The organism is Parahaliea mediterranea (assembly GCF_003402235.1).
Taxonomy (GTDB): domain Bacteria; phylum Pseudomonadota; class Gammaproteobacteria; order Pseudomonadales; family Halieaceae; genus Parahaliea; species Parahaliea mediterranea.
In genome coordinates, this window is sequence record NZ_QEWO01000009.1 from 1 (window position 1) to 57,671 (window position 57,671).

52 protein-coding genes are annotated in these 57,671 nt (G+C 61.9%); 32 read left to right on the top strand and 20 right to left on the bottom strand.

From position 1 onward, the window contains the following. Nucleotides 1–419: 419 nt before the first annotated feature. On the bottom strand, nt 420–1,715 hold the full coding sequence (tyrS, locus tag DDZ17_RS20470) for a tyrosine--tRNA ligase (protein WP_116368893.1): 1,296 nt from the start codon (nt 1,713–1,715) through the stop codon (nt 420–422). 159 nt (nt 1,716–1,874) lie between these two features. Between tyrS and DDZ17_RS20475 the strand changes: the two genes are divergently transcribed. Both DDZ17_RS20475 and DDZ17_RS20480 read left to right on the top strand, forming a co-directional pair. After that, nucleotides 1,875–3,365, top strand: coding sequence for a peptidoglycan DD-metalloendopeptidase family protein (locus DDZ17_RS20475; protein ID WP_116368895.1), 1,491 nt, complete (start codon nt 1,875–1,877; stop codon nt 3,363–3,365). A gap of 8 nt (nt 3,366–3,373) precedes the next feature. Then, complete coding sequence (locus tag DDZ17_RS20480; RefSeq protein ID WP_116368897.1) at nt 3,374–4,519, top strand: anhydro-N-acetylmuramic acid kinase; 1,146 nt, start codon at nt 3,374–3,376, stop codon at nt 4,517–4,519. Here the strand turns inward: DDZ17_RS20480 and erpA are convergent. The 4 genes from erpA to argC form a co-directional block, all read right to left on the bottom strand. Continuing rightward, a complete protein-coding gene (erpA, locus tag DDZ17_RS20485; RefSeq protein WP_116368899.1) occupies nt 4,512–4,865 on the bottom strand; it encodes an iron-sulfur cluster insertion protein ErpA in 354 nt (117 codons plus the stop codon). The two genes, DDZ17_RS20480 and erpA, sit on opposite strands and share 8 nt — an antisense overlap. Nucleotides 4,866–4,946: 81 nt before the next feature. Continuing rightward, nucleotides 4,947–5,393, bottom strand: a complete 447-nt coding sequence (locus DDZ17_RS20490) for a bactofilin family protein (RefSeq protein ID WP_241505980.1) — start codon at nt 5,391–5,393, stop codon at nt 4,947–4,949. Then, the gene (locus tag DDZ17_RS20495; RefSeq protein WP_116368902.1) at nt 5,380–6,069 is read right to left on the bottom strand and encodes a DUF6776 family protein; all 690 of its coding nucleotides are present in this window, start codon (nt 6,067–6,069) and stop codon (nt 5,380–5,382) included. Before DDZ17_RS20495 ends, DDZ17_RS20490 begins: the two co-directional genes overlap by 14 nt. Before the next feature lie 44 nt (nt 6,070–6,113). Then, entirely contained in the window at nt 6,114–7,151 is a 1,038-nt protein-coding gene (gene argC / locus DDZ17_RS20500; RefSeq protein ID WP_116368903.1) for an N-acetyl-gamma-glutamyl-phosphate reductase, read from the bottom strand. Between the two features lie 122 nt (nt 7,152–7,273). Here argC and DDZ17_RS20505 point away from each other — a divergent pair, with 122 nt between their 5' ends. From DDZ17_RS20505 to DDZ17_RS20525, 5 genes are all read left to right on the top strand, one after another. Beyond that, nucleotides 7,274–8,998 carry a chloride channel protein gene (locus tag DDZ17_RS20505; RefSeq protein ID WP_241505981.1) on the top strand — a complete coding sequence of 575 codons (1,725 nt, stop codon included), beginning with the start codon at nt 7,274–7,276 and terminating at the stop codon, nt 8,996–8,998. A gap of 10 nt (nt 8,999–9,008) precedes the next feature. Then, the gene (locus DDZ17_RS20510) at nt 9,009–9,428 is read left to right on the top strand and encodes a CopD family protein (RefSeq protein WP_116368904.1); all 420 of its coding nucleotides are present in this window, start codon (nt 9,009–9,011) and stop codon (nt 9,426–9,428) included. 180 nt (nt 9,429–9,608) lie between these two features. Continuing rightward, nucleotides 9,609–10,889, top strand: a complete 1,281-nt coding sequence (gene hemL, locus DDZ17_RS20515; RefSeq protein ID WP_116368905.1) for a glutamate-1-semialdehyde 2,1-aminomutase — start codon at nt 9,609–9,611, stop codon at nt 10,887–10,889. 14 nt (nt 10,890–10,903) lie between these two features. Next, nucleotides 10,904–11,911: a porphobilinogen synthase gene (hemB, locus tag DDZ17_RS20520; protein WP_116368907.1), complete on the top strand. Its 1,008-nt coding sequence runs from the start codon at nt 10,904–10,906 to the stop codon at nt 11,909–11,911. Nucleotides 11,912–11,915: 4 nt separating this feature from the next. Next, the gene (locus DDZ17_RS20525) at nt 11,916–12,650 is read left to right on the top strand and encodes a delta-aminolevulinic acid dehydratase (protein WP_193940641.1); all 735 of its coding nucleotides are present in this window, start codon (nt 11,916–11,918) and stop codon (nt 12,648–12,650) included. 4 nt (nt 12,651–12,654) lie between these two features. Here DDZ17_RS20525 and DDZ17_RS20530 read toward each other — a convergent pair whose 3' ends face one another. After that, entirely contained in the window at nt 12,655–13,251 is a 597-nt protein-coding gene (locus tag DDZ17_RS20530) for an NUDIX hydrolase (RefSeq protein WP_241505982.1), read from the bottom strand. A gap of 95 nt (nt 13,252–13,346) precedes the next feature. On the opposite strand from DDZ17_RS20530, the gene DDZ17_RS20535 reads away from it, so the two are divergent. After that, complete coding sequence (locus tag DDZ17_RS20535) at nt 13,347–14,825, top strand: ATP-binding cassette domain-containing protein (RefSeq protein WP_116368911.1); 1,479 nt, start codon at nt 13,347–13,349, stop codon at nt 14,823–14,825. A gap of 8 nt (nt 14,826–14,833) precedes the next feature. Here the strand turns inward: DDZ17_RS20535 and DDZ17_RS20540 are convergent, their stop codons facing one another. Next, nucleotides 14,834–15,298 carry a tetratricopeptide repeat protein gene (locus DDZ17_RS20540; RefSeq protein ID WP_116368913.1) on the bottom strand — a complete coding sequence of 155 codons (465 nt, stop codon included), beginning with the start codon at nt 15,296–15,298 and terminating at the stop codon, nt 14,834–14,836. Beyond that, a complete protein-coding gene (gene mrcB, locus DDZ17_RS20545) occupies nt 15,298–17,553 on the bottom strand; it encodes a penicillin-binding protein 1B (RefSeq protein WP_116368914.1) in 2,256 nt (751 codons plus the stop codon). Before mrcB ends, DDZ17_RS20540 begins: the two co-directional genes overlap by 1 nt. Nucleotides 17,554–17,642: 89 nt before the next feature. Between mrcB and DDZ17_RS20550 the strand changes: the two genes are divergently transcribed. Continuing rightward, nucleotides 17,643–18,644, top strand: coding sequence for an adenosine kinase (locus tag DDZ17_RS20550; RefSeq protein WP_116368916.1), 1,002 nt, complete (start codon nt 17,643–17,645; stop codon nt 18,642–18,644). On the opposite strand, the gene DDZ17_RS20555 is transcribed toward DDZ17_RS20550, so the two are convergent. Beyond that, nucleotides 18,645–20,990 (bottom strand): DNA polymerase II, encoded by a 2,346-nt coding sequence (locus DDZ17_RS20555; protein ID WP_116368918.1) that lies wholly within the window; start codon nt 20,988–20,990, stop codon nt 18,645–18,647. It lies immediately after the preceding gene. Nucleotides 20,991–21,186: 196 nt separating this feature from the next. Here DDZ17_RS20555 and DDZ17_RS20560 point away from each other — a divergent pair, with 196 nt between their 5' ends. Further along, on the top strand, nt 21,187–21,531 hold the full coding sequence (locus tag DDZ17_RS20560; protein ID WP_116368999.1) for a pentapeptide repeat-containing protein: 345 nt from the start codon (nt 21,187–21,189) through the stop codon (nt 21,529–21,531). A gap of 24 nt (nt 21,532–21,555) precedes the next feature. Here the strand turns inward: DDZ17_RS20560 and DDZ17_RS20565 are convergent, their stop codons facing one another. Both DDZ17_RS20565 and DDZ17_RS20570 read right to left on the bottom strand, forming a co-directional pair. After that, entirely contained in the window at nt 21,556–22,614 is a 1,059-nt protein-coding gene (locus tag DDZ17_RS20565; protein ID WP_116368920.1) for a DUF2333 family protein, read from the bottom strand. A 104-nt stretch (nt 22,615–22,718) separates the two neighbouring features. Then, complete coding sequence (locus DDZ17_RS20570) at nt 22,719–23,171, bottom strand: copper chaperone PCu(A)C (RefSeq protein ID WP_157976772.1); 453 nt, start codon at nt 23,169–23,171, stop codon at nt 22,719–22,721. A gap of 248 nt (nt 23,172–23,419) precedes the next feature. On the opposite strand from DDZ17_RS20570, the gene DDZ17_RS20575 reads away from it, so the two are divergent. The 10 genes from DDZ17_RS20575 (at nt 23,420) to coq7 (ending at nt 33,918) form a co-directional block, all read left to right on the top strand. Further along, nucleotides 23,420–25,183, top strand: coding sequence for a protein-disulfide reductase DsbD family protein (locus DDZ17_RS20575; RefSeq protein ID WP_116368924.1), 1,764 nt, complete (start codon nt 23,420–23,422; stop codon nt 25,181–25,183). Between the two features lie 260 nt (nt 25,184–25,443). Continuing rightward, the gene (gene aroQ, locus DDZ17_RS20580) at nt 25,444–25,884 is read left to right on the top strand and encodes a type II 3-dehydroquinate dehydratase (protein WP_116368926.1); all 441 of its coding nucleotides are present in this window, start codon (nt 25,444–25,446) and stop codon (nt 25,882–25,884) included. A gap of 52 nt (nt 25,885–25,936) precedes the next feature. Beyond that, nucleotides 25,937–26,398, top strand: coding sequence for an acetyl-CoA carboxylase biotin carboxyl carrier protein (gene accB / locus DDZ17_RS20585; RefSeq protein WP_116368928.1), 462 nt, complete (start codon nt 25,937–25,939; stop codon nt 26,396–26,398). Nucleotides 26,399–26,452: 54 nt separating this feature from the next. Then, nucleotides 26,453–27,793 carry an acetyl-CoA carboxylase biotin carboxylase subunit gene (gene accC / locus DDZ17_RS20590; RefSeq protein WP_116369000.1) on the top strand — a complete coding sequence of 447 codons (1,341 nt, stop codon included), beginning with the start codon at nt 26,453–26,455 and terminating at the stop codon, nt 27,791–27,793. A gap of 18 nt (nt 27,794–27,811) precedes the next feature. Then, a complete protein-coding gene (gene prmA, locus DDZ17_RS20595) occupies nt 27,812–28,708 on the top strand; it encodes a 50S ribosomal protein L11 methyltransferase (RefSeq protein WP_116368930.1) in 897 nt (298 codons plus the stop codon). A gap of 158 nt (nt 28,709–28,866) precedes the next feature. Next, nucleotides 28,867–29,868: a tRNA dihydrouridine synthase DusB gene (dusB, locus tag DDZ17_RS20600; RefSeq protein ID WP_206613611.1), complete on the top strand. Its 1,002-nt coding sequence runs from the start codon at nt 28,867–28,869 to the stop codon at nt 29,866–29,868. Next, nucleotides 29,865–30,182 (top strand): DNA-binding transcriptional regulator Fis, encoded by a 318-nt coding sequence (fis, locus tag DDZ17_RS20605; RefSeq protein WP_116368934.1) that lies wholly within the window; start codon nt 29,865–29,867, stop codon nt 30,180–30,182. Before dusB ends, fis begins: the two co-directional genes overlap by 4 nt. A 15-nt stretch (nt 30,183–30,197) precedes the next feature. Further along, nucleotides 30,198–31,772 carry a bifunctional phosphoribosylaminoimidazolecarboxamide formyltransferase/IMP cyclohydrolase gene (gene purH / locus DDZ17_RS20610; RefSeq protein ID WP_116368935.1) on the top strand — a complete coding sequence of 525 codons (1,575 nt, stop codon included), beginning with the start codon at nt 30,198–30,200 and terminating at the stop codon, nt 31,770–31,772. 173 nt (nt 31,773–31,945) lie between these two features. Continuing rightward, nucleotides 31,946–33,241 (top strand): phosphoribosylamine--glycine ligase, encoded by a 1,296-nt coding sequence (purD, locus tag DDZ17_RS20615; RefSeq protein ID WP_116368936.1) that lies wholly within the window; start codon nt 31,946–31,948, stop codon nt 33,239–33,241. A 26-nt stretch (nt 33,242–33,267) separates the two neighbouring features. Beyond that, nucleotides 33,268–33,918, top strand: a complete 651-nt coding sequence (gene coq7, locus DDZ17_RS20620; protein ID WP_116368937.1) for a 2-polyprenyl-3-methyl-6-methoxy-1,4-benzoquinone monooxygenase — start codon at nt 33,268–33,270, stop codon at nt 33,916–33,918. Between the two features lie 70 nt (nt 33,919–33,988). Here the strand turns inward: coq7 and DDZ17_RS20625 are convergent, their stop codons facing one another. Next, on the bottom strand, nt 33,989–34,417 hold the full coding sequence (locus tag DDZ17_RS20625) for an OsmC family protein (protein WP_116368938.1): 429 nt from the start codon (nt 34,415–34,417) through the stop codon (nt 33,989–33,991). Nucleotides 34,418–34,541: 124 nt separating this feature from the next. Here DDZ17_RS20625 and crp point away from each other — a divergent pair, with 124 nt between their 5' ends. Further along, the gene (gene crp, locus DDZ17_RS20630) at nt 34,542–35,186 is read left to right on the top strand and encodes a cAMP-activated global transcriptional regulator CRP (protein WP_116368939.1); all 645 of its coding nucleotides are present in this window, start codon (nt 34,542–34,544) and stop codon (nt 35,184–35,186) included. Here crp and trpC read toward each other — a convergent pair. The 8 genes from trpC to DDZ17_RS22555 form a co-directional block, all read right to left on the bottom strand. Next, complete coding sequence (gene trpC / locus DDZ17_RS20635; RefSeq protein ID WP_116368940.1) at nt 35,183–35,983, bottom strand: indole-3-glycerol phosphate synthase TrpC; 801 nt, start codon at nt 35,981–35,983, stop codon at nt 35,183–35,185. The genes crp and trpC overlap by 4 nt on opposite strands. Further along, nucleotides 35,980–37,023 carry an anthranilate phosphoribosyltransferase gene (gene trpD, locus DDZ17_RS20640; RefSeq protein WP_116368941.1) on the bottom strand — a complete coding sequence of 348 codons (1,044 nt, stop codon included), beginning with the start codon at nt 37,021–37,023 and terminating at the stop codon, nt 35,980–35,982. Before trpD ends, trpC begins: the two co-directional genes overlap by 4 nt. Then, on the bottom strand, nt 37,020–37,616 hold the full coding sequence (locus DDZ17_RS20645; RefSeq protein ID WP_206613612.1) for an anthranilate synthase component II: 597 nt from the start codon (nt 37,614–37,616) through the stop codon (nt 37,020–37,022). Before DDZ17_RS20645 ends, trpD begins: the two co-directional genes overlap by 4 nt. A gap of 759 nt (nt 37,617–38,375) precedes the next feature. Continuing rightward, entirely contained in the window at nt 38,376–41,498 is a 3,123-nt protein-coding gene (locus DDZ17_RS20650) for an efflux RND transporter permease subunit (RefSeq protein ID WP_116368942.1), read from the bottom strand. Beyond that, nucleotides 41,491–43,062 (bottom strand): efflux RND transporter periplasmic adaptor subunit, encoded by a 1,572-nt coding sequence (locus DDZ17_RS20655; protein WP_116368943.1) that lies wholly within the window; start codon nt 43,060–43,062, stop codon nt 41,491–41,493. The genes DDZ17_RS20650 and DDZ17_RS20655 overlap by 8 nt, the downstream gene beginning before the upstream one ends. Before the next feature lie 10 nt (nt 43,063–43,072). Continuing rightward, a complete protein-coding gene (locus DDZ17_RS20660) occupies nt 43,073–44,386 on the bottom strand; it encodes a TolC family protein (RefSeq protein WP_116368944.1) in 1,314 nt (437 codons plus the stop codon). Next, nucleotides 44,383–44,916 carry a DUF411 domain-containing protein gene (locus DDZ17_RS20665; protein WP_116368945.1) on the bottom strand — a complete coding sequence of 178 codons (534 nt, stop codon included), beginning with the start codon at nt 44,914–44,916 and terminating at the stop codon, nt 44,383–44,385. The genes DDZ17_RS20660 and DDZ17_RS20665 overlap by 4 nt, the downstream gene beginning before the upstream one ends. Nucleotides 44,917–45,039: 123 nt before the next feature. Next, entirely contained in the window at nt 45,040–45,420 is a 381-nt protein-coding gene (locus DDZ17_RS22555; RefSeq protein WP_157976773.1) for a hypothetical protein, read from the bottom strand. Between the two features lie 448 nt (nt 45,421–45,868). Here DDZ17_RS22555 and DDZ17_RS20670 point away from each other — a divergent pair, with 448 nt between their 5' ends. From DDZ17_RS20670 to gndA, 11 genes are all read left to right on the top strand, one after another. Next, nucleotides 45,869–46,288 carry a MerR family transcriptional regulator gene (locus DDZ17_RS20670; RefSeq protein WP_116368946.1) on the top strand — a complete coding sequence of 140 codons (420 nt, stop codon included), beginning with the start codon at nt 45,869–45,871 and terminating at the stop codon, nt 46,286–46,288. Between the two features lie 110 nt (nt 46,289–46,398). Continuing rightward, on the top strand, nt 46,399–46,998 hold the full coding sequence (locus DDZ17_RS20675) for a methyltransferase family protein (protein WP_206613613.1): 600 nt from the start codon (nt 46,399–46,401) through the stop codon (nt 46,996–46,998). Next, the gene (locus DDZ17_RS22935; protein ID WP_277749339.1) at nt 46,999–47,124 is read left to right on the top strand and encodes a hypothetical protein; all 126 of its coding nucleotides are present in this window, start codon (nt 46,999–47,001) and stop codon (nt 47,122–47,124) included. Next, nucleotides 47,114–49,633, top strand: a complete 2,520-nt coding sequence (locus DDZ17_RS20680) for a heavy metal translocating P-type ATPase (RefSeq protein ID WP_116368948.1) — start codon at nt 47,114–47,116, stop codon at nt 49,631–49,633. The genes DDZ17_RS22935 and DDZ17_RS20680 overlap by 11 nt, the downstream gene beginning before the upstream one ends. A 34-nt stretch (nt 49,634–49,667) precedes the next feature. Next, nucleotides 49,668–49,940, top strand: coding sequence for a DUF2933 domain-containing protein (locus tag DDZ17_RS20685; RefSeq protein ID WP_116368949.1), 273 nt, complete (start codon nt 49,668–49,670; stop codon nt 49,938–49,940). Nucleotides 49,941–49,997: 57 nt separating this feature from the next. Beyond that, a complete protein-coding gene (locus DDZ17_RS20690) occupies nt 49,998–50,432 on the top strand; it encodes a hypothetical protein (RefSeq protein ID WP_193940643.1) in 435 nt (144 codons plus the stop codon). 367 nt (nt 50,433–50,799) lie between these two features. Then, a complete protein-coding gene (locus DDZ17_RS20695; protein ID WP_116368950.1) occupies nt 50,800–52,302 on the top strand; it encodes a thymidine phosphorylase family protein in 1,503 nt (500 codons plus the stop codon). Beyond that, nucleotides 52,299–53,225: a ribose-phosphate diphosphokinase gene (locus DDZ17_RS20700; protein ID WP_241505983.1), complete on the top strand. Its 927-nt coding sequence runs from the start codon at nt 52,299–52,301 to the stop codon at nt 53,223–53,225. Before DDZ17_RS20695 ends, DDZ17_RS20700 begins: the two co-directional genes overlap by 4 nt. Continuing rightward, nucleotides 53,222–54,577, top strand: coding sequence for an MBL fold metallo-hydrolase RNA specificity domain-containing protein (locus DDZ17_RS20705; RefSeq protein ID WP_116368951.1), 1,356 nt, complete (start codon nt 53,222–53,224; stop codon nt 54,575–54,577). Before DDZ17_RS20700 ends, DDZ17_RS20705 begins: the two co-directional genes overlap by 4 nt. A gap of 25 nt (nt 54,578–54,602) precedes the next feature. Then, nucleotides 54,603–56,078 (top strand): glucose-6-phosphate dehydrogenase, encoded by a 1,476-nt coding sequence (zwf, locus tag DDZ17_RS20710; protein WP_157976774.1) that lies wholly within the window; start codon nt 54,603–54,605, stop codon nt 56,076–56,078. 48 nt (nt 56,079–56,126) lie between these two features. Beyond that, nucleotides 56,127–57,548, top strand: coding sequence for an NADP-dependent phosphogluconate dehydrogenase (gene gndA / locus DDZ17_RS20715; protein ID WP_116368953.1), 1,422 nt, complete (start codon nt 56,127–56,129; stop codon nt 57,546–57,548). Nucleotides 57,549–57,671: the final 123 nt, after the last annotated feature.

A 57,671-nucleotide genomic window follows, 5' to 3' on the forward strand; every position in this document is an offset into this window, starting at 1 on the left:
AGTCACTTGTGTCTGATAATAGTCGTAGCTATCACCTCAACAAGTGCCCACACATCTGTCTTCGTCTATTTGTTAAGCAACCCCTGATCGCCAGGATTCAGGGTGTCAATCAGGTCGCTTTCGCTGCTAGCCGCTTGGCTGCTCTCCCTGACTGAGGACGCGTATTATAAGGATCGATGTTTCGTTGGCAACTGTTTTTTGCAATTTTTTGCATCAATCGCTGCCTTCGCGATCACTTCACCTTTTTAGCCTAAGCTATTGAAACTGAATCAGTTTCCAGGTGCCCTTCGGGAGGATTTTGCGTCCCGTCCTCGTCGAAGGGAGGCGCACTATACGCAGCGGAATTTTGATGCGCAAGCACTTTGTGAAAATAATTTTCGACAGCCCCGCGAGCGCGCAAAAAACTACCGCCAGGCCGCTCAGCCCAACTCGAAAAGGTGGTACTTCTTTTTACCCAGGCGAACCAGGAAGTAGCGCCCGAACAGCGCGCTCTCGGCACAGAACACGCGCGCTGGCTCGGCGTTCGCATCCCAGCCCACAGCCGCGTTATTAACCAGCACGGCGTTTCGCCCCAGCGCATCCTTTACCTGCTTGCCTGACGCCGCCATACCCGCCTCGGTCAGCAACTGGGTGAGGGTATCCGGCAATGCCGACAGCGACAGGGTGCTGGCCGGCAGGCCATCCTGGCGCAACTGGGCAAAGTCTTCCGCCGACAGTGCACCGAGTTCCCCACTGAACAGCGCCTCGGTTATCCGCTGCGCTGCGCTGAGACCCTCGTCGCCATGCACCAGGCGTGTCACCTCGCGAGCCAGCACAGCCTGGGCCTCCGGGCGCCCGGAACGCTCGGCGTCGGCCTGCTCAAGGGCGTCGATTTCCACAACCGGCAGGAAAGTGAAGTACTTGAGGAAGCGATAGACATCCGCATCGGCGGTGCCAAGCCAGAACTGGTAGAAGGCATAGGGCGAGGTGCGCCGCGCATCCAGCCAGATGGTGCCTGACTCGGTCTTGCCGAACTTGGTACCGTCTGCCTTGGTAATCAGGGGCATGGTCAGGCCAAAGACTTTCTCGCCGTTGACGCGCCGTGTGAGGTCAATGCCGCCGGTAATGTTGCCCCACTGGTCCGAGCCACCTATCTGAAGGCTGCAGTTGTGGCGCCGGTTCAACTCGGAAAAGTCGTAGGACTGTAGGATCATGTAAGTGAACTCGGTGTAGCTCAGGCCGGCGCCTTCGCGTTCGAGGCGCTGCTTCACTGACTCTTTCTGGATCATCGCATTGACGGAGAAGTGCTTGCCGACGTCCCGCAGGAAGCTCAGCACATCCATGCCCGCGGTCCAGTCCAGGTTGTTCACTACTTCGGCGCTGCGCTCACCGGCCTCGAAATCAATAAAGCGGGAAACCTGGGCCTTCAGCTTTTCGACCCAGCCGGCCACCACATCCGGGGTGTTCAACTGCCGCTCCTGCGCCTTGAAGCTGGGGTCACCAATCAGCCCTGTGGCGCCACCCACCAGCGCCAGGGGGCGATGACCGGCATCCTGGAAACGGCGCAGCATTAGAAGAGGCACCAGCGAGCCGATATGCAGGCTGTCGGCGGTGGGGTCAAAACCGCAATAGAGCGTGCGCGAACCACCGTCCAGCCAGGCCGGAAGCTCGTCTTCTCCGGCTACCTGAAATACCAGTCCGCGGGCGCGGAGGTCCGCCAATAATGCGCTGCTCATGGGTCTTCTCTCGACAGGAATTGCTTGTGTGAAGGAAAAAAGGCCGAAAACCTTACACCACACCCCTAAATGAGTGAACCCGAATAATACCGGAACTGTTGATTCCAGCTGAATTTCAATATACTGGCCGGCATTGGGAGTGACCATAAGATCGGGGATATGACGAAACACGCGAAGCCGCGAGGGGCAACTGCTAATACTGCGAACGGCACGGTGGCCGGCGCTCAGCAGGCGCTGGGGCACCACAAGCATTTCGTGGCGGTCGCCATCCTGACCGCCGGTGTGGCGATTACGGCCGGCCTGGCACCAGGCGGCTCGGTAAAAGCCAACCGCGAAGCCGCCCTGGAAACTGACAGTGCCGAACAGGCGGTGGAGCGCATTCTCAGCGCCACTGCGGCGCCTTCCCCTGCCACGCCGGCGTCCAGTAACGACATTACGCCCCCGCTGGACAGCGTCTCACTGCCGGCAGAAGCACCGCCCGAGGAACTCGCCGCAGCCGAGCCGCCAGTCCCTCCTGCACCCGATTGGAAAGAAGAGACCGTGCGCGCCGGCGACAACCTCTCTTTGATCTTCAAGCGCGCCGGCTACGACAATGGCGATGTTCACCAGGTGGTCTACGCGTCCCCCCAGGGCAAGGCGCTGTCGCGCATCTACCCCGGGCAAACCGTTGCCTTTCTGGCCGCGAGCGATGGCAGCCTTGCCGGCGTGAAGCATGTTATCTCGCCGCTGGAGACCGTCACCTACCAGCGTGGTGATGACGGCCTGTACAGTGCCGAGCGTGTCATTCGTCAGCCGGAGATCCGTGAATCCTGGGCCAGCGGGGAGATCACCTCCTCACTTTTCATGGCCGGGCAGGACATGGGGCTATCGCAGATGAAAATTCTCGAGCTGGCCAACATTTTCGGCGGCGTCATCGATTTCGTGCTGGACCCACGCAAGGGCGACACCATCCACGTGGTGTACGAGGAGCACTACCTGGATGGCGAGAAGTACCGCGACGGCGACATTATCGCCGCCTCGTTCACCAACCAGGGCGAAACCTTCACCGCCTATCGCTACCAGGACAGCGACGGCGATGTGAGCTATTACAACGCCGATGGCGTGAGCATGCGCAAGGCCTTCCTGATGGCGCCGGTGGACTTCACCCGCATCAGCTCCAACTTCAACATGAAGCGCCTGCACCCCATCTACAAGACCACCCGCCCCCATCGCGGCACCGATTACGCGGCCCCCACGGGCACGCCGGTGTTTGCTGCCGGGGATGGCCGGGTCATCAAGGCGGGCTACAGCCGCCCCAACGGGAACTACGTGTTTATCCAGCACGGCGACCGCTATGTCACCAAGTACCTGCACCTGCACAAGAAACATGTGAAGCAGGGGCAGCGCGTGGCACAGAGCGACGTTATCGGCACCGTGGGCAGTACCGGCGCCGCCACCGGCCCGCACCTGCACTATGAATTCCTGGTGGACGGGGTACACCGCAACCCGCGCACCATCCACAAGGAACTGCCCAAGGCAAAAACCCTGCCGTCTTCCGAAATGGCGGCCTTCCAGCAGTCCATTGCCCCCGCTGCCCAGCAGCTGGCCTCATTGCAGTCCGGCAACCGGCTCGCCCTCAACCAGGCCAGCGCCGACGCTGGCCAGCGCTGAACGCTCCGGTGCCCGACCCGCTCTTTATCGGGCTGATGTCGGGCACCAGTGTCGATGGTATCGACTGCGCACTGACCCGCATCACCCCGGCAGGTGTTGAGCTGCTGGCCACCTGCGAGCACCCCATTGCCGATGACACCCGGCGCCGCATAACTGCCATCAGCCAGAGGGGCGACAACGAAATTGAGCGCATGGGCGCGCTGGACAGGGAACTGGGTGAACTGTTCGCGAGCGCGACGCTGGCGCTGCTTGAGCAAAGCGGCCACCGGGCCGAGGACATCAGGGCCATTGGCTCCCACGGGCAGACCATCCGCCACCTGCCGCCCTCTGTGCACCGCCCCCCGGAATACGGTTTTACGCTGCAGATAGGCGACCCGAACACCATTGCCGAGCGCACCGGCATTACAACGGTTGCCGATTTCCGGCGCCGGGACATTGCCACTGGCGGCGAGGGCGCCCCGCTGGCACCGGCCTTTCACGCCGCGGCCTTCGCGGCACAGGGCCTGAGCCGGGTAATCCTCAACATCGGCGGCATCGCCAATGCCAGCCTACTGGACGGGGCTGGCGGTGTGCGTGGCTTTGATACCGGCCCCGGCAACACCCTGCTCGACCATTGGGTGCAGCGCCATCAGGGCAGACCCTATGATCGCGATGGCCAGTGGGCTGCCGAGGGTGAGGTGGACAGCGTGCTGCTCGCGCAGCTACTGGCGCACGATTTTCTGGCGCGCACCGGACCACGCAGTACCGGCAAGGAGGCCTTCAATCTCGCCTGGCTGGACCAGCAACTGCAGCAGCTGCCCCACAGCCCCGAGCCCCAGGCGGTACAGAGCACGCTGGCGGAATTTACCGCCGCCTCGATTGCCGAGAGTATTGCCCGGGAAGCCGGCCCGCTGGATGAGGTGTACGTGTGCGGCGGCGGCGCCCGCAACACGGACCTGATGCGGCGCCTCTACCGGCGCCTGTCTCCGGCTCGGCTGGACACCACCGCGGCGCTGGGTATCGATCCGGAATGGGTGGAGGCGGCAGCCTTTGCCTGGCTGGCGTGGCGCACCCTGGGAGGGCTGGCCGGGAATGTGCCGGCGGTGACCGGCGCCAACAGGGACGTGGTGCTGGGGGGAATCTATCCCGCCGCTGGCGCGATAGGCATCAAATAGAGAACGACGCGCCGCAGCCGCAGGTGGTGGCGGCATTGGGGTTGTTGATCACAAAGCGCGAGCCCTCAAGCCCCTCGCTGTAATCCACTTCCGCCCCCGCCAGGTACTGAAAACTCATAGGGTCCACCAGCACCGTGACACCATCGCGCTCGATGGCCGTGTCATCCTCGGCCGCCTCTTCCTCGAAGGTAAAGCCATACTGGAAGCCGGAGCATCCGCCGCCCGTAATATAGACACGCAGCTTGAGGCTGGGGTTTTCCTCCTCTTCGACCAATTCCTGCACCTTGGCGACGGCGCGCGGCGACAGGTTGAGGCTGGCGGGATTGAAGGCTTCGGCTACAGACATGGGTCACTTCCGCTGCCCCGGGGCAGCTCGGGCTGGAAAATAAAGGGCGATCAACCGCAGATTATCGTAAGACCCAGTAAATCAGTCAACTTTAGCCAGCACATTCGCCAGCACGGCCGCCGGGACATCCGCCTGCCGAAGGGCCTCCGGCGCGGCCTGTGCATGGGTTACCACCGCTGGCGCCGCACTGTGTACCAGCTGGCCGTTGACTTCACAGCCCGCCGCCATCTCCATGACGGCGTAGTACACATCGCCGCTGACCCGGGCGCGGGGGGCGAGTTCGATGTGCAGGGCGGCGTAGACGTTGCCGCGCACCTCGCCGTTGACCATCACTACCGGCGCCCTGATTTCACCCACAACGCAGCCGCCGTCAATCACCCGCACCAGGGCCTCGCCCTCCGGCCGGGCGAGGATATTGCCACGCACGATGCCCTCGATATCGAGCGTGCCGCCGAAGTGGATATCGCCCACAATCTCGGTATCCCGCGATACCAGTGTGGTGGCGGCGGACGTTTTACTTCGCCACACGGGTGAATCGCTCCTGCACCTGCCAGGGATGGTTTTCCCGCAAATCCAGCTTGCGCGGCTGGGTGATGGTGGCCTGAACATCCAGTGACAGGGGCTGAAAGCCCTCGGGCAGTACCATCTCGCCCTCCACAACCTGAAAGTAGCGAAAGCGCAGGTCAATGCCGGCGTCGTCGACATCATCGCTCAGGGCCGACAGGGGGTAACTCAGTGGCTGGCCGTCTTCGAGGCCCAGAACAGTCACCGACAGTTCGCCACGCAGGCTGTCGTGCTTGCGCGCCTCCTGCTGGGCGATGATGCGATAGGCGTAGTGTCCGGGCGTATCCAGCGCGGTCAACTCCACCCCGCGCAGGCTGAAGCCCTGGGCGATTTCACCGGGCGCCATCAGGCTGCGATAAAAACGCAGGCCCTCGTCCAGGTCGGCGATCTGTTCCTGCTGGGCGGCGAGATCCTTGCGCACCAGTTCCAGCGCCGAGCGATCCACCTCGTGGCGGGTGCGGGCGGCCGCCACCTGTTCCTGCAGGGCGCGAATTTCAGCCTGGGCCGCCGGGTAGGCGCGGCGCCATTGCCGGTACTGATCCGGGTCGATACCCATGCCGCGATAGGCTGCCTGCTGGCCGAGCAGTGCGCCCAAACCCAGCAGCGCAGCGGCCACCAGCAGCAGCACAACCACCAACACCCGGCGGCGCCGGATGCGGGCCGCCTTGCCATAGCGGGGGCCGTTCAGGGCAGCAGCCCCACCTGGGTAAGGCCGCGGTGCTCAGGCAAGCCCAGCATAATGTTCATGTTCTGCACCGCTTGGCCCGAGGCGCCCTTCACCAGGTTGTCGATGGTGGACATGACCACCACCGTGTCGCGCTCCTGGGGCAGGGCCAGCGAAATCTGGCATTGGTTGGCACCCTTGACAGTGCGCGTCTGGGGGTACATCCCCGTCGGCAGCACATCGACAAAGGGCTCGCTCCGGTACCGCTGCTCGAACAAAGCCTGCAATGCAGGCAGGTCGGCGTCACCTGTCAGGCGGGCGAACAGGGTGGCGTGGATACCCCGCACCATAGGCAGCAGGTGGGGCACAAAGGTCAGTGACACCGGGCCACCCTGCACATCTACCAGGCCCTGCTCGATCTCCGGCAGGTGGCGGTGCCCGCTAACACCATAGGCCTTGAAGCTGCCGGACACTTCACTCAGCAGGTTGTCGATTTTTGCCTGCCGGCCGGCGCCGCTGGCCCCGCTGGCGGCGCTGGCGATAAGGTGGGCAGGGTCAACCAGGCCCGCCTCCAGCAGGGGGATAAAGCCCAGCTGGATCGCGGTGGGATAACAGCCGGGGCAGGCCACCAGACGGGCATCGGCAATCTCGCTGCGAAAGCGTTCGGGCAGGCCGTAGACCACCTCCGGCAGCAGTTGCGGGCTGGCATGGGGTTCGCCGTACCAGCGCGACCAGAGCTCGGCATCGCGAATGCGGTAATCCGCCGACAGATCCACCACCCGGGTACCCGCCTGCAGCAGTTCGGGCACCAGGTTCATGGCCACATTGTGGGGTGTGGCAAAAAACACCAGGTCGCAGCCGGCCAGCAGCGCCACGTCCGGTTCGGAGAAGGCCAGGTCATAGCGGCCACGCAGGTTCGGAAACAGCTCGTCCACACGGCGGCCGGCTTCGGCCCGGGAGGTAATGGCCACCACCTCCACGTCGTCGTGCAATGCCAGTAAACGCAGCAACTCCACGCCGGTATAACCGGTGCCGCCTACAATGCCGATTCTTGCCATAATGCCTAAACCTCCTGTTTGAACTGCCGCTGCCAATACCCGCCCGCAGCGGCGCAACAGTATAAAAGCAATAGGGGGCGATTTAACTGGTAATATTCGGTTTTTGCCCGGGACAGCACCCCTTGTACAAACTGCTGGACAGCTATCGCCGCTACCTCACCAACTACCACTCGGTGGTGGCCTATGCCGTGCTCGGCATCGTAGGTGGGCTGGCCTCGGGGCTGGTGGTGATGGCCTTCGAAACAGCCATCGCGGAGCTGGCGGTGCTGTGGGGAGTCCACGGCGGTGGCGAGGGTTTTGAAGCCCTGCCGCAATGGCAGCGCTTTGCCCTGCCCGCCGCCGGCGCACTGGTGCTGGGCCTGGGCTTCTGGTGGCTGCGGTTCGAGGATCGCGAAACCGGCATCGTCCACGTGCTGCACCGCATGCACAGCGATTATGGCGTACTGCCCCTGCGCAATGCCCTGGTGCAGTTTGTCGGCGGTGCCTTTGCGCTGGCCACGGGGCAGTCCGGGGGCCGCGAGGGGCCGGGGGTGCACCTGGGCGCAGCCGCCAACAGCCTGTTGGGGCAGCGGCTGGGGCTGCCCAACAACAGCCTGCGGGTGCTGATTGCCTGCGGCACCGCCGGCGGCATTGCCGCCGCCTTCAATACGCCCCTGGCGGGTGTGATTTTCGCCATGGAGGTGATTGTCGCCGAGTACACCGTGGTGGGTTTTATCCCGGTCATGCTGGCAGCGGTGTCGGCCTCTGCCATTGCCCGCCAACTCGGCGGCGGGGCGGTGATGTTCAGCGTTCCCGCAGTGGAACTGAACTCCCTGTGGGAAATGCCCTACATCATTCTGCTGGGGGTTATTTGCGGCCTGGCGGTCACCGCGTTTATCCAGCTCAGCCAGCTCACCGCCCGCGCCGCCCGCTGGCCGGTGGCCCTGCGCTTTACCCTGGCAGGCTGTCTCACGGGCGCCCTGGCGTTGCTGGTGCCGGAGGTGCTCGGCATCGGCTACGACACACTCGAGGAGGCGCTGCAGGGCAACCTGACCCTGCAGTTGCTGGCAACCCTGGCGGTTTGCAAGCTGGTGGCCACGGGGGTGAGTTGCGGCATGGGCATGCCTATAGGGCTGATTGGCCCCAACCTGCTGATTGGCGCCTGCATTGGCGGGGCGCTCGGCATGATCGGGCATACCTATGCCCCGGAGCTGGCGTCGGAGCACACGCTGTATATCACCATCGGCATGGCCGCCTGCATGGGCGCCGTGCTGAATGCCCCCCTGGCGGCCGTGCTGGCGGTGATCGAACTCACCCAGAGCGCCGGGGTGGCGATGCCGGCCCTGCTGGCGATCATCGCCGCCAACCTGATCAACAATGGCCTGTTTCACCACCGCGCCGCCCACCAGGTGGTGCTGCGGCAGTTGCTACGAGCGGTGCCCGACGACCCCCTCAACCAGCTCCTGCACCGCACCGACGTCACCTCGAACATGGAGGTGAGTGTGGTGAAAATTTCCGTCAACCTGGACCCGGCCCGCCGCCCCATGCTGCTCAATGCCACCCCCACCTGGTGCGTGGTAACCCGCGACGGGGAGGACCTGTTCCTGCTGCGCGGTGCCGAACTGGCAGAAAAGCTGCTGGAGATCGGCGAGATAGAGGAGCCCCTCAACCTGTCGGACCTGGATCTGCGCCGCTGGTCCATAGCGCCCGTTCCGGTGCAGGCCACGCTGCGCCAGGCGATGGACCGCATCAAGGAGCGCACGGTGGAGGCGGTGTGCGTTTACGGCCGCAACGCCGGCGGCCATCGCGTGTTGCGGGGCGTTGTTACGCGCGAGAGCATCGAGCGCTTTACGCTCTCCAACCTGTAGGGAATACACCATGCTGTGGCTGAAGGCCTTGCACATTATTTTTGTGGTCTGCTGGTTTGCCGGCCTGTTCTACCTGCCGCGCATTCTGGTGTATTTCGCCGCCAGCGACAGCCCCCAGGCGCGCGCACAACTGGCCATCATGGCGCGGCGCCTGTACCGCTTTGTCACCCCGTTCATGGTATTGGCCATTGCGTTCGGGCTGGCCATGATCGGCATGAATCACGACTACTATCTGCAGGCCAAGTGGCTGTGGCTGAAACTGGCGGGCGTGGCCTTTCTGGTGGGCTACCATGTGCAGTGTGGGCGCTATGTGAAGGCGGTGAACGATGACACGGACGCACGATCCCACGTGTTTTACCGCTTTTTTAACGAGGTGCCGGTGCTGTTCCTGTTTGGCATCGTCTTGCTGGCGGTGCTCAAACCCTTCTAGCCCTTGCTAGAAATTGGCCGCCTTAGCCCGGATAATCGCGAACTCGAGGTTGCCGGCCGGCGCGGGACTGTCGCCGTTGACCGTGGCAACTGAGCATCGCAAGTGCCAGGCGCAAGCGTCGGCTCCGCCGCCTCAACCGCACGGCATACCCGCTCTGAAACCAGCCAGCCCAGGATACCCATGACCAGCTCCGAACAACTCTTCCAGCAAGCCCAGGCCCACATCCCCGGCGGTGTGAATTCACCGGTACGCGCCTTCAAAGCCGTGGGCGGCACCCCGGTGTTTATCGAACGCAGCGAGGGCGCCTACGTATTTGACGCAGCGGGCAAGCGCTACATCGACTACGTGCTGTCCTGGGGCCCGATGCTGGTGGGCCACAACCACCCATCAGTGCGCGAGGCGGTGGTAAAACAGTGCGAGAAGGGACTGAGCTTTGGCGCCCCGACCGAGCTGGAAACACAGCTGGCGGATAGGCTGTGCGCGATCATGCCGGGCATGGACCTGGTGCGTATGGTGAACTCCGGCACAGAGGCCACCATGAGCGCCATTCGCCTGGCCCGGGGTTACACCGGGCGGGACAGGATCATCAAGTTCGAGGGTTGCTACCACGGCCATTCGGATTCGCTGCTGGTGAAGGCCGGCTCCGGGGCGCTGACTCTGGGGGTGCCCAGTTCACCGGGCGTACCGGCGGCACTGGCGGACCACACGATGACGCTGGCCTACAACGATATCGACGCCTTCACACACGCCTTTGCCGAGTACGGCGATAGCGTGGCCTGCGTTATCGTGGAGCCCGTGGCGGGCAATATGAATTGCATTCCCCCGGCGCCCGGTTTTCTGCAGGCCCTGCGCGAACAGTGCACCGCCCACGGCGCCGTGTTGATTCTGGATGAAGTGATGACCGGGTTTCGCTTTGGCCTGCAGGGCGCCCAGGGCTATTACGGCATCGAGGCGGACCTCACCACGTTGGGCAAGGTGATCGGCGGCGGCATGCCGGTGGGCGCCTTTGGCGGCAAGCGCGCCATCATGGAGCACATCGCACCGCTGGGGCCGGTCTACCAGGCGGGTACCCTGTCGGGCAACCCGGTGTGCATGGCGGCGGGGCTGGCCACCCTGGACCTGATCGCCGAGCCCGACTTTTACCCACCGCTGTTTGAGCGCACCCGCCAGCTCTGCGCGGGGCTGGAAGCAGCAGCCCGGGACGCCGGCGTGGCCTTTACCACCAACCATGCCGGCACCATGTTCGGCGGCTTTTTCACCGACGAGCCCTCGGTGAGCAACTACCAGCAGGTGATGGCCTGCGACACCGGCGCCTTCAACCGCTTCTTCCACGCCATGCTGGCGGCGGGAGTGTACCTGGCGCCGGCCTCCTATGAAGCGGGCTTTTTGTCGGCGGCGCACACCGATGCCGACATTGACGCCACCCTCACCGCTGCTCGCAGCGCCTTCGCCAGCCTCTGAACAGGATACCCGCCATGCCCTTCTCCACCGCCCGTGGCCCCTTTCCCACTACCCGCCTGCGCCGCCTGCGCGCCAGCGCCTTCTCGCGCGATTTGGTGCGCGAGCACCGCCTGAGCCCGGCGGACCTGATCCTGCCGGTGTTTGTACTGGAAGGTGAAGGCCAGCGCGAAGCGGTGCCCTCCATGCCGGGTGTGGAACGTTTGAGCATTGACCTGCTGCTGACCCAGGCCCGGGAAGCGGCGAGCCTGGGCATTCCCGCCCTGGCCCTGTTCCCGGTGGTGGGCGCCGAGCGCAAGAGCCTGGACGCCAGCGAGGCCTGGCGCCCGGACGGGCTGGTGCAGCGCACCGTGGCCACACTGAAAGACGCACTGCCGGAGCTGGGCATCATTACCGACGTGGCCCTGGATCCCTACACCACCCACGGCCAGGACGGCATCATCGACGACAGCGGCTACGTACTGAACGATGTCACCAGCCAGGCACTGGTGCAGCAGGCCCTCTCCCACGCCGCTGCCGGGGCGGACGTTGTTGCACCATCGGACATGATGGACGGGCGCATTGGCGCCATTCGCAGCGCGCTGGAGGCCGAAGGCCATTTGAACACCCTGATCATGGCCTACGCCGCCAAATACGCCTCCAGCTATTACGGGCCCTTCCGCGACGCGGTGGGCTCCGCCGGCAATATCAAGGGCGGCAATAAATACAGTTACCAGATGGATCCGGCCAACAGCGACGAGGCCCTGCACGAATGCGCGCTGGACCTCGCCGAGGGCGCCGACATGATCATGGTCAAGCCCGGCATGCCCTATCTGGACATTGTCCAGCGGGTCAAGCAGGAGCTAAAGGCCCCCACTTTCGCCTACCAGGTCAGCGGCGAATACGCCATGCACGTGGCGGCCTTCGAGAACGGCTGGCTGGCCAGGGAACCGGTGATGCTGGAATCCCTGCTCGCCTTCAAACGCGCCGGCTGCGACGGCATCCTCACCTATTTTGCGCTGGAAGCGGCGCGGGCTTTACAGTAAGCCCATGACCCGCGCCGCCGCTGTCACCGCCCTGCTGGCACTGGCCTTTGCCCCGGTGGCCTTTGTGCCTGCGGCCCGGGCCGAGTGCAGCTGCCTGTGGCAGGGCAGCTTCGACGAGGTGCAGGGCGACACCGACCTGGTGCTGAGCGGCACCGTGATTGCCACCCGCGGCAACTCCATTGACGTCTACGTGGATCGCGAACTGCGCGGCGGTGACGGCAGCAAGGAAGTGCGCGTATGGCTGAAGACCGGCGACTACTGCCGCCCCGAGGTGGAGGCCTTCCCCATCGGCAGCCAGTGGGTCATGGCGCTGCACGCCATTACCGAGGATGTGCCCGGCGGCTTTAACCCCCATACCCCCAATGTCAGCTACGGCCGTATTGGCGACTACCAGCTCTCTGCCTGCGGCGGCTACTGGCTCAGCCGCACCGGCGACTGGGTGACTGGCAACCTGGTGGATGCCCCGCGCTGGTCGCGGGAAGTGGATATGACGCCAGTGATGCTCGACCTGGTGGCCGCCTTTGTGCGCGGCGAAGTGGCGGCCGAGGCCCTGCTCGCCGCCAGCCAGGAAGACCCGACCCTGCGCGACCTCAAACTGGATACCCGCTCCTTCCTGCGCTATGGGCCGGACGACGCCGAGTCGCCTGCTGCACCCGCTGCCCAGGAGACTGCCCAAGAGACCGCCCCAGAAGACGTGCAGGAAAACGCCCACGCGCGCGAAGAACAAAACGGCGACTGAGCCCCTAGCGCCGCTCGCGCGCCTTCAGCCCCAGCAGTTCATCCAGCATCATCAGCGACAGCCCCCAGATGCGCCGACCCTCGTAAAAGTAGCAGGGCAGCGTCAGCTTCAACCGCCCGCGCTCCCACACCATGGTCTGCCGGTTGTCGGCATTCAGCAACAGGGCCAGCGGCACCCAGACCACCTCCGCCACCTCGTAGTTGGGCGTAAAGTCCACCTCCTGCTCCAGGCGAAAGACAAAGGGGCTGACCGCCAAACCCAGCACGCCCCAGCGGGGCCGGGCGCGAATATCCGACAGGCGGCCGATATAGCGCGCGCAGTCGGCCAGGCGCACGCCCACTTCCTCTTCCGTTTCGCGGTTGGCCACGGCAAAACCGTGGGCATCCACCGGATCCATACGCCCGCCCGGAAAGGCCATGTGGCCGGACCACGGGTCCCCTTTCCGTTCCGCGCGCTTGATCATTAGAATATGCGGCCCACCCTGGTGCTGGCCGAGGATCATGGCCACTGCCGAGCGCTGCATAAAGCGCCGTAGGAATTTGCGGCGCGGCCGGTGATGCTGCAGGCGGTTTTCAATGCGCTGTAACGAGGGTGTCGACACGGGGCGTCCATTTCCGTTGCTGGCCAACGGATTAAGCCAGCCGCCCCTTCGCGAAACAAGCCCGCGGCGCACCGGCGCCGCCCCAGGACAGCCCAATGAACTCAGCCCTGCTCTCGCTGCGCCAACTCAGCCTTGTCTACCGCGCCCTGCCGGTGTTGCACGAACTGGACTGGCGCATAGAACCCGGCCAGCAGTGGGCCTGCATCGGCCCCAATGGCGCCGGCAAAACCAGCCTTGCCCGGGTGCTCAGCGGACAGACCAGCCAATACGCCGGCACCTGCGAGCGCGGTGGCACCCTGCAACAAAAGGGCGTGGCCTATGTCTGCTTTGAACAGGCGCGGGCCCTGTGCGAGCGGGACAAAAAACTCGATGACTCGGAGTTTCGCGCCGACGCCAGCGACCCCGGCACCCGGGTGCAGGACTTCATCCTCGGCAAACAGCCGCCGCACGACGCGTTTTTGCACTGGGTAGAACGCCTGCGCATGGGCCATATCCTCCAGCGCGGCCTGCGCTACATCTCCACCGGCGAGATGCGCAAGACCCTGCTGCTGGCGGCCATCCTCAGCGAACCCGGCCTGCTGATTCTGGACAGCCCCCTGGATGGCCTGGACGCCAGCGCCCAGGCCGAGCTGGCGCTGGTCATTGACGAGCTGCTCTCATCCGGCCTGCCGCTGCTACTGCTGTGCCGCAGCCTGGCGGACATCCCCGTGGGCATTACCCACCTGCTGGTGCTGAACGAGGGCCAGATACTTGCCAGCGGCCCGCGGCAGGCGGTGCAGGCCAATGCCGCCGTGCAACAGCTGATGAACCCGCCGCTGCCGCCGCTGGGGGAGCTGCCCCCGGTGGCCGAGCGGCCCTATACCCTGCCCTCGCATGGCCCCCTGCTGGCCCTGCACAATGTGGCGGTGCGCTACGGCGACACCACGGTGCTGGAAGGTCTCGACTGGGTGTTCGAGCGGCACCAGCACTGCTGCATTGCCGGACCCAACGGCTGTGGCAAAACCACCCTGCTCAGCCTCATCACCGGTGACAACCACAAGGCCTATGGCCAGGACATCACCCTGTTCGGCCTGCGCCGGGGCTCCGGCGAAAGCGTGTGGGACATCAAGCAGAAATACGGTTTGCTGGACACCCAGCTGCAGCTCAACTTCAAGCAGCGCATGGGCGTGCTGGACGTGGTGATTTCCGGTTTTTTCGACAGCCTCGGCCTGTACGACGACTATGGCGACCAGCAGCGCCACCGGGCCGAGCACTGGCTGCGGGCCCTGGGGATGCAAAACTATGTGCGCGAGCGCTTCGACGCCCTGTCCTTCGGGCTGCAGCGCATGGTGCTGCTGGCGCGGGCCATGGTGAAGTCGCCGGCCATCCTCATTCTTGACGAGCCCACCCTGGGCCTGGACAGCCACCACCGCGCACTGATGCTGCGGGCGATTGACCATATCGCCGGCGACAGCGACACCCGCATTATTTTTGTCAGCCACAGCGCGGGCGATACGCCGCGCTGCATCAACCAGTTCCTGACCTTTGAGCCCGCTGGCGAGGGCTATCGCGTGCGCTGCGACAACCGCGACTGAATGCGACCCTACTGGGCGAGTGCGCGCAACTGGCCGCACTCACTGCCGCCGTGGCAGTACAGCAAGCCGCGCTCGGCGGTGGCCCGGGCCTGGCTGGTATCGCCCTTGGCGGCGTAGGTTCTGGCCAGGGCCAGATAGACCTCGGCACTGTCCGGGTCAATGCGCTGGGCGCGCTCCAGCAGCGCCAGCGCCTGCTCGTAATCCCCACCTGCAGAGGCCTGCTCTGCCCGCGCCAGCAGCGGGCCGTAGGCATTGCTGGCATTGGGCTCCGGCGGGCGGGGCTGGCTCGGCTGCGCCGGCGGGGTGGGGGGCTGGGTAGAGGGCTGGCCGGGCGCCGGTGCGCCAGGCTCCGGTGCCGGGCGGGTCTCAACCGGCGCCGGCTGGCGCCCGGGGGTGCTGTAGATGGAGCAGGCGCCAAGCCACAGGCACAGGCTGGCCAGCAGCAACTGCCGGCTGAAGGAGCGGACGTTCATTAGTTTTCTCCACCAAAGAGGGACTGGAACCAGTCTTTGATTCCACTGCTACGGGAGGCGCAGTTGGTGCGTTTGCGCGGCTCCGAGTGTTCAATAAAGGGCATCATGCGGGCATCCGGGCAACCCTCGCCGGTCAGCATGCCGTTGCTGTCGTCAATCCAGAACGGCGCCATGCCATCGGGCATGCGATAGGCCAGCGAACGCTCGCTGGCGCGGGCCATGAAGTGCGCCCAGATTTTCAGCGCGCCGGAGCTGCCGGTGAGCCCGGTGCCGCCGTTGTCGTCGCGGCCGATCCAGGTCACCGCCAGCAGGTCGCCGGAGAAGCCGGCAAACCAGGAGTCGCGCCCGTCGTTGGTGGTGCCGGTTTTGCCCGCCACGGCAAAATCCTCGGGCAGGTAGCGGTACACACCGCGGCCGGTGCCCTCGCGCACCACTTCGCGCAGGGCGTAGTGCAGCAGGTGCACGGCCTGCAGGCCCACCGTGCGGTCGTACTCCAGCGGGTAGCGGCGCAGGGCCTCGCCGTTGGCATCGACAATGTCGCGAATGCTGCGCAGCGGCATACGGAAGCCGCCGGCGGCTATGCTCTGGTACATGGCCGCCATGTCCATCGGGGTGTAGGCGCCGGCGCCAAGGGTCAGGGCGGGCACCTCGGGAATCTCCCCTTCAATGCCCAGCCGGCGCAGCATATCCACCACGTGCTCCAGCCCCAGCTCCATTCCCAGGCGGGCGGTGGCCAGGTTGTAGGAGTTGGCCAGGGCCCGGTGCAGCAGCACATCGCCGTGCGCCTGGCGGTCGAAATTGCGCGGCTCCCACACGGAATTGTTGGGGCCGGCCACCTGCAGCTCGGTATCCGACAGGGGGGTGGCCAGGGTGTAGCGCTGGGGCTGCTCCAGCGCGGTGAGGTAAACCGCCGGCTTAAGCAGGGACCCGGCCGGGCGCCGGGCGTCCAGGGCGCGGTTGAAGCCGGCATAGCGCACCTCACGTCCGCCCACCACCGCCGCCACTTCGCCGGTGTCAAAGCGGGTCACCACGGTGGCTGATTCCAGCTCGTCGCCGTTCTTGAGTTGCTTCAGCACCTCGCCGGTGGAGCGCTCCACCTGGCGCTGCAGAATCGGGTCAAAGGCGGTAAAAATGCTGAGGCCCAGGGTGGTGAGATCCTCTTCCCGGTACTCCTGTCGCAGCTGCCGGCGCACCAGGTCGAGGTAGGCGGGGAAGCTATCGCGAATGCGCTGGTTGTTATTCAGGCCAAGGGGCATGGCCTGGGCCACGGTGGCCTGCTCCGGGGAGATCACCTGCTGCTCGGCCATCACATCCAGCACCAGGTTACGCCGCTCGCGGGCGCGCTCGGGGTTGCGCAGGGGGTTGTAGAGCGACGGCCCCTTGATCATGCCGATCAGCAGCGCCTGCTGGTGCAAACCGAGCTGCTCCAGCGGGGTGTCAAAATAGTGCCGCGCCGCCAGTGCCAGGCCGTGGATGGCCCGCGGGCCTTCCTGGCCCAGGTACACCTCGTTGATATAGCTTTCGAGGATCTGGTCTTTGTCGTAGTGCAAATCCAGCAACACCGCCATCAACAGCTCGGTGAGCTTGCGGATGTAGGTGCGCTCGGGCGTCAGGTAGTAGTTCTTCACCAGCTGCTGGGTGATGGTGCTGCCGCCGGCCACCACCGCGCCCGAACGCAGGTTGCTGAAGGCCGCCCGCAGAATGCCGGTAATGGAAAAGCCCCAGTGGTCGTAGAAGTTCTGGTCTTCCACCGCCAGCAGCCCCATGCGCAGGCTCTCCGGCACATCGTCCAGGCGCACCAGAATGCGGTCTTCGCCGTGGGAGGGGTAGATGCCGCCTATCTGGACCGGGTCCAGGCGCATCAGGTCAATATTGGCCCCGCCACCGCGCAGGCTCACCACCCGGCCGCCACCGATATCCACCCGCACCCGCTGCGGCGATTCCCGCTCGCCGGGGAAGTCGAAGCCGCGTGTGTAAATGTCGAAGCGGTTGCCGGCCCGGCTCACCTGCCCCGGGTTGTTCAGGCGTGCCACCTTGCGATAGCCCAGCACCTCCAGCTCGTAGGCCAGGTCGTCGGTGGCCACCGGCGCCCCCACAAACAGCTCCAGCGGCCGGGCGTACACCTTGGCGGGCAATTCCCACATCTTGTCGGTGAAGGTGGAGGTGATTTTGGCATCCAGGTACACCATCACCAGCCCAAACAGGACCAGCAGGGTAATCAGGACTTTCAGCAGGGGGCGGCGGGTTTTCGGCATGGGGTGCGAGTGTACAACAGGGCGCCTTTCAATTGGCATGAGGATGGGGATAATAGCGGGCTTCTTTTCCGGGGAAAAAGGCAGAAAGCATGAAGAAGTACTGGGCCTATGGCATCGGCGCCGCACTGGTGGACACGGAAATCCAGGTGGAGGACAGCGACCTGGCGCGCATGGGCGTGGAAAAGGCCCTGATGACGCTGGTGGACGAGGCCCGCCAGGCGCAACTGCTTGAGCACCTGCAGGATCACCTGGTGCACGCCGGCCACGCCAGTGGCGGCAGCGCCGGCAATTCGATGATTGCCACCGCCCAGTTCGGCGGCCCGACCTTCATGTCCTGCAAAGTGTCCGACGACGCCTACGGCGATATCTACATCGCCGACCTGGAAGCCGCCGGGGTGGACCACTGCCTAAAAAACGGCCGCGAACCCGGCACCACCGGCAAATGCCTGGTGCTCATTTCCCCGGATGCCGAGCGCAGCATGAACACCTTCCTCGGCATTTCGGAAACCCTCAGCGTACAACAGCTGGACCCGGCGGCCATTGCCGATTCCGAGTACCTGTACATCGAGGGCTACCTGGTTACCTCCCCCACCGGCCGCGCCGCCGCCGTGCGCGCCCGGGAACTGGCCGAGGCCGCCGGGGTAAAAACCGCGCTCAGCTTCTCTGACCCGGGCATGGTGGAATTCTTCCGCGACGGCATGCAGGCGATTATCGGCACCCAGCTGGACCTGATTTTCTGCAACGAGGAAGAGGCCAAGGGCTGGGCCCAGACCACTGACCTGGAGGCGGCGATCACCGCCCTCAAGGACGTGGCCCGCAGCTTTGTCATCACCCGGGGCGCCGATGGCGCCATCACCTTTGATGGCGAAACCCGCAGTGAAGTGGCCTCAATCAAGGTGAAGGCGGTGGATACCAACGGCGCCGGCGATATGTTTGCCGGGGCTTTCCTGTACGCCCTGGGCCGCGGCGAAAGCTACGCCCGCGCCGCCGAGTTCGCCAGCCTGGCGGCGGGCAAGGTGGTCACCCACTACGGCCCACGGCTGCCGGCGGCGGACTACCCGGCCCTGCGGGACGCCTTCTTCAGCGCCTGATCAAAGCGCGAACAGGTCGATCTGCTGGTCCACCAGCTCCGCAAAAGAGGTGCCGACAAACAGCAGGATGCCATCGGCCACCGGCTGCAATTGGCGGTCGACATAGTGCTGGTAATCCAGCGCTGCCGCCGGCGCCGCCGCAGGCTCCGCCCCACCCTGGGTGATTACGTACTCCACCCAGCTCCCCCGGGAGGGCCGGTTTAAGCCCCGCGCCTCATACAGCCGCGCCGCCTGCACATGGGGCGGCACATTGCGCGCGTAGTCCGCCAGCGGGCGCCGCAGGCGTTTGCGATACACCAGCTCGGCATCACACCGGCCGGCGCGTAGCGCCTCCACCTGCTGTTTGACGTAGTGCGCAAAGGGCTCGCCGGCAAACACCCGGCGGTACAGCTCCTGCTGAAAATCCCGCGCCAGGCGGGTCCAGTCGGTGCGCACGTTCTCCAGGCCCTTGAACACCAGCCGGTCACCATCGGGGCCTTCCACCACGCCGGCGTAGCGCTTTTTACTGCCCTTGTCGGAGCCGCGCACGGTGGGCATGAGAAAGCGCCGGTAGTGGGTTTCAAACTCCAGCTCCAGCGCGCACTCCAGGCCAAATTCTTCGGCAATGCGCTGGCGCCACCAGCGGTTCAGCTCCACTTGCAGGGCGCGCCCGGCGGCCTGGGCCTCGGCACTGGAAGTGGCGCTCTGCACCCACACAAATACCGAATCGGTATCGCCGTAGATCACCCGGTGCCCCAGCGCTTCTATGCGATCGCGGCTGCGCTTGAGTATCTCGTGGCCGCGGCGGGTGATGGAGCTGGCCAGCCGCGCATCAAAAAAGCGACAGCCAGTGGAGCCGAGCACCCCGTAGAAGGAGTTCATAATGATCTTGATGGCCTGGGACAGGGGCGCATCGGCGGCGGCCTTGGCGGCATCCCGCAGCTGCCACAACTCGCCGATCAGCGCCGGCAGGATGGCGCCGTGCCTGGCAAAGCGCGCCGCCAGAAAGCCCGGCACCGTGGCGTCGGCGTCCAGCTCGCCACTCACCCCCAGCGCCAGCCCCATGGGGTCAATGCAAAAAGTGCGAATAATGCTGGGGTACAGGCTTTTAAAGTCCAACACCAGCACGTGGTCGTAGATGCCGGGCTCGGAATCCAGCACATAGCCACCGGGGCTGGCGAGCAGTTCGCGGCTGGCGTTGGGGGCCACAAAACCGGCCCGGTGCAGACGCGGTAGGTAGAGGTTGTCGAAGGAGGCAACCGAGCCGCCAAGGCGGTCGATGTTAAGGCCGGTCATGGCGCTGCGGGCCAGGGCAAAGTCCAGCAGGCTGGTGGCGGCGAAAATGTCCGACACCAGTTCGCAGTCCTTCAGGTTGTAGGCCGCCAGGGCTGTCTTGTCCTCGCGAAACAGGCGGCCGATTTCCTCGCCCCGGTCGCCCCCCTGCAGCAGCTTGGCAGCGCCGAGAATCTCCCCCGCCACGTGGTTGAGCGAGAAGCTCTCGAAGCGATAGAAAGCCGCCCGCAGCAGGTCGATGCCATCCAGCAGCACCCGCCCCGGCAGGCGCGCGGTGCGACGCTCGCCCTCTTCGTCCAGCTCGCGCCAGTGCACCGCTCGGCCCTCGCGCCCCAGGTTCAGGCGCAAACCGTACTTGTCCGCCACCCGCTGCAGATACCAGGTATCAAAGTTGATGACGTTCCAGCCAATCAGCACATCCGGGTCGTAGGCGACAACAAAGTCCAGAAAGGCCAGCAGCAGGCCGCGCTCGCTGTCCACGGTTACCACGTAGTCTGCGGTAGCGCCTGCACCGCGCATGAATACCCGACGCGTGGCCACCCCATCACGCAGGGCGTGCACGCCGATGGAGTAAAGCTCGATGCCCTGCATGGCGGTTTCAATATCAAATGACATCACCGCCAGCGGCGGCCGGCAGTCGCTGGGCTTCAAGACAGGATTGTGCGCAACGCCCTGGTGCAGCGCTCCCTCCACGCGGGCACCGCCGCGGATAAAGCGCTCCATCAGGTAGCGGTCCGCGGGGTTGATGTCCGCCTCCAGCGGGTCGCAGCCCAACTCGCGCAGGCGATCGGCCAGCCCCCGGGCCGCCCGGTGGGAGGTGCTGTACACCCCCACCACCGGCGCCATGTTGAAGGTGCGCAGCGCCAGGGGGCGGCACTCGGCCCCGCTGGCCGCCAGCAGCGCCTGCGCCCGCTCGGCCTCATCCGCCGCCAGAAAAAACACGCTGCGCTCGCCGCCAATGCGCACCTGCAGGGGGCCGGCGGCAGTGGCAAACCAGTATTCCAGCTCCAGGCCTTTGGTGCCGTCGCGCCAATCGCGGGTGAGCAGGAAACCTTCTCGGGCGTTTACGGACAAAGATACCTCGGAGGCTGTTTTATACGGAGCGATAACCGCAGCGCTGCACAACACGCCGCCTACTTGAACCACCGGCCACAACGGCCTGTGCTATGCTCTGGCGTCACCTATCACAGCGCCGCCGGCGGCCTGCCGGAGCCACTCCAGGGACGGCCAGCCAGTGGCGCAAGCGCGCCGAGCAATGGATGATGAATCGATGAGCAAGCCTGTAATCAAGCAAGACCCTTTATACCAACTGCTGCGCAACGAGGACATCAAGGGCTTCAACGAGCAGCGTGACAAGCTGGACACCAGCGAGCTGAAAAGCGGCGACTACCGCGGCCGCGACCTGCGCAACATGAATGCCCGGGGGCTGGATTTCAGCAATTCCTACTTCCGCAATGCCGACCTGTCCGGCATCGACTTTCGCGAAACCAATATCGAAGGCGCCAGCCTGCTGGACGCCAAGCTCTCCGGCACCTATTTCCCCGAGGAAATCAGCGCCACCGAAATTCGCCTGTCCCTGGACACCGGCACCCGCCTGCGCTACGACCGCCGCTGAGCCAGCCCTGCCCCAAGGCGCCGTTCAGCCCTGGGCCAGCAAATCCCGCAGATCGATGATGGCGGCGTTGGCGCGGCTCAGGTAATTGGCCATCACCAGTGAATGGTTGGCCAGCACACCAAAGCCGGTGCCGTTCAATACCATGGGGCTCCACACGGTGTCCTGGGTGGCCTCCAGTTCACGGATAATCTGCTGCAGGCTGACCCGCGCGTTCTTTTTCTCCAGCACATCGGCAAAGTCAACTTCCGCCGCCTTGAGGAAGTGAATCAGCGCCCAGGCGGTGCCGCGCGCCTCAAAAAACACATCGTCAATTTCTGTCCAGGGCGTCTGCACCACCATCTCGTCGGGGCTGCTGGTGGACTGGCGCGCGCTGTCGTCACCGGCCAGGTCAGTGTTCAGCCTACGCTGGCCAACGCTGGCACTGAGGCGCTGCGACAGGCTGCCAAGGCGGGTGTCGACGGTGTTCAGCCAGTAGCGCAGGTTATCGGCACGGGCATAAAACTGGGCGTCGGAGGCGTCGTCGTCGGACAGGCGCTGCAGGTAGCTACGCACGTACTTAACCCCGGCCTTGTACTCGGTTTCCGAGGCCGGCAGCATCCAGCTGTTGGCGCTGAAGTTAAAGCGCGGCTCGGCTTCGGCCAGGTCCCTGTCTTCGGTGGACTGGGACTGGGAGCGGCTGTGTACTTCGCGCATGGCCCGCGCCAGGTCGCGCACCTGGATCAGCGCGCCATATTCCCAGTTGGGGATGTTGTCCAGCCACACCCCCGGAGGAAAGCGGTCGTTGCGCAGGTAGCCGCCCGGCTTGTCGAGCAGGGTTTCCATCACGCCAATCAGGGCCGCAGTGGTGGCGGAGCCAGTCACCACCCGCCCGTTCTGCGCCGCGGCCAGTTCTGCCGCCTTGGCTTTCACATCAAAGGGCCCGGGCGCCATGCTCCAGTACAGCCCCACCAGCGCGGCGAGCACCAGGTACAACAGCAGGATGCGCAGGGGCCAGCGCCACCATTTGCCGTCGCGGAAACCGTCGCGCCAGTCCTGCAGCCGCTCGCCGACGGTGGGTTTTACTGTGGGGTTGGGTTGGTTCATCAGTCCCGTTGCTCCCTGCCTGTCACTTCGAAAGTACTAAAAAATAAGGCGTTACTAAAAACTGTATAAAGGAACGCGTTAAAAAATTGCCATACCAAGGGCCATCAATGGTGATGACTGTGATCACCCCCCGCCTGGCGGCGGACCTGCGCCTCGGTGCAGGCCTGCCCGCCAGCGGCCAGGTTCAGGCACAGGCTCACACGTTCGCCCTCCGCCGGCATGCGTTCCAGCCCCAGCAGCATCAAGTGTACGCCACCGGGCGCCAATTGCAGGCGCTCGCCGGGGGCCAGGGTCACCGCCTCAAGCTGGCGCATGCGCATCATGCCATCCTCGGCCTGGCTGCTGTGCAGTTCCACCCGCTCTGCTATGGGGCTGCTGCCGCCGGTGAGCGTCAACGGACTGTCGCCGCTGTTGTGCAGCTGCAGGTAGGCGGCGGTATTGCGCTGCACCGGTGGCAGGGCGCGCACCCAGGCATCGCTGATTGCCAGTTGGGCCTCGGCCTGTGCTGCGCCCAGCACCAGCAGGGCGGCAGCTGTCATCGCGGGCAAAACTCGCACCTGATTCTCTCCTATCCTTTATATCTGCTGATCGTTCCTGCTACAGACTTTGCAACGCGCTCTGTAACTCACCTTGCAATTCAATCTGCGACGGCGTCCACCCAACTGCGCGGACGATGAAACCAATTGCCGGCGCCGGCGTCTGAGGACTATAACACTGCCCGGGTGCGAATCGGCGTTGGGCGGCCCCCGGACCACTGCTAAACTTGGCCGCTGACCGGCTATCCGAACACATTTCAGGAGACTTCATGCGCCTGGTACTCGCCAGCCTTCTGCTGTTCATCAGCAGCCTCAGCCACGCCCAGTTCGGCGGCAACGGCCAACCCGGCAACCCCTTTGGCGGCGCGGCCCAGCCGAGCTTTCTGCCGGTGGAAGAGGCCTACCAGGTGGTTATCGAGCCCAACGCTCGGGGTTTGCGCCTGTACTGGCAGATTGCCGATGGCTACTACCTGTACCAGCACCAGTTTCGCTTTGGGCTGAGCGACGCCGAGGGCGTGGTGAGCGCGACGCCCGCCTTCCCGCCGGCCATCGAGCGCCACGACGAATTCTTTGGCGATACCCGGGTGTACTACAACCAGGCCGACATCCAGCTGGACACCGAGCGCCACAGCGGCGAAGCCACCCTCACCCTCAGCAGCCAGGGCTGTGCCGATGCCGGCCTGTGCTACCCGCCCCGGGACCAGCGCTTCAGCGTGAACTTTGACACCGGCGCCGTCACCGAACTGGCGCCACCCGCCCGCGCCGGCCCCGCCACCAACACTGCCGCCAACACCGCCCCCGAGGAGACGGCCAGCCTGTCCACCCTGGCCGCCATGGCCCTGCTGGCCTTTCTGGGCGGCAGCCTGCTCAACCTGATGCCCTGCGTCTTCCCGGTGCTGTCGCTCAAGGTGCTCAGCTTTGCCGACGCCAGCCCCCACCAGCGCCACCGCCAGAGCTGGCTGTATGCCGCCGGCGTTGTCACCAGCTTCCTGATTGTGGCGGCAACGCTGATTTCCCTGCAGCAGGGCGGCCGCGCCGTGGGCTGGGGCTTCCAACTGCAAAGCCCCGGTTTTGTGATTGCCCTGGCCTACCTGTTTTTGGCCATGGGTCTGGCCCTGTCTGGCGTGGTGGAACTGGGCGCCGGGCTGATGAACAGCGGCGCCAACCTGGCCGGACGCAAGGGCGACAGCGGCAGCTTTTTTACCGGCGTACTGGCGGTGGTGGTGGCCAGCCCCTGCACCGCCCCGCTGATGGGCACGGCACTGGGCTTTGCCATCACTCAGCCACCCGCCGCCAGCCTGTCGATTTTTGCCGCCCTGGGCGCCGGCATGGCCGCCCCGCTGGTGCTGCTGAGCTACAGCGGCCTGGCCCGGCGCCTGATGCCACGCCCCGGCCCCTGGATGGAAACCCTCAAGCAGTTTCTGGCCTTCCCCCTGTACGCCAGCGCCATCTGGCTGCTGTGGGTGGCCGGGCGCCAGGCCGGCGTCAACACCATGGCTGCGGCCCTGCTGGGCGGGCTGTTTTTGGCCCTGGCCCTGTGGCTGTGGCAGGCGGTGCTGTGGCGGCAGGTGGCGGCAGTGGGCTGCGTGGCGGTGGCGGTAGCACTGGCGGCGGCCCCCACCGGCACCGGCCAGGGGCCCCGGGCCAGCGAGCTCGCCCACAGCGAAGCCTGGTCACCGCGCGCCCTGGCCGACCTGCGCGCCGCGGGGCGCAGTGTGTTTGTGGATGTCACCGCCGACTGGTGCATCACCTGCATCGCCAATGAACAGGCCGTACTCAATACCGAGGAGATACGCCAGGCCTTCGACAGTGGCGGCGTGGCCTATCTGGTGGCGGACTGGACCAACTACGACCCGGAGATCGCCGAGTTCCTGCGCCAGCACGGCCGCAACGGCATTCCCTTCTATATTCTGTACCCCGCCGACCCCGCCGCAGCGCCGCTGATCCTGCCGCAACTGCTCACCCGCAACACGGTACTGGAAGCGCTGGAGCATATCGCTGGCGAAAAGACGGCTGTTGCCAGCGCGTTATAGGCAGATTTGTCGACGTTGGCGGCAGGATGCGTGATCCGCCGCCATTCTGCCGCCAGCAAGCGCGGAGAAGTCGCGAACCCCCAGAAACAGGAAAACTTCCCATATACCGCCGGGAAAATCGGCCTAAATGTGGCCAAAATCGTTAAAACCCACCACAAGGTTGGACAATCCGCCAACTTTGCGCCAGAATTCCACACAATTCGCGCGCTGCTTCTAATTCCTTAATCTGTTGCGCGCCACGGCAGGGGAGAGCGCTCCACATGGCTAGCATTCTGGTGTTACACGGCCCCAACCTGAATTTGCTGGGCACGCGCGAGCCCGCCGTTTACGGCAGCACCACCCTCGACCAGATCAACACCCGCCTTGAAGACATTGCCCGCCAGCGTGGCCACCACCTGCTGTCCATGCAGAGCAATGCAGAATACGAGCTGATTGAACGGGTGCAGGAAGCGCGCCAGGAGGGGGTCAATTTCATCCTGATCAACCCCGCCGCCTTCACCCACACCAGCGTGGCCCTGCGCGATGCCATGGCCGCCGTGGACATCCCCTTTATTGAGGTGCACCTGTCGAACGTGCACGCCCGCGAACCCTTTCGCCACCACTCCTACTTCTCCGACCTCGCCCGCGGGGTGATCTGCGGGCTGGGAGCCGGTGGCTACGAATACGCCCTGGAAGCCGCCCTGCGCGAACTGGAAGGCTGACAGGCTTTTTTTTGCCGTCCCGACTAACCATCGAAAACGAAGAGAACCGACTATGGACATTCGTAAAGTCAAAAAATTGATCGAGCTGCTGGAAGAGTCCAACATCGACGAAATCGAGATCAAAGAGGGCGAAGAATCGGTGCGCATCAGCCGCAACAGCGGCCAGCCGATGATGGCCCCCGCCAGCTACGCCATGGCCCCGCCGCCAGCACCCGTCGCGCCGGCGCCAGCCCCGGCCGCCGCCCCCGAGCCGGCTGCGGAGGCAGCCCCTGCCCTGAGTGGCCACGTGGTCACCTCCCCCATGGTGGGCACCTTCTACCGCTCGCCCTCCCCCACCGCCGCCCACTTCGTGGAAGTGGGCCAGACCGTGAAGGCCGGCGACGTGCTGTGCATCGTCGAGGCGATGAAAATGATGAACCAGATCGAGGCCGACAAGTCCGGCACCATCGGCGAAATCCTGGTGGAAAACGGCGAACCGGTGGAATTCGAACAGCCCCTGTTCACCATCGTCTGATGCCGCGCGGGCCACGCCCGCCAATGCCCAGTTACAGAGGATCGCAAGATGCCGATATTGGATAAGGTGCTGATCGCCAACCGCGGGGAAATCGCCCTGCGGGTGCTGCGCGCCTGCAAGGAACTGAATATCAAGACCGTGGCGGTGCATTCCAAGGCCGACAAGGACCTGATGCACGTGCGCCTGGCGGACGAGTCCGTCTGCATCGGCCCCGCCGCCAGCGCCCAGAGCTACCTGAACGTGCCCGCCATCATCAGCGCCGCCGAAGTCACCAACGCCACCGCCATCCACCCGGGCTACGGCTTTCTGGCGGAGAACGCCGACTTTGCCGAGCAGGTGGAAAAAAGCGGCTTTACCTTCATCGGCCCCCGTGCCGACACCATCCGCCTGATGGGGGACAAAGTCTCCGCCATCGATGCGATGAAAAAAGCCGGCGTACCCACCGTACCCGGCTCCGACGGCCCCCTGACCGATGACGACGAGCGCACCCTGGAGATCGCCCGCCGCATCGGCTACCCGGTGATCGTCAAGGCCGCCGCTGGCGGCGGCGGCCGCGGCATGCGGGTGGTGCACAACGAAGCGGCCCTGCTGGGCTCAGTGCAGCTCACCCAGACCGAGGCCGGCGCGGCCTTCGGCTCCGATGTGGTCTACCTGGAAAAATTCCTGCAGAAGCCCCGCCATGTGGAAATCCAGGTCATTGCCGATGGCCAGGGCAACGCCATTCACCTGGGGGACCGCGACTGCTCCCTGCAGCGCCGCCACCAAAAGGTGCTGGAGGAAGCGCCAGCCCCGGGCATCGACGAAGACCTGCGCGCCCAGGTGGCCGAGGCCTGCGTAAACGCCTGCGTGGAAATTGGCTATCGCGGCGCCGGCACCTTTGAGTTCCTTTACGAGGACGGCGGTTTCTACTTCATCGAGATGAACACGCGCGTACAGGTGGAGCATCCGGTCACCGAAATGGTCACCGGCATCGACATCGTCAAGGAGCAGCTGCGCATCGCAGCCGGCATGCCCCTGTCGATCACCCAGGACGATGTGAAGATCAGCGGCCACGCCTTTGAGTGCCGCATCAACGCCGAAGACCCGCACACCTTCATTCCCTCCCCGGGCAAGGTCACCACCTTCCACGCCCCCGGTGGCCTTGGCATCCGGGTGGACTCCCACCTGTACGACGGCTACACCGTGCCACCCTTCTACGATTCGCTGATCGCCAAAGTGATCAGCTTCGGCGAAGACCGCAGCACCGCCCTGGCCCGCATGCGCCAGGCCCTGGACGAACTGGTGGTAGAAGGCATTCGCACCAACACCCCCCTGCATCGGCAACTGGTGGTGGACCGCGCCTTCCAGGCCGGTGGTGTGAGCATTCACTACCTGGAGAGCAAGCTGGAGGACTGAGTCCTCCGGCATTCCACCATGAGCTGGCTGCAACTGCGCCTGGACACCCACCCCGACCAGGTCGAGGCGCTGGAAGCGCGGATGCTGGCCAGCGGCTCGGTGGCGGTCACCCTGGAGGACAACGCCGACCAGCCGGTGCTGGAGCCAGCCGTGGGCGAGACGCCCCTGTGGCAGCAGACCCGACTGACCGGCCTCTATCCCGCCGACACCGACATGGACGCCGTGCTGACCAGCTTCCCCGAAGCCCTGCTGGCCAACTGCGCGGCGCGGGTGGAAATCCTTGAAGACAAAGACTGGGAGCGGGAGTGGATCAAGCACTACCAGCCCATGCGCTTTGGCGAGCGGCTGTGGGTGTGCCCCAGCTGGCTGGAGCCGCCGGAACCCGGCGCCGTCAACCTGCTGCTGGACCCGGGCCTGGCCTTTGGCACCGGCACCCACCCCACCACCGCTTTGTGTCTTACCGCCCTGGATGCCCTGCCGCTGTCCGGGGCGCAGGTTGTCGACTACGGTTGCGGCTCCGGCATTCTGGCCGTGGCGGCCCTGAAACTCGGCGCCGCCCAGGCACTGGGCGTAGACAATGACCCCCAGGCCCTGGCGGCCACCCGCGAGAATGCCGAGCGCAACGGCATTGCCACCAGCGCCCTGGCCACCGCCCTGCCCGGGGCGGCGCCCATTCCCGCCTGGCAGGGCCAGGCCGAGGTGGTGATTGCCAACATCCTTGCCGGCCCGCTGATGGAGCTGTCCGACACCCTGCTGGCGCTGGCCCGGCCGGGGGCCACTCTGATGCTGTCCGGTTTGTTGCTGAGCCAGGCCGATGCCATCTGCGCGCACTATGCCGAGCGTATTGAGCTGCACATTGCCGGCGAAAAAGACGGCTGGGTGTGCCTGCAGGGCCGCCTGCCCCAAGGCAAGTGATTGCCCGCTTCGGCCAGCGGCCCGGCCGACACTTGGCGGCAAAAAAGCAAGCCTGATCCAGCTCAAAATTTAGCCATTTTTTAGCCGGGTACGCTTTTACCCTTCAAGGCTCTCCAGTAGAATACCGCCTCTTTTTCGACGCATTTTCTGCCCTCATCGTGACGCTCCACATCGGACCCTACAGGCTTGCCAACCGGGTGGCTCTGGCGCCCATGGCCGGCGTGACCGACCTGCCCTTCCGGCGCCTGGCCGCCGCCCAGGGGGCCGGTCTGGTGGTGTCTGAAATGCTCAGCAGCAACCCCCGCGTGCAGCAGTCCCGCAAGTCCCAGTGGCGCAGCCGCCACGACGACGAGGCAGAGCCGCGCTCAGTGCAGATTGCCGGATCCGACCCGCAGGAAATGGCCGCCGCCGCGCAGATGAATGTGGCCGGCGGCGCACAGATTATCGACATCAACATGGGCTGCCCGGCCAAAAAGGTGTGCCGCAAGGCGGCGGGCTCGGCGCTGCTGGCCAACGAGGCGCTGGTGGCCGACATTCTGCACGCCGTGGTGAACGCGGTGGACGTGCCCGTCACCCTCAAAATTCGCACCGGTAGCACACCCGAACAACGCAATGGCGTAGCCATCGCCCGCATTGCCGAGGACGCCGGCATCCAGCTGTTGTCCGTACACGGGCGCACCCGGGCCTGCGCCTTCAAGGGCGCAGTGGAATACGACACCATTGCCGACATCGTAGCCGCCGTGGACATCCCGGTACTGGCCAACGGCGACATCGACAGCCCGCACAAGGCCGCCCAGGTGCTGCGCCACACCAACGCCGCCGGCGTGATGATTGGCCGCGCCGCCCAGGGCCGGCCCTGGCTGTGCGGCCAGATTGCCGCCTGGATTGAGCGTGGGGAGCTGCTTGCCGACCCTGACCTCGGCCAGCAATGGCAGATCATCCGCAATCACCTGGCCGCCCTGCACGCCTTTTATGGCGAGTTCATGGGCGTGCGCATTGCCCGCAAGCACGTGGGCTGGTATCTGCAACAACATCCCGCGCTCGCACCCCAGCGCAAGGGCTTCAACGCCCTCACCAGTGCGCAAGCGCAACACCGGCACCTGCAGGCGCTCTTCGAGGCAGCCGGTGGCAACACAGACCAGAAGGAACTAGCAGCATGAACAGGGCCGAACACCTGAGCCCACTGGCCGGCGATGACCCGGTCAGCTTGGAGCCCGCCAACAGCGACAACAACAACAGTGAACTGGCCGAGGCCGTGACCCGCGCGGTACGCGACTACCTGGCCCAGCTCGACGGCCAGATGACCACCGACTTCTACCAGCTGGTGCTGGCCGAGATCGAGGCGCCACTGCTGCGGGAAATCATGACCTACACCCGCCACAACCAGACCCGGGCCTCGATCATGCTCGGCCTGAACCGCGGCACCCTGCGCAAAAAACTCAAGCAGTACGACCTGCTTTCCAACAAAGACTGACAGGCAAGAGAGGCCATGAGCGACAGCAATTTTGTGAGCGTCCAGCGCGCGCTGATCAGCGTTTCCGATAAAACCGGCATAGTGGAGTTCGCCACCGCCCTGCGCGAGTTGGGCGTGGAACTGCTTTCCACCGGCGGCACCTACCGCCTGCTCAAAGAGCAGGGCCTTGCGGTGACCGAAGTGGCCGACTACACCGGCTTCCCGGAAATGATGGACGGCCGGGTAAAAACCCTGCATCCGAAAATCCACGGTGGCATCCTCGCCCGCCGCGGCCAGGACGACGCGGTGATGGCCGAGCACGGTATCAACGGCATCGACATGGTGGTGGTGAACCTCTACCCCTTCGAGGCCACCGTTGCCAAACCGGGCTGCACCCTGGAAGACGCCATCGAGAACATCGACATCGGCGGCCCCACCATGGTCCGCGCCGCGGCCAAGAACCACCGCTTTGTCAACATTGTGGTGAACGCCGGCGACTACGACGCCATCCTTAACGAGATGCGCGCCAACGATGGCGCCACCTCCCTGGATACCCGCTTCGATCTGGCCATCAAGGCCTATGAACACACCGCTGCCTACGACGGCGCCATCGCCAATTACTTCGGCCGGCAAGTGCCCGGCGGCTCGGCGGACTTCCCGCGCACCTTCAACACCCAGTTTCACAAGGCGCAGGACATGCGCTACGGCGAAAACCCCCACCAGAAGGCCGCCTTTTACGTGGAGGCCAGCCCTGCCGAGGCCGGCATTGCCACGGCAACACAACTGCAGGGCAAGGAGCTGTCCTACAACAACGTGGCCGACACCGACGCCGCCCTTGAGTGCGTGAAGAACTTTGAGGCCCCAGCCTGCGTGATCGTCAAGCACGCCAATCCCTGTGGCGTGGCGGTTGCGGCAGACCTGCTGCAGGCCTACGAACTGGCCTTCGCCACCGACCCGGAATCCGCCTTTGGCGGCATCATCGCCTTTAACCGCGAGCTGGATGCCACCACCGCCAGCGCCATTGTCGAGCGCCAGTTTGTGGAGGTGATTATCGCCCCCAGCGTCAGCGCCGAGGCCGCCGAAGTGGTGGGCGCCAAGAAGAACGTGCGGCTGCTGGCCTGCGGGGCTTGGAGCGCGCCGCAGTCCGCCTTTGACTACAAGCGTGTCAACGGCGGCCTGCTGGTACAGGACCGCGACCTGGGCATGGTGAGCGAGGCCGACCTCAAGGTGGTCACCAAGGTGCAGCCCACTCCCGAGCAGATGAGCGACCTGCTGTTTGCCTGGAAGGTGGCCAAGTTCGTGAAGTCCAACGCCATTGTTTACGCCCACCAGGGCCAGACCGTGGGCGTGGGTGCGGGTCAGATGAGCCGCGTGAACTCCGCCCGCATCGCCGCCATCAAGGCCGAGCACGCCGGCCTTGCGGTGAAGGGCTCGGTGATGGCCTCGGACGCCTTCTTCCCCTTCCGCGACGGCATCGACAGCGCCGGCGAGCGCGGCATTGCCGCGGTCATCCAGCCCGGCGGCTCAATCCGCGACGAAGAGGTGATTGCCGCCGCCGACGAGCACGGGATGGCGATGGTGTTTACCAGCATGCGTCATTTCAGACACTAATGGCGCACCATGCGGCCCCAGGTGGCGCGATACCGCGTTGAAGATGAAAAAACAATGCTCACGTACTTTCGTGTACGCTCCGCTTGTTTTTCCACCTTCGCCTCGTCTCGCACTCACCTGGAACCACCTAGCAAGTCGTTAGCACTTCGAATTGGAACAAGGTTGAATCTGGAATGAATGTATTGGTGATTGGTAGCGGCGGGCGCGAACACGCGCTGGCCTGGAAACTGTCCCAGTCCAAGGCGGTAAAAACCGTCTTTGTCGCGCCGGGCAATGCCGGCACCGCCGGTGAGTGGGGTGTGCGCAATGTCGACATCGACCCGCTGGACTTCCCGGCCCTGGCGGAATTTGCCGAGGGCAATGACGTCGGCCTGACCGTGGTTGGCCCCGAGGCGCCGCTGGTGGAGGGCGTTGTCGACTACTTTGGCGAGCGCGGCCTGCGCTGCTTCGGCCCCGGCAAGGGCGCCGCCCAGCTGGAGGGCTCCAAGTCCTTCACCAAGGACTTCCTCGCCCGCCACAACATCCCCACCGCCGACTACGCCACCTTCACCGAGCTGCAGCCGGCCCTGCAATACCTGCGCGATAAAGGCGCCCCCATCGTGATCAAGGCCGACGGCCTGGCCGCCGGCAAGGGCGTGGTGGTGGCCACCAGCCTGGCCATGGCCGAGGCGGCGGTCACCGACATGCTGTCTGGCAATGCCTTTGGCGAGGCCGGGGCGCGGGTGGTGATTGAGGAATTCCTGGAAGGCGAAGAAGCCAGCTTTATTGTCATGGTGGACGGCCAGCACGTGCTGCCCATGGCCACCAGCCAAGACCACAAGCGCATTGGCGAGGGCGATACCGGCCCCAACACCGGCGGCATGGGCGCCTACTCACCGGCACCGGTGGTTACCAAGGCGGTGTTCCAGCGCATTCGCGACGAGGTCATTCTGCCCACCGTGCGCGGCATGGCCGCCGAGGGCAATCCCTACACCGGCTTCCTCTACGCTGGCCTGATGATCACCGCCGACGGCGCCCCCAAGGTCATCGAGTACAACTGCCGCTTTGGCGACCCGGAAACCCAGCCCATCCTGATGCGCCTGAAATCTGACCTGGTCGACCTGTGCCAGCAGGCCATCGACGGCCAACTGGACCAGGCCCAGGCCGAGTGGGACGAGCGCGTTGCCATCGGCGTGGTACTGGCCGCTGCGGGCTACCCGGGCAGCTATGCCAAGGGCAAGGTGATCTCGGGCCTGGATACGTTCTTCCCCGGCCACATCAAGGTGTTCCACGCCGGCACCGCGCTGGATGGCAACAACGTGGTCACCAATGGCGGGCGCGTACTCTGCGTAACGGCCCTTGGCGCCAACATCGCCGAGGCCCAGCAAACTTGCTATCAGGCGGTGGAGAAAATACGCTGGGACGGCATGACCAAGCGCAACGACATTGGCTGGCGCGCCGTGGAACGCCACATCAAGGCCGCCAGGTAAGCCACACCGGCAGGAGGTCACCCACCATGGCCACCCGAAAACGCAGCTTCAGCCCCATCGATCGCCTGCTGGGCGAGGCGGGCAGCGCCCTGCAAACCCTGGCCGCGCGCAAGCGCACCGCGGCACGGCCCTCTCCCGCCGAGGGCCACTCCGACACCCGCCTGAGCGAACGCGAGCGCAGCCATGTGGCGGGCCTGATGCGGGTCAATCACACCGGCGAAGTGTGCGCCCAGGCCCTGTACCAGGGCCAGGCGCTGACCGCCAAACTGCCCGATGTGCGCGAGGAAATGCGAGAAGCGGCGCGGGAAGAGGCCGACCACCTGGCCTGGTGCGACCAGCGCCTGCAGGAACTGGACAGCCGGCCGAGCGTGCTCAACCCGGCCTGGTATGGCCTGTCCTTCCTGCTGGGGGCCACAGCCGGCGCAGTGGGTGACAAGTGGAGCCTAGGGTTTGTGGCCGCCACCGAGGAGCGGGTGTGCCGCCACCTGCGCAATCACCTGAAGCAACTGCCCACGACGGATCGCAAATCGCAGCTGATTCTGCAGCAGATGCTGGAAGATGAGGAGCGCCACGGCCACAACGCCCTGCAGGCGGGCGGCGCCGATTTCCCGCAGCCAGTGAAGGACGCCATGAGCCTGGTGTCCAAGGTGATGACAAAAAGCAGTTATTGGGTGTAACGCCGCGCAGCGTCAAAGAGCCGCGCAGCGTTAAACGGCGGCAATAACAGCGGCGCTCACCGCCGGCGGCTCAGGCCGGCGCGAATTCAACAATCTCGTGGCTGTGGGTGATTTCCACCCCGGCAGCGCCCAGCATGATGGATGCCGAGCAGTACTTCTCGGCAGACAGTTCCACCGCCCGTTTGACCTGGGATTCTTTCAGCGCCTCGCCGGTCACCACAAAGTGCAGGTTGATGCGGGTAAACACCGCCGGCACTGCGTCGGCCCGCTCGGCCTGCAATTCCACACGGCAGTCCACCACCTTCTGGCGGGACTTTTTCAGCATGCTGATCACGTCGTAGATCGAGCAGCCGCCCACCCCCAGCAGCAGCATTTCCATGGGCCGCACGCCCATGTTGCGCCCGCCGAGATCCTCGGGGCCGTCCATCACCACGGTGTGGCCACTGCCGGATTCGCCAATGAACATGGCGCCATCCATCCACTTCACGGTTGCCTGCATGCTGGTTCCTTCTGGACTGGTCTTTCGCGGCGGGGCAGCTTAGCACAGCGGGAGTGTTTTTACTTCGACGAGCCTGCGTTAAGATAGCAGCCGTTTTACGGCCGCAAGGTAGGGAGCCAGCGCTGTGCTAAAACCACAAATACTCAATGCCATTCCCAATGTGGAGAGTTTTCTCCGCCACTGCCAGCGCCGTGATTACAGCAACAAGAGCGTCATTCTGGAAGAGGGCGCGCTGAGCGATTCGCTCTACCTGATTCTGGAAGGCTCCGTCTCCATCCAGGTGCAGGACGAGGACGACAAGGACCACCTGATGGTGGTGAGTTACCTCAACCCGGGGGACTTCTTTGGGGAAATGGGCCTGTTCGAGGACCAACCCGAAGCCCGCAGCGCCATGGTGATCGCCAAAAACCAGTGCGAAGTGGCGGAGATTTCCTACGACCGCTTCCACCAGATCCGCAGCCAGTACCCCGACATCCTGTTCGCCATCGGCCGCCAGATGAGCGTGCGCCTGCGCCAGACCACCCGCAAACTGAAAGACCTGGCCTTTGTGGACGTATCCGGCCGGGTGGCCCACACCCTGCTGGATTTGTGCAAACAGCCCGACGCCATGACCCACCCGGACGGCATGCAGATCAAGGTGACCCGTCAGGAACTGGGCAAAATCGTGGGCTGCTCGCGGGAGATGGCCGGGCGGGTACTGAAAACCCTGGAAGAAGACGGCCTGGTGTCCGTCTCCGGCAAAACGATGGTGGTGTACGGCACCCGCTAGAAAAACAGCTCCCGCAGCTTGTCGCCGGGCCGCTCGGCCCGCATAAAGGCTTCTCCCACCAAAAAGGCATTCACCCCGCTGTCACGCATCAAGGCCACATCCTCGGGGGTGTGAATACCGCTTTCGGTCACCACCGTGCGCCCCGCCGGTATGTGCGCCAGCAAATCCAGCGTGGTCTCCAACCGGGTATCGAAGGTGTGCAGGTCGCGGTTGTTGATGCCAACCAGGGGCAGCTCCAGCGGCAGGGCCCGCTCCAGTTCCGCCCGGTCGTGCACTTCCACCAGCACATCCAGGCCCACCTCGGCGGCGGTTTGCGCCAGTTCCGCCATCTGGGCATCCTCCAGACAGGCCACAATCAGCAGAATTGCATCGGCGCCAATGGCCCGGGCCTCCACCACCTGGTAGGGATCCACGGTAAAGTCTTTGCGGATCACCGGCAGTTCACAGGCACTGCGGGCCTGCCGCAGGTAGGCATCGGCGCCCTGGAAGAAGTCGATGTCGGTCAGCACCGACAGGCAGACCGCGCCGCCCTCGGCGTAGCTGGTTGCAATCGCCGCCGGCTGGAAGTCGGCGCGAATCACCCCTTTGCTGGGGGAAGCCTTTTTCACCTCGGCGATCACCGCGGCCTGCCCGGAGCCTGCGCGCGTCGACAGGGCGGCGGCAAAGCCGCGCGCCGGGCTCTGTTCGCTGATGCGCGCCTCCAGCGACGTAATGCTGTCCTTGCGGCGGCGCTCGGCCACCTCTTCCCATTTTCGCGCAACAATGCGACGCAGGATGGTGGGCGCTGTACTGCTCATGCGGAAACGGCCTTGATCATCTGGGTGAAATCGACATAGGACTTGAGTTTTTCCAGGGCCTGGCCACTGGCAATCAGGTCTTCCGCCAGCGCTACGCCCTCCTTCAGGCTGGCGGCCAGCCCCGCGACATACAGGGTGGCGCCGGCGTTGAGCGCAATCAGGGCGGCGGCCTTCTGTGCCGGCGCGCTGTCTTCATTGGCGAAGGCGGCGCGAATCAGCGCCGCGGATTCGCCAGCGCTTGCCACGCTAAGGCCGTCCAGGCTCGCCGCCTGCAGGCCGACATCCCCCGGGCTGACGGTGTACACAGCCACTTCGTCCTCGCGCAGTTCCGCCACCCGCGTGGGCCCGGCAATCGACAACTCATCCAGGCCGTCGTCGGCATGCACCACCAGGGCATGCACATGGCCCAGGTTATGCAGCACATGGGCCAGCGGCTCGCACAGCTCGGCACTGAACACCCCCAGCACCTGGCGCTGCACGCCGGCGGGGTTGGTCAGGGGGCCGAGGATATTGAACAGGGTGCGCATGCCCAGTTCCTTGCGCGGGCCAACGGCATGGCGCATGGCGCTGTGGTGGTTGGGGGCAAACATGAAGCCCATGCCCACCTCGTCAATACAGCGGGCCGTTTGCGCCGGCGTGAGATCCAGCGGCACCCCCAGGGCTTCCAGCACGTCGGAGCTGCCGGAGGTGGAGGACACCGAGCGATTGCCGTGCTTGGCCATGCGCGCACCGCCCGCCGCGGCCACAAAGGTGGCGGCGGTGGATACGTTGAACAGGTTGGCGCCATCGCCGCCGGTGCCCACCAGATCCACCAGGTGCGCCTTGGAAACCTCCACCGGCAGGGCCAGCTCGCGCATGACCCGCGCGGCGGCGGCAATCTCGCCGATGCTCTCGCCCTTCATGCGCAGGGCCACCAGCATGGCGCCAATCTGCGCATCGGTGGCGCCGCCAGACATCACCTGGCGCATCACCGCGGTCATTTGCTCGTCGCTGAGGTCCTCGCGCTCCACCCAGCGCGGCAGGGCCTGTTCAATCTTCATCGCGTGCCCCCTTGCTCCAGAAAGTTGCGCAGCAAATCGTGGCCATGGGCGGTGAGGATGGATTCCGGGTGGAACTGAACCCCTTCCACCGCCAGCGTTTTGTGGCGCAGGCCCATGATTTCATCGACCTGGCCATCGTCCGTCTCTGTCCACGCCGTCACTTCCAGGCAGTCCGGCAGGCTGTCTTTGGCCACCACCAGGCTGTGGTAGCGGGTGGCCTCGAAGGGCTGGCTCAAGCCGGCAAACACGCCTTCACCCCGGTGATGGATGGGGGAGGTTTTGCCGTGCATGACCTGCCGCGCCCGCACCACCTCGCCGCCGAACACCTGGCCAATACTCTGGTGGCCAAGGCAGATACCCAGCAGCGGCAACTTGCCGGCGTACTCGCGAATCACCGCCATCGACACACCGGCCTCGTTCGGCGTACACGGCCCCGGGGAAATCACAATGCACTCGGGCTTGAGGGCGGCGATATCGCCCACCGTAATCTCGTCGTTGCGCACCACGTGCACATCCGCCCCCAACTCCCCGAGGTACTGCACCACGTTGTAGGTGAAGGAGTCGTAGTTATCGATCATCAGGATTTTATGCATTATAACTCCTTGATTTAATTGACTTTATAGGAGATATCGCCATCCTGTTATACACTCCATTATACACATTGACTTTGGATTCCCGCAGACAATACCCGGAAACCACCTCGCAGGCAGCCCCGAAGCACAGGCGGGGAACTGCACTCTGCAAGCAAAACACAGTATTGGTAACCCAGGATCTAAAGCCAATGGCAAGCACAACCGTCTGATGCAACCCAGCTACACGCCGCATGCTCTGATAAAGGACAAGTAATGTAAGTGGCACCGGGCAATCTCCTTAGGTCTTGGAGCCGCCGTGCCGGAGAGTCATCTGCTATACCTTGACCACCGGTTCGGCGGCAAGGCGCGGTCGAAACCGCAACGACGAGCCGCTCCCTATTGGAAGCGCCACCACAAAGCAACTGTAATCGAAGCGGTACGGGTCATGGCAGACCTTAGTCAAGTGGATCGGAGAGCCAAGCGTGGAACTCCGCGCGCAGGGGCTCAAAAAAACCCAAGTATTCTAACACGGAAGCCACATTTGTCGTCTACTAACATGTTGTCTCAAACGACTAGGAGCTACAGCCCCAAACGTCCTCACCACCATCAAATGCGGTGTGTGTAGCTCTGGTGAACACCCCGAAAAATACCTATTGCGAGGCAATCTGAGCTGGGCGCTAATCAGACCGATGACGCGCGGGAAGTGTAACCAGGCTGAACCCGGCACAGGTTTCACTTCCCGCGCACGAGGCCAACTACAGCTTGGTGTACACACGACCATCAGGATCTCAAAGAATGCTCACGCCACAAGTAGTATACAGCCGGCAGTACCAGCAGGGTCAGAATAAGCGCACTTACCATGCCGCCTACCATTGGAGCCGCAATTCGGCTAACAACTTCTGCACCAGTGCCAGAGCTAAACATAATGGGCAGCAACCCAGCAATAGTGGACACCGCAGTCATCATGACCGGCCTAACACGTAGTCCAGCCCCACGTATCACCGCCTCGGATAGCTCCTCCTTCCGTAGCGGCGCCTTTAGTTCTTCGCCATCACTCAAAAGTTGAGTATACGACTGGTTAAGGTAGGTCAGCATAATGACGCCGATCTCCACCGTGACACCGGCAAGAGCAATAAACCCAACCGCCACAGCTACAGAAAAATTGTAATTCAGAAGGTACATCAGCCAAATGGACCCAACTACAGCGAGCGGCAAGGTACCTAAAATTATGGCAACCTCAGCAATGCTCCGGAAATTCATGTACAGCAGCACGATGATAATAGCCAAAGTCAGTGGCACCACATAGGTCAGCTTTTCCTTAGCCCGCAGCATATACTCATACTGGCCAGACCAGGTTACGGAGTAACCCGCGGGCAGTTCCAGCTCTCGCGCGACGGTCGCCATTGCCTGCTCGACATAGCTGCCTACGTCCACGCCGTCGATATCGACAAAGGTCCAACCATTGAGCCGCGCATTCTCGCTTTTGATGGCCGGTGGACCGTCTTCCACGTAGACATTCGCCACATCCGCCAGAGCGATGCGTTGACCACCAGGCGTGACAATGGGCAAGAGTGCGAGTTGCTCCGGCGAGTCGCGGTAATCCTGTGGATAGCGCAGATTCACCGGATAGCGCTCCAATCCCTCGATGGTCTGGGCCACGTTCATGCCGCCAATGGCGGTGGCTACCACCTGCTGAACGTCGGCAATATTGAGGCCGTAGCGCGCGGCCTGTTCCCGCTGGATATCCACCTTGATATAGCGCCCGCCCGCTACCCGTTCGGAGTAAACCGAGGCGGTACCGGGCACATCCTTGAGGATCTGTTCCAGTTGTTGGCCAACCTTCTGGATTTCCTTCAGGTCCTCGCCGGCCACCTTGATGCCCACCGGCGTCTTGATGCCGGTGGCCAGCATATCGATGCGTGTCTTGATGGGCATTACCCAGGCGTTAGTCAGGCCGGGAAATTGCACCAGCGCATCCAGCTCCTTCTTGAGCTTCTCCGTGGTCATACCCTCACGCCACTCCTCCCTCGGCTTAAGCTGGATAAAAGTCTCGATCATGGTCAGCGGTGCCGGATCCGTCGCCGTCTCGGCGCGTCCAATCTTTCCAAACACGGTTTTCACCTCTGGCACGGTGGCAATCAGCTTGTCGGTCTGCTGGAGCAGTTCTCTAGCCTTGCCAACAGATAGCCCAGGATAGGTAGTGGGCATGTACATGAGATCCCCTTCATCAAGATCGGGAATGAACTCGCTGCCGATTTTGTTCACCGGCCAGATCCCAATTAGGAAGATCAACACAGCGATAACAAGTGTTATTTTTGGAAAACGCAATACGGCTTTTAGCAGCGGCATATACCCCGCGATCAGAATCCTGTTAATCGGGTTTTTGCCTTCAGCGACTACTTTCCCACGAATGAAATACCCCATAAGCACCGGCACCACCGTGATGGCCAGCGCGGCACTGGCCGCCATAGCATAGGTTTTGGTGAAGGCGAGGGGTGAGAACATCCGGCCCTCCTGGGCTTCCAAGGTGAATACCGGCAGAAAACTCACTGTGATAATAAGCAAGCTGAAGAACAATGCCGGACCCACCTCGGAAGCCGATTGTGCTACGACTTGCCAACGGTTTTCCGTGGTCAAGGGCATACGTTCCATATGCTTATGCATGTTTTCGATCATGACGATAGCGCCATCTATCATGGCGCCGATCGCGATCGCGATACCCCCGAGCGACATGATATTGGCATTGATACCCTGCCAATACATAACCATGAATGCCGTCAGGATACCCAGTGGCAGACTGATGACCGCTACCAGGGACGATCTGACATGAAACAGGAAAATGACACAAATCGCTGCCACAATAGCGAGCTCTTCAAGCAGGCTCTTCCAGAGGCTTTCAATGGCTCGAGAGATCAGCCCCGATCGATCGTAAACGGTGACGATTTCGACACCCTCCGGCAAGCCTGCCTTGAGCTTCTCCAGCTTGGCCTTGACGCCATTGATGGTCTTCTGGGCATTTTCGCCAAAGCGCATCACCACGATGCCACCGACCGTCTCGCCTTCACCATTGAGTTCGGCGATACCCCGGCGCATCTGTGGCCCCAACTCGATATCAGCCACGTCCTTGAGTAGCAGCGGTGCACCGTTGACGTTCACGCCCAGCGGGATGGTGGCGAGATCCTGGATGCCCTGAATGTAGCCGCTGGCGCGAACCATGTACTCGGCTTCGGCCATTTCCACTACCGAGGCGCCCATCTCCTGGTTACCGCGTTGAATGGCCATCTGGATATGGGATAGCGGTATACCAAATGCTCGCAGTTTTTCCGGATTTACCTTTACCTGGTACTGCTTGACCATGCCGCCAAGTGCAGAGACCTCGGAAACCCCGGGCACTGTCTGCAGTTCATATTTCAGAAACCAGTCCTGCAGGCTGCGAAGCTGACTAATGTCATGCTGGCCAGTGCGATCCACCAGCGCGTAGAGGTAGACCCAGCCAACACCGGTGGCATCCGGTCCCAGTTGCGGTCGCGCGTTGGGCGGCAGCGTGGGCGCCACCTGGGACAGGTATTCCAGCACCCGCGAGCGCGCCCAGTAGGCGTCCGTGTCCTCGTCGAAAATCACGTAGACGTAGGAGTCGCCGAAGAAGGAGTATCCCCGCACCGTGACGGCACCCGGCACCGACAACATGGCGGTGGTCAGTGGGTAGGTCACCTGGTCCTCCACTACCTGCGGCGCCTGCCCCGGGTAGCTGGTCTTGATGATTACCTGGACGTCGGACAGGTCCGGAATGGCATCCACGGGGGTGTTTTTCAGTGCGAACAGGCCGCCGCCGACCAGTATCAGGGTAGCCAGCAATACGAAAAAGCGATTGCCGATCGACCAGCGAATAATGGATTCAATCATGGTCGCTCTCCTTCTGATCGTGACCTTCATGGGTCATCCCTTTTTGCTTGTCCACTGAAGAGCCCGCTTCCCTATCCTCTGGGGAATATGGCTCAGTGCTGCCTCGCGTTTGGTCCGGGATCCGCACCTGGGTTACCCGATAACCCTTGTCGGGATCCTGCGTGACCTGAACCTGCAGGCGCATGTCTTGCCGGAGCTCTTCCATATCGACCGACTCGGCGACAGCGAAATCCATGGTCATCGCCGGCCATTGCCAGGCATCAATCGGGGCATGGGCCAGGGTCACCATCCAGTGGTCGGGCATCAGGCTCTCTATGCGTGCCTGCACCCATACCGCCAGAGGCGCTTCGACCTCCCCGGCATGGGACATCCGCTTGAAATCCGATGTCTTACTGGATTCCGAATCGATCAGGAACTGTGCGGAAGTGACGATATGCTCGCCTTCCTTGAGCCCCGACAGTATTTCCACCTGTCGTTCTCCCACGCGTCCGACCTTCACGGCAATGGACTTGAACCTGCCTTCGCCCAGGGCCAGTACCACGCGCTCTTGGGTGCCGGTGCGAATCAGCGCCTCCCGCGGGATCAACAGGGTTTTAGTCCCCGGCTGGGTTTGGATGTGCATTTCGGCAAACATGCCCGGCTTCAGAAACCTGTCGGCATTGTCGAAATGCACTCGAATCTGCACGGTGCGCGTCTCGTCGTTCAGCGAGGGATAAACGTAATCCACCTGTCCCAACCACTCCCGGCCAGGCAGATAATCAAGTCGCATGCGTACCCTGTTTCCGGTTCTGACGAGGCTGGCCTGGCGTTCGAAGATTTCACCGATCACCCAAACATGCTCCAGTTGGCCTATGGTCATCAGACTCATGCCGGGTTTGACGAACATGCCCTCGCGCACGCCCAGGTTGTCCACGACACCGGATTGCGGCGCGGCAATGGTGATTGCCTGATTGACTTGTCGGGTTTGACGCAGCTGTTCGATTGCCCTCTGGGGAACCTGCAAGGCCGTCAGTCGGTCGACGGCGGCGCGAACCAGCTGAGGATTGTCACGCTTCAGTGCCAGCACCAACTCTTCCTGGGCATTCACCAGGGTTGGTGAATAAAGAGCGTACAGGGGTTCCCCCTTTTCAACCGGATCACCATCGGCCTTGACATGAAGTTTCTCGACCCATCCCTCCACTCTGGGGTGGATGTGGACCAATCGGTCTTCATCGTACTGCACATACCCCACCGTTTTGACGTCCAGGGACAACCGACCTGATTCCACACTGGCAGTACGGACCCCGAGATTATTGACGACATCCGGCGAAATCTGCACGGTACCGGCTTCATCCTCGCTATCACCTTCCTCGTATACCGGGATCAGGTCCATGCCCATGGGTGATTTGCCAGGCTTGTCGCGCCGGTAGTTTGGATCCATGGGCGCCACCCAGTAGAGCGGCTTGCGTTCGCCAACAACGGTTTGCGCACCATCTTCTCTGGCAGCACTCAGCAGCCAGACGCCCGCAGCGCCGATCACAATGCCGATAACGGCCGCGATCAAGGGTTTCGAAAATACATTCATGATGATCTCCTTATAAATCTTCTACCGATCGCAGGGCGTCAGCCGATGCTTGGGTAAGCAGGTAATTGATCCGGGCAGTCGCCTTTTGCCGTTCCACTGCAATGGCCAGGGCATCGATTTGGGCGTTCAATTCGGCAATGCGGGCACGCACCGCTTCCGCAAAGTCGCCGTCGTCGTTGTTGTAGGCGGCCAGCGAGGCTTCAGCCTGTTCGGCCATTTGTGGCAGCAGCTGGTCGACATAGAGGGCATGACGTTCATCGAGGCGGGCCAGGTCGACCGCCGCCGTCTCCAGTTCTGACACCAGCCGGCGGCTCAACAGTAATTTCTCGGTCTTGATCGCCTCGGTGCGGCTCACCGCGGCGCTCAGGGCCTTGTCCTGCCGGTTGGATGTGAAAATTGGCAAATCGAAGGTTATTCCGAGGGAGAACAGGTCAGCCCTGTCCCGGCCCAGCGGGTCCTGATCGCGATAGCCGTATTGGGCGTTGATCCCCCACTCTGGCTTGTATTTCTGGCGCGCCAGGTCGATATCGGTTGCCGTGGCGTCAATCCGCAAGTCCATCGCCAGCAAGGCGGGATGACTCATGATCCGTTCATAACGTTCCTGTTCGGAAGCCTGAGCCGACACTGACGCAGTGGGCGAGAGAGTTGGCAGCGTCGGTGCCAGGCCGATGTTGGCTCGCGAGCCAACCCATTCGGCCAGGCGCTTCTGGGCAGCTTCCTGTTGCTGCCTGAGTGCCGTCAAACGATCCTCGAGGCGGGTCAATTCCAGTTGCGCGCGGATCACATCCTGCTGACGTGTTCGACCTACCGCTGTCGCATAGCTCGCCTGCGCGGCATCCACCAGATGCTCGAACAAAGATCGGTCTTGTTCAATGATCCGAATGCTCTCCTGGGCCTTGAATGCCTCCAGCCACAACTGCGTCACCGTCGCCGCCACCTTGGCCCGGCGATCCTGCCGCAACAATGGATGGCGCAGCGCGAGCTGCTGTTTCTGTTGCTTCGCCAGCGCGAGCGTGTCACCCCGGGGAAACATCTGGCTGATCCCCACGGATAGCTGGGTCATGGCCTCCTGATCGATGTCAAAGGTATCCACGGGAAAGTTACCGGCCGTCAGGCTCATCCTTGGGTCCGGCAGGGTGGCCGCAGCCGTGGCTTCGTCACTCAAGGCAGCTTGGGTATGGCGGCTGCCAGCCAGCCAGGGATCGGCCGTAATGGCGATGTCGACTGCCTTGTTCAGCGTCAATCCCTCCTCTACTGCCTGTGCATTGACGAGGACACTGCCGGCACCGAACAGCAGGATTAGCAGGTGTATGAATACTTTCATGGTTGTGCTTCCCGCTGATATTGCTGAGCCGCGTTTTCCACGCTGGCAAACACTTCACTGCTACCGTCCTTTTTCAGCAGCAGCACTTGATAGGGCGTAAATCTGTCCCCGACTTCCATACCAGGACTGCCCAGCGGCATGCCGGGCACCGCAAGTCCGATGGCGTTGTGCGGCGGATTCGCCAGGAACTCCCGGATATAGCGCGCCGGAACATGCCCCTCGAACACGTACCCCTGAGACGACACGGCGGTATGGCAGGACTGGTGACGGGGCTCGATCTGGTATCCCTCTTTGATGGCATTGAGATCCGATGGGTGTCTCGCGGTCGTGTCGAACCCTGCTTTTTCAAGGCGAGACATCCACTTCTTGCAACAATCGCAGGTGGGTTGCTTGTAGACGGTGAATTTTTCCACCCCGTATGAATCGGACCCGCTGGGTGTTGACCTGCCTTGCGACTCACCACCACAGGCAGCCAGCAGGGGGAGCATGATCAACCCTAACGTTAGGCCTTTTAATTGCGATAACTTCATATTTGCCTCCGGCGATAAATCGCCAATCAATTTCAGCTTCCGGCAACACGGTTGTGTGTATGCCCCTGCCCTACTGGACTGGGCACCTTGCCTGGGGTTTCTGGACAAATTGCGCCTGTGAAATCAGGCGATGGGAGGCCTTAGGAAAAGAAAAACCGGCGCCGGCGGCAAGACAATGGGATGGGAAGCGATGCCAGTAGAGCGATTGTCCGATGCCATTGGTGCAGCCATGGTTGATGCCAGCAACTGCATCGGCAAGGCACATCCTCCTGTCAGCGAACACTCCTCCCCCGGTCGATCAACGTTGCAAAAATCCGCTTCAACATCCTGTTCATGGACAGGATGTACCGAAGTGTTCCCACCCTGGTGACAGGGAGTATTTTGCTGCGATGCTAATGCTCCTGCCCCCACGCCACTGAGACCGCAGGTTAGCGCAACCGCTTCCGCAGTCTGTGTCAGCAACACCACTACCAACAGCGTGACAATACCTGTGTAGAAGTTCACTCAGTTCCACCCATTTTTGCACCGCCCTTTTTAATGTCCCCCGTGACCCCTGACAAAGCCCATCCACCAAGGCATTTAGGATGAACACGTCGATGGATATGGTAAGTAATTGTCACCAACAGGGAGATTACCCCAGGATTACATCTTTGTAATCCTGGGGTAATGCTGGGGTAATGCTGCCGACAGGGGACAAGCTCTACTATCAACATTAAACGGGTCTCCAATTTTTCTGACGAGGCATGCATGAGAATTGCAACAGAAACCCCACCCATAAAATTTCAGAGACCTCAGCATACACTTGACCTGTGCGCTGGACACAGGTTCATCATTATCCACAGTACTGTACCAAAACTCATGTTTAAGACCTGGCAGTTTGACACAGATCAAGGCGACGTTTTAAGCGCGGGTCTAACATTGCAGGTAACACTGAGCGAAGAGAACTTGCCAAATGCACGTCAATCAACTGGCCAGGGATATAGGGGTGACCGGGGACACCGTGCGCTATTACACCCGTATTGGATTCCTGAACCCGGTAAAGAATCCTGTCAACGGCTACAAGGAATACAGTCCAAAAGACAGGCGACTTCTTCGGTTTATCCTGAGCGCCAGACAACTGGGGTTTTCGGTAAATGATATTGGCCAGATCCTCCATACCGCCGACCAGGGTATTTCCCCTTGTCCTCTGGCCAGACGGCTTATTCAGCAGCGACTGGAGGAGAACGGAAAAAGCTTTCGAGACAGTGCACAGTTACGGCAGCGCATGCTCAGCGCCGTCGCAACATGGAATCAGAAGCCTGACCGAGCTCCTACGGGAGACATGGTCTGTCATCTGATCGAAGAATTCAGTGATGGCGAACATACCAGTTGAAGAAACGTTCAGACCTGAAAATCATTAAAGGTCGGGGTGGTGGCACAAAAATTAGTTGATTCTGGTGTCGCGGAAAGAGGAATAAACGAATGCATGTAGGTGCTTGGGGTTTGGCGGTTATCGTCACCGTCGTTGTCTCGTGGTTGATGTACCGCTATCTGGCGCCGGACAGCTGGAAAGAGTGGACGCGCGCGGGCGTACTTCAGGCTTTCATTATTGCCTTTTACGCCGAGATGTACGGCTTTCCCCTGACCATCTACTTTCTCGCGCGGTTTTTCGGCCTCGACCTGGCCTGGGGCGAAGGCGGCAACCTGTGGGCGCAACTGTTTGGCACACCTACCGCTCACATCGTTGCGATGCTGATCGGCTATAGCCTGGTGTTCTTCGGCGCAACCCTGGTCGCTGACGGCTGGCGCCGCATTCACCTGGCGCGACGCAGTACGATACTGATGACCGATGGCATCTATGCGCGCGTTCGTCATCCACAATACACGGGTCTGTTTCTCATCGTCTTCGGCGAAGGGGTTGTGCACTGGCCAACCATTCTCTCTGTGATTGCGTTTCCAGTGATTTTGCTGGCCTACACGCTACTGGCTCGCAAGGAGGAGCGTCAGATGCTGGAACAGTTCGGCGACGAATACCGCCACTATCAACAGCGGGTTCCGATGTTCTTCCCCAATATCAATGATCTACTGCGACAGGAGTCTTGAATGAACCTAGAAATCACGACCATCATCAGCGGTATTGTCCTGTTGCTTGTTTTCGCCCTTGTGGGTTGGAACCTGCGACGCAAGCGATCGAATTCTGAAAAGTCAGGAAGCAAAAATGAGCACTGAAGCAAAGCAGACAACAGCACTGGCACGGCTGACTGTGCCGGGCATGGGATCAGACCATTGCGCCGGCATTGTAAAAACCTCGCTGAAGCGTCTGGACGGTGTGGATGAAATTACCACCAACATTGCCGCTCATCGCGTGGAGGCCCACTACGATCCCAGCAAGCTCGAACTGAGCGATATCCGCACAGCCGTGGAAAAGGTAGGCTACGATGTCGCCTCGGCCAGTAGCTCCGGAGCTGGCAAAGGCGTCCAGCTAATTGTCCCGGGCATGGGCTCGGATCACTGCGCCGGTATTGTGCGCGAGTCTCTCCAGCGGCTCGACGGCATCACGCACATCAGCACCAGTATCGCTAGTCACAAGGTTCACGTTAAGGTGACCGATGGCGGCCCCAGTGCTGACCAGCTCAGACAAGCGGTGGAAAAAGCCGGTTACGACGTTGCCCAGGTCTCTTCCGAGGCTGAGGATGACGATGCGGGTAAGGATGCCGATATCGAAGACGCCTACTTGCGCCAGGCGCTCAAACGCTTGTGGATTGCCGGCCTCCCCACCACCCTGATCATGCTGTTGATGATCCCCCATATGTTCTGGCAGCCGATTCCCGGCTATCTGGCCATTATCGCGGTGCTCGCGTTTCCGGTGGTTTTTCTTTACGGCGGCGCCGCCACCCACAAGTCTACCTGGCGCTCACTCACCAACCGCACCTTCAACATGGATGTGCTGATCTCCATGGGCAGCGCACCGCCCTACCTGATCGGCCTGGCGGGGTTTTTCGTCACCATGACCTCGTTTATCGAAATGGCCGCCACCATCATGACCTTCCACCTGCTTGGGCGCTACCTTGAGGCCAAAGCCAAAGGCAGAGCGTCCCAGGCGATCCGCAAGCTGTTGACCCTGGGCGCCAAAACGGCGCGGGTGGAACGCGACGGGCAGGAACAGGAAGTTCCGGTGAAAGAGCTCCAGCCGGGCGACATCATGGTCATCCGCCCCGGTGACAAGGTGCCAACCGACGGCGAAGTGGTAGAGGGTGAGAGCCACCTGGATGAGTCCATTGCCACCGGTGAATCGGTACCGGTCTATAAAGCGCCGGGCGATACTGTTATTGGCGCAACCATCAATAAAGAAGGGCGACTGCGGGTAAAAGCCACCAAGGTGGGAGGCGATACCTTTTTGTCCCAGGTCATCAAACTGGTGGAACAGGCACAAGGATCGCGGGTGCCCATTCAGGAATTTGCCGATCGCATGACCGGGCGTTTCGTGCCTGTCGTCATCCTGATTGCCCTGGCGAGTTTTGTTATCTGGTTTGTCGCCGCCGACTCTCTGCGCCCGATACTGGTCTGGGGCGCAGGATTTCTGCCCTGGGTTGACCCGACAGCGAGCACCCCGGTGCTGGCGATTCTCGCCGCCATTGCGGTACTGGTTATCGCCTGCCCCTGCGCTCTCGGTCTGGCAACGCCGACCGCGTTGATGGTGGGCTCGGGTATCGGCGCCGAGCGCGGCATTCTGATTCGCTCCGGCGAGGCCATTCAGACCTTCAAGGACGTCAAGGTAATGGTGTTGGACAAAACCGGCACCATCACACGGGGCGAACCCAAACTGACCGAAGTGGCCATGGCCGAAGGCGTGACCGAGCAACAATTATTGCAGTGGGCCGCCACGGTGGAAAATGCCTCCGAACACCCCATTGCCCGGGCTATTGTGGAAGGCGCCGGCGAGCGCAGCGTGAAGCCGGGCGAGGTGACGGAATTCCGGTCCACCGGCGCGCGCGGTGTTTCCGGCAAGGTCGACGGTGCCCTGGTGCTGATCGGCAACCGCAAGTTATTGGCCGAAGAATCGGTAAGCGGTCTGGAAGCGCTGGATCAGGATCTTGATGACCTGGAGGGTCGCGGGCGCACCGCCGTGCTGGTGGCGGTTGACGGCAAAGCCTGCGGCATCGTCGCGGTGGCGGACACTATCAAGGCAGAATCGGTAGCCGCGATTCGCGGTATGCACGAACTGGGTTTGCATGTGGTGATGATCACCGGCGACAACGAACGCGCGGCCCGCGCTGTTGCCAACGAAGTGGGCATCGACGAAGTACAGGCCGGCGTGCTCCCGGAAGGCAAGGTGGGTGCCATTCGTGAACTGCAGAAAAAGCACGGCAACCACGTCGCCATGGTGGGCGATGGCATCAATGATGCCCCGGCGCTGAAACAAGCTAATGTGGGCATTGCCATCGGCGCCGGTGCCGATGTCGCCATCGAGGCGGCGGATGTCACTCTGGTGCGCGGCGAACTGACCGGTGTGGTGGAAGCCATGCATCTATCGCGTGCCACGTTTGGAAAAATCGTGCAAAACCTGATCTGGGCCAGTGCCTACAATGTGGCCGCCATCCCCATCGCCGCGATCGGTTTGCTGCACCCCATGATCGGGGTTATTGCCATGACCGTGAGTTCGCTCTCGGTGATTGGCAACTCTCTCTTGCTCAAGCGGGTGAACTTGAACGTGAACAACCAACCTGAAACCGAGTAGATAACGAATTACAGAGCCCACAGGAGACACCATCATGTCAACCAAACCCGGATACTGGACCAGCCTTCACGGCCTGGCAACGCTCACTCTTATTGGCGCCGCGCTCTATTTTCTCTTTGTGGAACACGGCGCCCATGTCCTTCCCTATCTTCCCTTCTTGATCATTCTGCTGTGCCCCTTGATGCATCTCTTTATGCACAAAGGCCATGGCGAAGGCCATCAGCATGGCAGGGAAAACGAATCTGCGCAGGAAGCGTATCAACGCGGACTGCAGGATGGTCGAAAGGATCCGAGAGCACGTTCCTGAACGTGAACTTCGGACTCCCACTCAACAACGCAAGTAAATTTAAACCTGGAGATAGCCATGAAAACACTTATCACAGCACTGACCCTAACCACCCTCATTTCAGCTCCGGCATTTTCCCAGGGCATGCACCAGCACGAGGGGATGAAAATGAACGACTCGATGCAAGCCCAAGAAGCGCAGACATCCGCCATGCACGCTCAAATGGAAAAGATGAAGTCGCTCATGGAACGCATCAAGTCTGAGCAGGATCCCCAGGCTCGGGAAAAATTGATGAAGGAACACATGGCCATTATGGAAGAAGGCATGCAATTGATGAACAAGGGAATGACAGATGACCCCAACGCGGATGCTATGAACTCGGAAAAACGCATGAACATGATGAGCGACCGCATGGACATGATGCAGCAGATGATGGAACAAATGATGGGTCAGATGATGGAGCAAAAAGGTATGGGCGGCCAGACTTCCGGGCAGGGCATGCCTCATATGTAGGCGAACCTGATAGCCCCAGGCCACCGACTTAATGACATCGCCAATGAACACAGATCACCACAACAGGAGAATCATGGAGGTGACGAAGCAGGTTTTATCAACGGGAAGTCCCTGTTCATCGCCTGTGGTTTTGACACGTTCGCGCTTCTACTTCTGGTACAGAAGCATAGGGCGCAGCTGATGGGAATGTTGATCTACCTGATCCTGCGGCATCTGATGCTCTTGGCAATGCGCCGGGAGCAAAAGCGCTTGGATCGGCAATTCGGTGACCCATGGCGTCGGCACACCACTTTCACGACAGGCTTTTGGCCTGCGTGGCGCTTCTGAAGTTGAAGGATCGTTCATTCATGAACAGAGAGTCTATTCCATGGAAACCCTGAAAGTGATTGACATTGGCATCAATACGCATCAGGAGCCTGTCATCTACATGCGCAGTGACTGCCTTGTCTGCCGTGCTGAAGGGTTTGTCGCCAGCACCAGGGTGTCTGTGAATCACAATGGCAACACCACCATCGCCACCTTGAACGTAGTGGATGATTCTGTACTAGCTCACGGGGAGGCGGGCCTGTCAAAAGTCGCCCTTAGCCGTCTGGACGTTGCCCCCGGACAAACCATCCGTGTTACCCATGCGCCGGTCGTTCGTTCCGTCGCCAGCGTACGGAAAAAAACCTTCGGCCACAAACTCAGTGGTGACGAACTCGCGGCCATCATCGAAGATATCAATGCCCATCGCTACAGCGACATTGAAATCGCCAGTTTTCTGAGTGTTTGCGCCGGCAACCGCCTGGATATTGATGAAATCATCGGCCTTACCAACGCCATGGTGGCTTGTGGACAGGTCCTGTCCTGGCCCGGGCATGACATGGTACTGGATAAGCACTGCATCGGCGGATTGCCGGGCAACAGAACCACACCACTTGTGGTGTCCGTCGTCAGCGCTGCTGGATTTCTGATGCCCAAGACGTCGTCCCGCGCCATTACCTCCCCGGCAGGCACTGCGGACACCATGGAGACACTGATGGACGTGGATCTGGCGTTGCCGGCAATCCGCCGGGTGGTGGCCCACGCAGGTGCCTGTCTCGCCTGGGGCGGTGCAGTCAATCTCAGCCCGGCAGATGACTTGTTGATTCGCATTGAACGCGCCCTGGATCTCGACGGCGAAGGGCAAATGGTCGCATCCGTGTTGTCCAAGAAAATCGCCGCTGGCGCCACCCATGCCATTGTGGACATTCCGGTGGGAGAAACTGCAAAAACCCGTACTCTCAAGGACGCTGAACGGCTGTCGTCATTGTTTACCCAAGTGGGAGCGGAGTGTGGAATCCATATTCTCTGCGTGATATCCGATGGCCTGCAACCCGTGGGTCGGGGAATCGGACCTGCCGAAGAAGCAAGAGATGTTCTCGCGGTACTTCGTAATGAAACAGATGCTCCCCAGGATCTGCGGGAGCGGGCATTGTTTCTGTCGGCCAAGCTGCTGATGTTGGCCAGGAATTGTGCGCTTGAGACGGCGCATGAGGAAGCCCGTACACTGCTCGACAACGGTTCCGCGTGGCAACAATTTCAGCGCATTGCCACTGCCCAAGGCGGACTGAAAACGTTACCCGAAGCCAGATTCCAACATGAAGAGTATGCTGGTAAACGCGGCATCATTGCCAGAATCGACAACAGGCAGCTGTCGCGCCTGGCGAAACTGGCTGGCGCGCCTTTTTCTCCCGCAGCCGGATTGCGGTTGCACGTCCAGCTGGGTAGCCAGGTGGAACCCACGTCGCCACTGTTCACTCTGTTTGCCGATAGCGGGGGCGAACGGGACTATGCCCTGGATTACTACCGGCACCAGGCGGCAATCTTTTCCATCGAGGAATCCCTATGACTGTACCTGACATGTCACAGCAGCCGAACGCGCTGGCGTTTTCTCTGAATCTTCATCCCTTGGCCACTAGTCTCGAAGAGGCGATAGGTGCCGAATCGGGGCGTATTGAAAGTCGTTCCTTCCCCGATGGGGAGACCTATCTGAAAGTGCTGTCTTCCGTCCGCGGTCGTCCCTGCCTGATCGTTGAAGAACTCTCTCATCCCAATGCCAAGTATCTGCCGTTGGTCTTCCTCTCCGAGACGCTGCGTGAACTCGGCGCCGCTTCCGTGGGACTGGTGGCGCCTTACCTGAGTTACATGAGGCAGGATCGGAGGTTCGTCGACGGTGAAGCTGTCACCTCCCGTCTGTTCGCCCGCTCCCTATCCCGCCATTTCGATTGGCTGGTCACGGTGGATCCCCACCTGCATCGTTACCATGCTCTTGACGAGATATATTCGATTCCCAGCCAAGTGGTTCAGGGGGCGCCAGCGTTGTCAAGGTGGCTCAAAACCCAGGACCAGCTGTTGCTGGTCGGGCCGGACGAGGAAAGCCGCCAGTGGGTGTCGAAAATCGCCCACTACAGCGGGCATCCCTATGTGGTCGCCGCCAAGGAGCGTCATGGCGACCGCAAGGTCAAAGTCATATTACAGCCTCTGGACGATTTCCACGGGAGAACGCCAATCATTATCGACGACGTCATCTCCAGCGGACAAACCATCCTGGAATGCATGAAAGCACTGCAATTCCAAGGCTTTCACAATATCCAGTGCGCGGCCGTTCATGGCATTTTTGCCGACGGCGCAGATGAAGCGCTCATGGTAGCCGGTGTTGAATCATTGATTACCACCAATACTATCCCCCATGCCTCCAACGCGGTTGATATAACAGCCTTGCTGGTAAAACCGGTGATGCAATTTCTGCGCAGCCTGGAGAAGACGACATGAAAATCACATTCCTGGGCGGAACCGAAACGGTTACTGGATCGAAATTCCTGCTCGAAACCGTAAGCACGCGCGTCCTGATCGACTGCGGGCTTTTCCAGGGTTACAAGTGGCTGCGGGAACGTAACTGGCAAGCTCCGCCTGTGGATATCGATACTCTCGATGGCATTATGTTGACCCACGCGCATCTGGATCATTCAGGCTACATACCCGTAATGTATCAACGAGGCTATAGGAGGCCGGTGTATACGCATCATGCGACCAAGGCCCTGTGTGAAATTCTGCTGGAGGACAGCGGCCACATTCAGGAAGAAGACGCCAAGTTCTTCAATCGGCACAAGCTTGGCAAACATGCTCACCCGGAACCGCTGTACGACAAAGCCACTGCCAAGGCGAGCCTGAGTCTGTTTCGATCGGTTGAATTTGGAGAGGTGGTCACAATTGGCGATATCCACTTTCACTTGCAGCCCGCTGGCCACATTCTCGGCGCTGCCAGCATCATCGCGGAAAGCGGAGGCAAGGTCGTTGGCTTTTCCGGCGATGTAGGCCGACAGGACGATATTCTGATGCGTCCACCCGAACCCTTGCCCAGACTCGATATGCTATTGCTGGAATCCACCTATGGCAATCGGCGTCACGATCAGGAAAATCCCGCTGAGCGACTCGCACACATTGTCAATCGGGTGGCCGCCAGCGGCGGTGTGTTGCTGATTCCCGCCTTTGCCGTGGGCAGAGCCCAGGCATTGCAACATGCACTGACTGGCCTGATGGATTCCGGCAAGATTCCCCGGCTACCCATTTTTCTGGACAGTCCGATGGCTATCAATGTCTCGGACATCTATTGTCACTATATCGATCAGCATCGCTTGCAAACCGAACAATGCATGCGCATGTGCGAGAACGTCGCCTATACCCGTTCCGTGGATGAATCAAAGGCCCTGGCTGGCAAGGCTTTTCCCCACATCATCATCGCCGGCAGCGGCATGGCGACAGGCGGGCGCATTCTGCACCATTTCAAGCGGCTGTTGAGCAATGCCAGAACGACCGTCTTGTTCAGCGGCTATCAGGCCGGGGGAACCCGGGGAGCCAAGATGCTCGAAGGTGCTGAGTCGGTGAAGATCCACGGGCAATGGATTCCGTTGCGCGCCAGGGTGGAGATGATACCGGCGCTGTCCGGCCATGCCGATTATGTGGAACTCACCCAGTGGTTGGGGGCTTCCGATTTATCCCCTTCCACCCCTATCAAGCTGATTCACGGAGACCCGGAGGCACTGGAAGGATTGCGAAACCATCTCCGTGCGCATACCGATTTTTCCGTCGATGTCGCCAGCTATCGATCAATCGTCACTGTGTGATTCTAAGGAGCCTGATACCACTACTATGAGAACAGACAAGAACAACATGGAGCCATCGCTGTTCGTCATTTTTGGCGCTACCGGCGATCTATCCAGGCGCAAACTCCTTCCTGCCTTGGCGCGTTTAGACGAGAGCAGTCAGCTTCACGAGCGCTTTAATATTCTTGCGGTTGGTCGCTATTGCCTGGATGAAAATGACTTTCGGGCAACGGTGCGCGATGCTCTTCAGGCGGCAGGAATCTCTGCCGAACGATCCCTGTCCTTCGTAGCGCGAATTCATTACCAACCCATCTTCGAAGGCAATGACGGTGACTATCAAGAGCTTGCCCAACGCCTGACCGAACTCGACAAACTATTCGACATCCCACATAACCATGCCTTTTATCTAGCGCTGCCACCGCAGGCTCTTTCATCTACGGTTGCAGGCCTCGCCGCCGCAAAGCTTAACCGCAACGGTCAGGGCTGGACGCGACTGGTGGTTGAAAAGCCGTTTGGCAGGGATTTTATTTCTGCCCGAGCACTGAACAAGCTTATCCATGAGCACTTCGATGAGAGTCAGATTTATCGCATCGATCACTATCTCGGCAAGACAACAGTACAGAATCTGCTTGTTTTCCGTCTTGCCAACGCCTTTATCGAGTCATCGTGGAATCGCGACCGCATTGATGCCGTGCAGATCACGGTAGGAGAAGAGATCGGGGTCGATAGACGCGGCGAGTACTATAACTCCACAGGGGCGTTGCGGGATATGGTGCAGAACCATCTCACCCAGTTACTTACCCTGGTGGCCATGGATACACCCGCATCCTTTTCAGCCGATGCTATCCACAATGAAAAGATCAAGGTCCTTAACAGTATCAGACCCATTACCACTGCCAACGCGATACTTGGCCAGTACACCGCAGGCAAGATGCGAGGCAAGGCGATAAAGGGTTATCTGCAGGAAAGCGGCATTCCAGCCGACTCACAAACTGAAACATTCATTGCCCTCAAGCTATATATCGATTCATGGCGATGGCAGGGGGTACCGTTCTACCTGCGCACCGGGAAGCGAATGCCTCACAAGCTTTCCCAGATTGCCGTTCGCTTCCGCGAAGCTCCCATAAAGTTTTTTGAACAATATGGATGCGCTGGCGCCACCAGTAATGTCCTCATCATAAACTTGCAACCTGACGAGGGCTTCTCATTCTTTTTCTCCATCAAGCGTCCCGGAACGACCCTGGGCCTGGAGCGCATCCCCCTCCGTTTTCAGTACGCAGACCACTTCAATGGCGGCATTCCCGATTCCTACCAAGCGCTGCTTCTCGACATTCTCATCGGCGACCAGTCCCTCTTCGTCCATTGGAAAGAGGTTGAAGAATCGTGGCGAATATATACCCCAGTCATCGATCACCCGCAGAAAGTGAACCTCTATCCAGCGGGCACATGGGGTCCCATGGAAGCGAATGTTTTTTCTATTTCTGAATGCGCTCTTGAGATGGGATGCAAGACATGTGCGTAATCGGAATTCCAGTGCTGAATGTGCCATTGTCCGATGTGGAGAGACACCATGACTGAAAAAAAGGAATACGAGTTTGGCGTGATCGGAATGGCAGTGATGGGTCGAAATCTGGCCTTGAACATGACGGATCACGGAATCCGAGTGGCAGTGTACAACCGCAGCTCCGAACCTACCGAGACGGCGGTCAAACTAAGCGGCGGCAAGCTCCACGGCACCTCATCTCTCGTGGAGCTGGTGAGTTCATTGGGGCGACCGCGCAAAATCCTGTTGATGATTAAGGCAGGCGAGGCTATCGATGCAGTCATGGAGCAACTGGCGCCGCTTCTGGATGCAGGCGATATTGTCATCGACGGTGGTAACTCCTGGTATGAAGACACCCGTCGCCGCGAAAAGAATTACCTCAGCGCCGGGATAAAGTTCTTTGGCGTGGGCGTATCCGGTGGCGTTGACGGCGCCAGACATGGACCCTCGCTAATGCCGGGCGGTGATCGCACAGCGTACCAGGCACTCAAACCAGTCTTTGAGGCGATCGCCGCCAGAACCGAATCCGGTCCTTGCGTGACCTATGTCGGCCCTGACGGGGCCGGCCATTTTGTGAAGATGGTACATAACGGCATAGAGTATGCCGACATGCAATTCATTGCCGAGGCCTACCACTTACTCAAAGATGTGGCAGGCCTGAACCCCGATAAACTGGAGGATGTTTTCAACGAGTGGAATTTGGGGCCGCTGGAATCATTCTTGATCGAAATCACGGCGAAGATATTCGCTGTTAAAGATCCCGAAAGTGGTGGGTATCTAGTAGATCAGATTCTGGATAGCGCTGAGCAAAAGGGAACCGGCCTTTGGACCGCCAGAGTGGCTCTGGAACAGGGCGTGGCCATTCCCAGCATCATTGCCGCTATCGATGCCCGGGCGCTGTCCTCCCGAAAAGCGGAACGGGTTCGCGCCAGCAGATTGTTACCAGGCCCTAAACTCACAAGACACATGGGCGATACTCGAAAACTCATTCAGCAGATACATGATGCCCTCCTCGCTTCGAAAGTTGTCGCCTACGCCCAAGGCTTGTCCCTTATCGGTACGTTGTCATCGAGGAACGCCTGGGGTATCGATCTAGGTGAAATCGCCCGCATCTGGAAAGGCGGCTGTATCATCCGAGCCCGTCTCCTCGATCTCGTTACCCAGGCTTATGATCGTGATAACGCACTTCCAAACCTCCTTCTGGACGCAGGAATTCGCGAGGTGATCGAGTCGCGGCAGGTGGCCTGGCGAGAGGTGGTATGCCTTGCACAAACTCATGGCATCCCCGTCCCGGCAATGGCCTCGGGACTCGCGTATTACGATAGCTATCGTTGCGCGGAGTTACCGCAGAATCTTATCCAGGCGCAGCGCGACGCCTTCGGCGCCCATACTTATAGACGCAAAGATGATGGCAGCGGCAAGGTAATTCATACGGAATGGCTGGACTAGAAATGTTGTGTTGGCGCGTTTTCAGCATACTAAGCATTGCGTTTGTCAATGCTCAGCACACAGGTCAGGTTTACCGCCGGGCTGAGCCAATTTATGAGTCGCACGGAGAATATGGAAGTCGAT

Bases quoted from the DNA above. Each gene is read 5' to 3' on its own strand.
- hemB (WP_116368907.1), top strand. From the start codon at position 10,904: ATGCCCTTCTCCACCGCCCGTGGCCCCTTTCCCACTACCCGCCTGCGC.
- mrcB (WP_116368914.1), bottom strand. From the start codon at position 17,553: ATGCCGAAAACCCGCCGCCCCCTGCTGAAAGTCCTGATTACCCTGCTG.
- DDZ17_RS20690 (WP_193940643.1), top strand. From the start codon at position 49,998: ATGAAAACACTTATCACAGCACTGACCCTAACCACCCTCATTTCAGCT.
- DDZ17_RS20670 (WP_116368946.1), top strand. From the start codon at position 45,869: ATGCACGTCAATCAACTGGCCAGGGATATAGGGGTGACCGGGGACACC.
- gndA (WP_116368953.1), top strand. From the start codon at position 56,127: ATGACTGAAAAAAAGGAATACGAGTTTGGCGTGATCGGAATGGCAGTG.
- DDZ17_RS20575 (WP_116368924.1), top strand. From the start codon at position 23,420: ATGCGCCTGGTACTCGCCAGCCTTCTGCTGTTCATCAGCAGCCTCAGC.
- DDZ17_RS20660 (WP_116368944.1), bottom strand. From the start codon at position 44,386: ATGAAAGTATTCATACACCTGCTAATCCTGCTGTTCGGTGCCGGCAGT.
- DDZ17_RS20655 (WP_116368943.1), bottom strand. From the start codon at position 43,062: ATGAATGTATTTTCGAAACCCTTGATCGCGGCCGTTATCGGCATTGTG.
- DDZ17_RS20680 (WP_116368948.1), top strand. From the start codon at position 47,114: ATGAGCACTGAAGCAAAGCAGACAACAGCACTGGCACGGCTGACTGTG.
- DDZ17_RS20625 (WP_116368938.1), bottom strand. From the start codon at position 34,417: ATGCAGGCAACCGTGAAGTGGATGGATGGCGCCATGTTCATTGGCGAA.
- erpA (WP_116368899.1), bottom strand. From the start codon at position 4,865: ATGTCTGTAGCCGAAGCCTTCAATCCCGCCAGCCTCAACCTGTCGCCG.
- DDZ17_RS20650 (WP_116368942.1), bottom strand. From the start codon at position 41,498: ATGATTGAATCCATTATTCGCTGGTCGATCGGCAATCGCTTTTTCGTA.
- DDZ17_RS20525 (WP_193940641.1), top strand. From the start codon at position 11,916: ATGACCCGCGCCGCCGCTGTCACCGCCCTGCTGGCACTGGCCTTTGCC.
- DDZ17_RS20685 (WP_116368949.1), top strand. From the start codon at position 49,668: ATGTCAACCAAACCCGGATACTGGACCAGCCTTCACGGCCTGGCAACG.
- prmA (WP_116368930.1), top strand. From the start codon at position 27,812: ATGAGCTGGCTGCAACTGCGCCTGGACACCCACCCCGACCAGGTCGAG.
- DDZ17_RS20510 (WP_116368904.1), top strand. From the start codon at position 9,009: ATGCTGTGGCTGAAGGCCTTGCACATTATTTTTGTGGTCTGCTGGTTT.
- DDZ17_RS20565 (WP_116368920.1), bottom strand. From the start codon at position 22,614: ATGAACCAACCCAACCCCACAGTAAAACCCACCGTCGGCGAGCGGCTG.
- DDZ17_RS22935 (WP_277749339.1), top strand. From the start codon at position 46,999: ATGAACCTAGAAATCACGACCATCATCAGCGGTATTGTCCTGTTGCTT.
- accB (WP_116368928.1), top strand. From the start codon at position 25,937: ATGGACATTCGTAAAGTCAAAAAATTGATCGAGCTGCTGGAAGAGTCC.
- hemL (WP_116368905.1), top strand. From the start codon at position 9,609: ATGACCAGCTCCGAACAACTCTTCCAGCAAGCCCAGGCCCACATCCCC.
- zwf (WP_157976774.1), top strand. From the start codon at position 54,603: ATGAGAACAGACAAGAACAACATGGAGCCATCGCTGTTCGTCATTTTT.
- trpC (WP_116368940.1), bottom strand. From the start codon at position 35,983: ATGAGCAGTACAGCGCCCACCATCCTGCGTCGCATTGTTGCGCGAAAA.
- DDZ17_RS20535 (WP_116368911.1), top strand. From the start codon at position 13,347: ATGAACTCAGCCCTGCTCTCGCTGCGCCAACTCAGCCTTGTCTACCGC.
- fis (WP_116368934.1), top strand. From the start codon at position 29,865: ATGAACAGGGCCGAACACCTGAGCCCACTGGCCGGCGATGACCCGGTC.
- trpD (WP_116368941.1), bottom strand. From the start codon at position 37,023: ATGAAGATTGAACAGGCCCTGCCGCGCTGGGTGGAGCGCGAGGACCTC.
- DDZ17_RS20560 (WP_116368999.1), top strand. From the start codon at position 21,187: ATGAGCAAGCCTGTAATCAAGCAAGACCCTTTATACCAACTGCTGCGC.
- tyrS (WP_116368893.1), bottom strand. From the start codon at position 1,715: ATGAGCAGCGCATTATTGGCGGACCTCCGCGCCCGCGGACTGGTATTT.
- DDZ17_RS20705 (WP_116368951.1), top strand. From the start codon at position 53,222: ATGAAAATCACATTCCTGGGCGGAACCGAAACGGTTACTGGATCGAAA.
- coq7 (WP_116368937.1), top strand. From the start codon at position 33,268: ATGGCCACCCGAAAACGCAGCTTCAGCCCCATCGATCGCCTGCTGGGC.
- DDZ17_RS20700 (WP_241505983.1), top strand. From the start codon at position 52,299: ATGACTGTACCTGACATGTCACAGCAGCCGAACGCGCTGGCGTTTTCT.
- purD (WP_116368936.1), top strand. From the start codon at position 31,946: ATGAATGTATTGGTGATTGGTAGCGGCGGGCGCGAACACGCGCTGGCC.
- DDZ17_RS20540 (WP_116368913.1), bottom strand. From the start codon at position 15,298: ATGAACGTCCGCTCCTTCAGCCGGCAGTTGCTGCTGGCCAGCCTGTGC.
- DDZ17_RS20475 (WP_116368895.1), top strand. From the start codon at position 1,875: ATGACGAAACACGCGAAGCCGCGAGGGGCAACTGCTAATACTGCGAAC.
- DDZ17_RS20645 (WP_206613612.1), bottom strand. From the start codon at position 37,616: ATGCATAAAATCCTGATGATCGATAACTACGACTCCTTCACCTACAAC.
- DDZ17_RS20695 (WP_116368950.1), top strand. From the start codon at position 50,800: ATGGAAACCCTGAAAGTGATTGACATTGGCATCAATACGCATCAGGAG.
- DDZ17_RS20550 (WP_116368916.1), top strand. From the start codon at position 17,643: ATGAAGAAGTACTGGGCCTATGGCATCGGCGCCGCACTGGTGGACACG.
- purH (WP_116368935.1), top strand. From the start codon at position 30,198: ATGAGCGACAGCAATTTTGTGAGCGTCCAGCGCGCGCTGATCAGCGTT.
- aroQ (WP_116368926.1), top strand. From the start codon at position 25,444: ATGGCTAGCATTCTGGTGTTACACGGCCCCAACCTGAATTTGCTGGGC.
- DDZ17_RS20665 (WP_116368945.1), bottom strand. From the start codon at position 44,916: ATGAAGTTATCGCAATTAAAAGGCCTAACGTTAGGGTTGATCATGCTC.
- argC (WP_116368903.1), bottom strand. From the start codon at position 7,151: ATGGCAAGAATCGGCATTGTAGGCGGCACCGGTTATACCGGCGTGGAG.